The 57,671-nt window shown below is 68.8% G+C and carries 51 protein-coding genes, 2 tRNA genes and 2 rRNA genes (1 of these 55 running past the window's edge); 32 read left to right on the plus strand and 23 right to left on the minus strand.

Annotated features, from left to right (window positions below; translation table 11 throughout):
* From BR07_RS0110850 to BR07_RS0110870, 5 genes are all read left to right on the plus strand, one after another.
* Nucleotides 1–100: ribosomal RNA gene (locus BR07_RS0110850) — 23S ribosomal RNA — on the plus strand; the annotation flags it as partial.
* Nucleotides 101–243: 143 nt separating this feature from the next.
* Nucleotides 244–360, plus strand: a 5S ribosomal RNA gene (gene rrf / locus BR07_RS0110855).
* Nucleotides 361–488: 128 nt separating this feature from the next.
* The gene (locus tag BR07_RS0110860; protein WP_027505474.1) at nt 489–2,039 is read left to right on the plus strand and encodes an adenylate/guanylate cyclase domain-containing protein; all 1,551 of its coding nucleotides are present in this window, start codon (nt 489–491) and stop codon (nt 2,037–2,039) included.
* A 31-nt stretch (nt 2,040–2,070) separates the two neighbouring features.
* Entirely contained in the window at nt 2,071–2,775 is a 705-nt protein-coding gene (nucS, locus tag BR07_RS0110865) for an endonuclease NucS (RefSeq protein WP_027505475.1), read from the plus strand.
* A gap of 23 nt (nt 2,776–2,798) precedes the next feature.
* Nucleotides 2,799–3,119 (plus strand): hypothetical protein, encoded by a 321-nt coding sequence (locus tag BR07_RS0110870; RefSeq protein ID WP_027505476.1) that lies wholly within the window; start codon nt 2,799–2,801, stop codon nt 3,117–3,119.
* Nucleotides 3,120–3,122: 3 nt separating this feature from the next.
* Here the strand turns inward: BR07_RS0110870 and BR07_RS0110875 are convergent, their stop codons facing one another.
* The gene (locus tag BR07_RS0110875; protein ID WP_027505477.1) at nt 3,123–4,091 is read right to left on the minus strand and encodes a hypothetical protein; all 969 of its coding nucleotides are present in this window, start codon (nt 4,089–4,091) and stop codon (nt 3,123–3,125) included.
* A 70-nt stretch (nt 4,092–4,161) separates the two neighbouring features.
* Nucleotides 4,162–4,638, minus strand: a complete 477-nt coding sequence (gene mce / locus BR07_RS0110880; protein ID WP_027505478.1) for a methylmalonyl-CoA epimerase — start codon at nt 4,636–4,638, stop codon at nt 4,162–4,164.
* 150 nt (nt 4,639–4,788) lie between these two features.
* Between mce and BR07_RS0110885 the strand changes: the two genes are divergently transcribed.
* Both BR07_RS0110885 and BR07_RS0110890 read left to right on the plus strand, forming a co-directional pair.
* Nucleotides 4,789–5,181, plus strand: coding sequence for a DUF3817 domain-containing protein (locus tag BR07_RS0110885; RefSeq protein WP_081821230.1), 393 nt, complete (start codon nt 4,789–4,791; stop codon nt 5,179–5,181).
* A 69-nt stretch (nt 5,182–5,250) separates the two neighbouring features.
* A complete protein-coding gene (locus BR07_RS0110890) occupies nt 5,251–6,132 on the plus strand; it encodes a tetratricopeptide repeat protein (protein ID WP_027505480.1) in 882 nt (293 codons plus the stop codon).
* Here the strand turns inward: BR07_RS0110890 and BR07_RS0110895 are convergent.
* The 3 genes from BR07_RS0110895 to BR07_RS0110905 are packed head-to-tail and all read right to left on the minus strand — an operon-like array spanning nt 6,129 to nt 11,808.
* Nucleotides 6,129–7,592, minus strand: a complete 1,464-nt coding sequence (locus BR07_RS0110895) for a metallopeptidase (RefSeq protein ID WP_081821231.1) — start codon at nt 7,590–7,592, stop codon at nt 6,129–6,131. The two genes, BR07_RS0110890 and BR07_RS0110895, sit on opposite strands and share 4 nt — an antisense overlap.
* Nucleotides 7,589–9,805 carry a 1,4-alpha-glucan branching protein GlgB gene (gene glgB, locus BR07_RS0110900; RefSeq protein ID WP_027505482.1) on the minus strand — a complete coding sequence of 739 codons (2,217 nt, stop codon included), beginning with the start codon at nt 9,803–9,805 and terminating at the stop codon, nt 7,589–7,591. The genes BR07_RS0110895 and glgB overlap by 4 nt, the downstream gene beginning before the upstream one ends.
* On the minus strand, nt 9,802–11,808 hold the full coding sequence (locus BR07_RS0110905; RefSeq protein ID WP_027505483.1) for a maltotransferase domain-containing protein: 2,007 nt from the start codon (nt 11,806–11,808) through the stop codon (nt 9,802–9,804). The genes glgB and BR07_RS0110905 overlap by 4 nt, the downstream gene beginning before the upstream one ends.
* Before the next feature lie 238 nt (nt 11,809–12,046).
* Here BR07_RS0110905 and glgP point away from each other — a divergent pair, with 238 nt between their 5' ends.
* On the plus strand, nt 12,047–14,626 hold the full coding sequence (gene glgP, locus BR07_RS0110910) for an alpha-glucan family phosphorylase (RefSeq protein ID WP_027505484.1): 2,580 nt from the start codon (nt 12,047–12,049) through the stop codon (nt 14,624–14,626).
* An 18-nt stretch (nt 14,627–14,644) separates the two neighbouring features.
* Here glgP and BR07_RS0110915 read toward each other — a convergent pair whose 3' ends face one another.
* Genes BR07_RS0110915 through BR07_RS0110925 form a run of 3 tightly spaced genes read right to left on the minus strand, consistent with a single transcriptional unit; the run spans nt 14,645 to nt 18,591 of the window.
* Entirely contained in the window at nt 14,645–16,702 is a 2,058-nt protein-coding gene (locus tag BR07_RS0110915; protein WP_027505485.1) for an ATP-dependent DNA helicase, read from the minus strand.
* 42 nt (nt 16,703–16,744) lie between these two features.
* Nucleotides 16,745–17,299, minus strand: a complete 555-nt coding sequence (locus BR07_RS0110920) for an isochorismatase family protein (RefSeq protein ID WP_027505486.1) — start codon at nt 17,297–17,299, stop codon at nt 16,745–16,747.
* Nucleotides 17,300–17,301: 2 nt separating this feature from the next.
* Nucleotides 17,302–18,591, minus strand: a complete 1,290-nt coding sequence (locus BR07_RS0110925) for a nicotinate phosphoribosyltransferase (protein WP_027505487.1) — start codon at nt 18,589–18,591, stop codon at nt 17,302–17,304.
* Nucleotides 18,592–18,651: 60 nt separating this feature from the next.
* Between BR07_RS0110925 and clpS the strand changes: the two genes are divergently transcribed.
* The 7 genes from clpS (at nt 18,652) to rdgB (ending at nt 23,639) form a co-directional block, all read left to right on the plus strand.
* Entirely contained in the window at nt 18,652–18,963 is a 312-nt protein-coding gene (gene clpS / locus BR07_RS0110930) for an ATP-dependent Clp protease adapter ClpS (protein WP_027505488.1), read from the plus strand.
* Between the two features lie 42 nt (nt 18,964–19,005).
* Entirely contained in the window at nt 19,006–19,590 is a 585-nt protein-coding gene (gene aosR, locus BR07_RS0110935) for an oxidative stress transcriptional regulator AosR (RefSeq protein WP_027505489.1), read from the plus strand.
* Nucleotides 19,590–20,648 (plus strand): P1 family peptidase, encoded by a 1,059-nt coding sequence (locus BR07_RS0110940; protein WP_037185679.1) that lies wholly within the window; start codon nt 19,590–19,592, stop codon nt 20,646–20,648. Before aosR ends, BR07_RS0110940 begins: the two co-directional genes overlap by 1 nt.
* Nucleotides 20,649–20,715: 67 nt before the next feature.
* Complete coding sequence (locus BR07_RS0110945) at nt 20,716–21,360, plus strand: rhomboid family intramembrane serine protease (protein ID WP_037185680.1); 645 nt, start codon at nt 20,716–20,718, stop codon at nt 21,358–21,360.
* Nucleotides 21,361–21,451: 91 nt separating this feature from the next.
* A complete protein-coding gene (locus BR07_RS0110950) occupies nt 21,452–22,210 on the plus strand; it encodes a cyclic nucleotide-degrading phosphodiesterase (protein WP_037185729.1) in 759 nt (252 codons plus the stop codon).
* Nucleotides 22,211–22,282: 72 nt separating this feature from the next.
* On the plus strand, nt 22,283–23,035 hold the full coding sequence (gene rph / locus BR07_RS0110955; RefSeq protein ID WP_027505493.1) for a ribonuclease PH: 753 nt from the start codon (nt 22,283–22,285) through the stop codon (nt 23,033–23,035).
* Nucleotides 23,028–23,639 carry an RdgB/HAM1 family non-canonical purine NTP pyrophosphatase gene (rdgB, locus tag BR07_RS0110960; protein ID WP_027505494.1) on the plus strand — a complete coding sequence of 204 codons (612 nt, stop codon included), beginning with the start codon at nt 23,028–23,030 and terminating at the stop codon, nt 23,637–23,639. The genes rph and rdgB overlap by 8 nt, the downstream gene beginning before the upstream one ends.
* Here rdgB and BR07_RS0110965 read toward each other — a convergent pair.
* From BR07_RS0110965 to BR07_RS24170, 4 genes are all read right to left on the minus strand, one after another.
* Nucleotides 23,629–23,943 (minus strand): DUF3817 domain-containing protein, encoded by a 315-nt coding sequence (locus BR07_RS0110965; protein ID WP_373425275.1) that lies wholly within the window; start codon nt 23,941–23,943, stop codon nt 23,629–23,631. The genes rdgB and BR07_RS0110965 overlap by 11 nt on opposite strands.
* A gap of 59 nt (nt 23,944–24,002) precedes the next feature.
* On the minus strand, nt 24,003–24,416 hold the full coding sequence (locus BR07_RS0110970; RefSeq protein WP_027505496.1) for a hypothetical protein: 414 nt from the start codon (nt 24,414–24,416) through the stop codon (nt 24,003–24,005).
* Between the two features lie 70 nt (nt 24,417–24,486).
* Nucleotides 24,487–24,571: transfer RNA gene (locus tag BR07_RS0110975), tRNA-Leu, on the minus strand.
* 12 nt (nt 24,572–24,583) lie between these two features.
* Nucleotides 24,584–25,267: a hypothetical protein gene (locus tag BR07_RS24170; protein WP_051613292.1), complete on the minus strand. Its 684-nt coding sequence runs from the start codon at nt 25,265–25,267 to the stop codon at nt 24,584–24,586.
* 451 nt (nt 25,268–25,718) lie between these two features.
* Here BR07_RS24170 and BR07_RS0110985 point away from each other — a divergent pair, with 451 nt between their 5' ends.
* Together BR07_RS0110985 and acpS are read left to right on the plus strand one after the other, a co-directional pair.
* Nucleotides 25,719–34,919, plus strand: coding sequence for a type I polyketide synthase (locus BR07_RS0110985; protein ID WP_027505497.1), 9,201 nt, complete (start codon nt 25,719–25,721; stop codon nt 34,917–34,919).
* Nucleotides 34,916–35,308, plus strand: a complete 393-nt coding sequence (gene acpS / locus BR07_RS0110990) for a holo-ACP synthase AcpS (RefSeq protein WP_027505498.1) — start codon at nt 34,916–34,918, stop codon at nt 35,306–35,308. Before BR07_RS0110985 ends, acpS begins: the two co-directional genes overlap by 4 nt.
* Nucleotides 35,309–35,347: 39 nt before the next feature.
* Here acpS and BR07_RS0110995 read toward each other — a convergent pair whose 3' ends face one another.
* Nucleotides 35,348–35,959 carry a TetR/AcrR family transcriptional regulator gene (locus BR07_RS0110995; protein ID WP_027505499.1) on the minus strand — a complete coding sequence of 204 codons (612 nt, stop codon included), beginning with the start codon at nt 35,957–35,959 and terminating at the stop codon, nt 35,348–35,350.
* Nucleotides 35,960–36,307: 348 nt separating this feature from the next.
* On the opposite strand from BR07_RS0110995, the gene BR07_RS0111000 reads away from it, so the two are divergent.
* Together BR07_RS0111000 and BR07_RS0111005 are read left to right on the plus strand one after the other, a co-directional pair.
* Nucleotides 36,308–37,648: a hypothetical protein gene (locus BR07_RS0111000; RefSeq protein ID WP_027505500.1), complete on the plus strand. Its 1,341-nt coding sequence runs from the start codon at nt 36,308–36,310 to the stop codon at nt 37,646–37,648.
* 31 nt (nt 37,649–37,679) lie between these two features.
* Entirely contained in the window at nt 37,680–39,071 is a 1,392-nt protein-coding gene (locus BR07_RS0111005; RefSeq protein WP_027505501.1) for a dipeptidase, read from the plus strand.
* Here BR07_RS0111005 and bcp read toward each other — a convergent pair.
* Entirely contained in the window at nt 39,049–39,522 is a 474-nt protein-coding gene (gene bcp / locus BR07_RS26585) for a thioredoxin-dependent thiol peroxidase (protein WP_027505502.1), read from the minus strand. The two genes, BR07_RS0111005 and bcp, sit on opposite strands and share 23 nt — an antisense overlap.
* 112 nt (nt 39,523–39,634) lie before the next feature.
* On the opposite strand from bcp, the gene BR07_RS26960 reads away from it, so the two are divergent.
* Nucleotides 39,635–39,856, plus strand: coding sequence for a DUF3618 domain-containing protein (locus tag BR07_RS26960; RefSeq protein ID WP_027505503.1), 222 nt, complete (start codon nt 39,635–39,637; stop codon nt 39,854–39,856).
* 92 nt (nt 39,857–39,948) lie between these two features.
* A tRNA-Lys gene (locus BR07_RS0111020) sits at nt 39,949–40,024 on the plus strand.
* 913 nt (nt 40,025–40,937) lie between these two features.
* Here the strand turns inward: BR07_RS0111020 and BR07_RS0111030 are convergent.
* The 3 genes from BR07_RS0111030 to BR07_RS0111040 all read right to left on the minus strand — a co-directional run bounded on the left by BR07_RS0111030 (nt 40,938) and on the right by BR07_RS0111040 (nt 42,330).
* Nucleotides 40,938–41,387, minus strand: coding sequence for a MarR family winged helix-turn-helix transcriptional regulator (locus BR07_RS0111030; RefSeq protein WP_027505505.1), 450 nt, complete (start codon nt 41,385–41,387; stop codon nt 40,938–40,940).
* A gap of 66 nt (nt 41,388–41,453) precedes the next feature.
* Nucleotides 41,454–42,056: a PPOX class F420-dependent oxidoreductase gene (locus BR07_RS24175; RefSeq protein ID WP_373425207.1), complete on the minus strand. Its 603-nt coding sequence runs from the start codon at nt 42,054–42,056 to the stop codon at nt 41,454–41,456.
* Nucleotides 41,938–42,330, minus strand: coding sequence for a nuclear transport factor 2 family protein (locus BR07_RS0111040; protein ID WP_027505506.1), 393 nt, complete (start codon nt 42,328–42,330; stop codon nt 41,938–41,940). Before BR07_RS0111040 ends, BR07_RS24175 begins: the two co-directional genes overlap by 119 nt.
* A gap of 196 nt (nt 42,331–42,526) precedes the next feature.
* On the opposite strand from BR07_RS0111040, the gene BR07_RS24180 reads away from it, so the two are divergent.
* The gene (locus BR07_RS24180) at nt 42,527–45,148 is read left to right on the plus strand and encodes an excinuclease ABC subunit UvrA (RefSeq protein WP_197027776.1); all 2,622 of its coding nucleotides are present in this window, start codon (nt 42,527–42,529) and stop codon (nt 45,146–45,148) included.
* A 25-nt stretch (nt 45,149–45,173) separates the two neighbouring features.
* On the opposite strand, the gene BR07_RS27785 is transcribed toward BR07_RS24180, so the two are convergent.
* Nucleotides 45,174–45,440: a CGNR zinc finger domain-containing protein gene (locus BR07_RS27785; RefSeq protein WP_081821233.1), complete on the minus strand. Its 267-nt coding sequence runs from the start codon at nt 45,438–45,440 to the stop codon at nt 45,174–45,176.
* Here BR07_RS27785 and BR07_RS0111050 point away from each other — a divergent pair.
* The 4 genes from BR07_RS0111050 to BR07_RS0111070 all read left to right on the plus strand — a co-directional run bounded on the left by BR07_RS0111050 (nt 45,439) and on the right by BR07_RS0111070 (nt 49,518).
* Nucleotides 45,439–46,524, plus strand: a complete 1,086-nt coding sequence (locus tag BR07_RS0111050) for an LLM class flavin-dependent oxidoreductase (protein WP_027505507.1) — start codon at nt 45,439–45,441, stop codon at nt 46,522–46,524. The two genes, BR07_RS27785 and BR07_RS0111050, sit on opposite strands and share 2 nt — an antisense overlap.
* 339 nt (nt 46,525–46,863) lie before the next feature.
* On the plus strand, nt 46,864–47,397 hold the full coding sequence (locus tag BR07_RS27790) for a DUF4440 domain-containing protein (RefSeq protein WP_081821234.1): 534 nt from the start codon (nt 46,864–46,866) through the stop codon (nt 47,395–47,397).
* A gap of 43 nt (nt 47,398–47,440) precedes the next feature.
* A complete protein-coding gene (locus tag BR07_RS0111065) occupies nt 47,441–48,100 on the plus strand; it encodes a response regulator transcription factor (protein ID WP_027505508.1) in 660 nt (219 codons plus the stop codon).
* Nucleotides 48,100–49,518: a sensor histidine kinase gene (locus tag BR07_RS0111070; RefSeq protein WP_027505509.1), complete on the plus strand. Its 1,419-nt coding sequence runs from the start codon at nt 48,100–48,102 to the stop codon at nt 49,516–49,518. Before BR07_RS0111065 ends, BR07_RS0111070 begins: the two co-directional genes overlap by 1 nt.
* 154 nt (nt 49,519–49,672) lie before the next feature.
* Here BR07_RS0111070 and BR07_RS0111075 read toward each other — a convergent pair whose 3' ends face one another.
* Entirely contained in the window at nt 49,673–51,106 is a 1,434-nt protein-coding gene (locus BR07_RS0111075; protein WP_027505510.1) for a PepSY-associated TM helix domain-containing protein, read from the minus strand.
* Nucleotides 51,107–51,231: 125 nt separating this feature from the next.
* Entirely contained in the window at nt 51,232–51,753 is a 522-nt protein-coding gene (locus BR07_RS0111080; RefSeq protein ID WP_037185741.1) for a hypothetical protein, read from the minus strand.
* 206 nt (nt 51,754–51,959) lie between these two features.
* On the opposite strand from BR07_RS0111080, the gene BR07_RS0111085 reads away from it, so the two are divergent.
* Both BR07_RS0111085 and BR07_RS0111090 read left to right on the plus strand, forming a co-directional pair.
* Nucleotides 51,960–52,379: a MarR family winged helix-turn-helix transcriptional regulator gene (locus BR07_RS0111085; RefSeq protein ID WP_027505512.1), complete on the plus strand. Its 420-nt coding sequence runs from the start codon at nt 51,960–51,962 to the stop codon at nt 52,377–52,379.
* Nucleotides 52,380–52,400: 21 nt separating this feature from the next.
* Nucleotides 52,401–52,850, plus strand: a complete 450-nt coding sequence (locus BR07_RS0111090; protein WP_027505513.1) for a hypothetical protein — start codon at nt 52,401–52,403, stop codon at nt 52,848–52,850.
* 233 nt (nt 52,851–53,083) lie between these two features.
* Here the strand turns inward: BR07_RS0111090 and BR07_RS26965 are convergent, their stop codons facing one another.
* On the minus strand, nt 53,084–53,230 hold the full coding sequence (locus BR07_RS26965; protein ID WP_155957001.1) for a hypothetical protein: 147 nt from the start codon (nt 53,228–53,230) through the stop codon (nt 53,084–53,086).
* 252 nt (nt 53,231–53,482) lie between these two features.
* On the opposite strand from BR07_RS26965, the gene BR07_RS0111105 reads away from it, so the two are divergent.
* Nucleotides 53,483–54,718 carry a serine/threonine protein kinase gene (locus BR07_RS0111105; protein ID WP_027505514.1) on the plus strand — a complete coding sequence of 412 codons (1,236 nt, stop codon included), beginning with the start codon at nt 53,483–53,485 and terminating at the stop codon, nt 54,716–54,718.
* A gap of 27 nt (nt 54,719–54,745) precedes the next feature.
* Here BR07_RS0111105 and BR07_RS0111110 read toward each other — a convergent pair whose 3' ends face one another.
* Complete coding sequence (locus tag BR07_RS0111110) at nt 54,746–55,588, minus strand: SDR family oxidoreductase (RefSeq protein ID WP_027505515.1); 843 nt, start codon at nt 55,586–55,588, stop codon at nt 54,746–54,748.
* 63 nt (nt 55,589–55,651) lie between these two features.
* Here BR07_RS0111110 and BR07_RS0111115 point away from each other — a divergent pair, with 63 nt between their 5' ends.
* Nucleotides 55,652–56,002, plus strand: coding sequence for a winged helix-turn-helix transcriptional regulator (locus BR07_RS0111115; protein ID WP_042576608.1), 351 nt, complete (start codon nt 55,652–55,654; stop codon nt 56,000–56,002).
* Here the strand turns inward: BR07_RS0111115 and sigC are convergent.
* Complete coding sequence (gene sigC / locus BR07_RS0111120; RefSeq protein WP_027505517.1) at nt 55,999–56,571, minus strand: RNA polymerase sigma factor SigC; 573 nt, start codon at nt 56,569–56,571, stop codon at nt 55,999–56,001. The two genes, BR07_RS0111115 and sigC, sit on opposite strands and share 4 nt — an antisense overlap.
* An 83-nt stretch (nt 56,572–56,654) precedes the next feature.
* Here sigC and BR07_RS0111125 point away from each other — a divergent pair, with 83 nt between their 5' ends.
* Together BR07_RS0111125 and BR07_RS24190 are read left to right on the plus strand one after the other, a co-directional pair.
* A complete protein-coding gene (locus BR07_RS0111125) occupies nt 56,655–57,413 on the plus strand; it encodes a zf-HC2 domain-containing protein (protein ID WP_027505518.1) in 759 nt (252 codons plus the stop codon).
* Between the two features lie 49 nt (nt 57,414–57,462).
* Nucleotides 57,463–57,671, plus strand: partial view of a heavy metal translocating P-type ATPase gene (locus tag BR07_RS24190; protein ID WP_037185681.1) — the 5' end (the start) only. It continues 2,089 nt past the right edge of the window; only the first 209 of its 2,298 coding nucleotides appear in the window; it begins with the start codon at nt 57,463–57,465; the stop codon falls past the right edge of the window.

Here is a 57,671-nt window from a genome sequence, read left to right on the forward strand (position 1 = left end):
GGGGTAAGGCCCCCGGCAGACCACCGGGTTGATAGGCCAGAACTGGAAGCCCAGCAATGGGTGCAGGTGACTGGTACTAATAGGCCGAGGACTTACCACAAAGAAGCTACGCGTCCACTGTGCAGTATCTGAGACAACACACGAGTTGGTCAGCAGATAACTGAAACCCGCACCACCGATCCATCACCAGCAGCACCGGTGACAGGAAAAGTGTGTGCCTCGTGCTCTGTTGTTTCACAGAGTTTCGGTGGCCATAGCGGAGGGGAAACGCCCGGACCCATTCCGAACCCGGAAGCTAAGCCCTCCAGCGCCGATGGTACTGCACCCGACAGGGTGTGGGAGAGTAGGACACCGCCGAACAACCCTTCCCAGAAAGCCCCCCGACCACCGGCCGGGGGGCTTTCTGCATTCGCGGGTATCGGTGTCCGGACACAGTCCGATCAAGCAGAGTCCCGTCCTACTCGCGCCGGGATAGTCTCGTATCCACCATGCCGCAGAAACCACGACGCTCGATATCGCCTCTGGGCTCCCCGCTGCTCGGGCACACCGAGGAATCACCGCGTCGCCGGCGTATCCGGGTGCAGATTCTGCTCACCGTCTTCCTGCTGGGCGCCAACGCGATCGGCGCCGTGATCGTGGGTGCACTCATCAGCGTGGTCGTGCCGGGGCCGGACGTCGTCACGCCCCGTGAGTACTGGTGGGTGAACTTCATCCTCATCCCGTGCTACCTCGTGGTCGCGTTCCTCATCGGAGTGGGGTGGGGAACCAAGCGGACCGTCAAGGGACTGCGCTGGGCCATCGAGGACCGCGTGCCCACCCGCAAGGAACAGAAGCGCACGCTGGCGATGCCGTGGCGGCTCACCCGGTTGCAGATCGGTCTCTGGATCGGCGGGCTCGTCATCGTCACGACGGCCGACGGCATCATCGATCCCAACTCCATCCCCAAGGTCGCGTTCACCATCGCGTTCGGTGGTGCGACCGTCTGCGCGTTCAGCTACCTGCTGACGGAGTTCGCTCTGCGCCCGGCGGCGGCGCGTGCTCTCGAGGCCGGCGATCTCCGCCGTATCCGTATCGCCGGGGTGATGGGGCGCTCCATCCTCTCGTGGCTCCTGGGTACCGGCGTCCCAGTGGCGGGACTCATGGTCATCGCCATCGCCTCGTTCATCCGCGATGACACCACCGCCGACCAGTTCGCGGTCGCCATCCTCGCGCTCGGCGGCATCACGTTCCTGTTCGGCTTCGCGCTGACGCTGCTCGGCGGTCTGGCGACGACGGCGCCCATCGACAACGTGCGCTCGGCGATGGTCGAGATCGAACGCGGCAACCTCGACGCACGGGTGTCCGTCTACGACGGCACCGAGCTCGGCGAACTGCAGAGCGGCTTCAACCGCATGGCCGAGGGCCTCGCCGAGCGGGACAAGATCCGGGACCTGTTCGGTCGCCATGTCGGCATGGAGGTCGCCGAGGCCGCGCTGAAGAGCAATCCCGAGCTCGGCGGCGAGGAGCGCGACATCGCCGTCTTCTTCATCGACCTGATCGGATCCACGGAGCTGGCTGCCTCCCAGCCCCCGGCGCAGGTGGTGGATCTGTTGAACCGCTTCTTCGACGTGGTGGTCGACGAGGTGGACAAGCATCACGGCTTCGTCAACAAGTTCGAGGGCGATGCGGCGCTGGCCATCTTCGGTGCTCCCGGCGATCTCGACGATCACTGCGGGGAGGCCCTCAGCGCGGCTCGCGCCATCATGCGGCGACTCGAGAACGAGGTCCCGGACTGCCAGGCAGCCATCGGTATCGCGTCCGGGCGAGCCGTCGCGGGCAACATCGGTGCGAAGCAACGATTCGAGTACACGGTCATCGGTGATCCGGTGAACGAGGCGGCTCGGTTGTCCGAGCTCGCCAAGTCTGCGGACGGGCGTCTGGTGGCGTCGGCACGCACGGTGGAGCACGCCCACAATCAGTCGAGTGACGAGTGGTCGTTCGGCAAGAGCGTGACGTTACGGGGGCGGTCGGAGGAGACGCAGCTCGCGACCCCTGCCTGACGGCGGCCCACACGGTCGATAGGGTGGCCCGGTGCGTCTGGTCATTGCTCGGTGTCAGGTCGACTACGTCGGTCGGTTGACGGCCCATCTGCCGTGGGCGAAGCGTCTACTGCTCGTCAAGTCCGACGGATCGGTGAGCGTCCACGCGGACGATCGGGCGTACAAGCCGCTCAACTGGATGACGCCGCCGTGCTGGCTGGTCGAGAACCCTGCAGAGGCTCTCCCTGCCGACGGCGACGTCGTGCCCGCGGACCGACAGCTGTGGGTCGTGACCAACAAGGCCGGCGAGGAACTGCGCATCACGATCGAGGACATCGAACTCGACAGCAGCCACGAGCTGGGTGTCGATCCGGGTCTGACCAAGGACGGCGTCGAGTCCCATCTTCAGGAACTGCTCGCCGAGCACGTGCACACGCTCGGTGACGGGTACACCCTGGTACGCCGGGAGTACCCGACGGCGATCGGACCCGTGGACCTTCTGTGCCGCGCCGAGGACGGTGCGACGGTCGCGGTGGAGATCAAGCGTCGAGGAGACATCGACGGTGTCGAGCAGCTGACACGCTATCTCGAACTCCTGAACCGTGATCCACTGCTGGCTCCGGTGCGGGGCGTGTTCGCGGCCCAGCAGATCAAGCCGCAGGCGAAGACGCTCGCGGAGGATCGCGGGATTCGTTGCCTCACACTGGACTACGACTCGCTCCGCGGAATCGAATCGTCCGCGTTCACGCTCTTCTGACGCGGTCGCCTACCATCGGTCGAGTGCCGAGACGCAACAACCAACGAACCGGCCGGTCGGGCCGACCGGGGCGACCCGCGCCGACGTTCGGTGACGCCACGGCGCGAGTGGAGCGCGGCCCGTCCTTCGACGGCGACGAGGAGTACGTCGTGCGCCCGATTCCCGGCGCTCGCGCGACCAAGACCTACCGGTGCCCCGGCTGCGACCACGAGATCATGCCCGGTGTGGCGCACGTGGTCGTCTGGCCCGCCGAGAAACTCGGCGGACCCGACGACAGGCGGCACTGGCACACCGGATGCTGGTCCGGCCGCGGTACGCGCGGGCTCACCCGCAGGTGGTCCTGACTCTCAGGACTGGGTCGAGCTCGACTGGCCGTTCGAGGAGCGCTCGGTCGACGTCTCGGCCGGTGCCTCGTCGAGGAGTGACTCGTCGATCTCGAGATCGTCCGGCGCCAACGGTGCGTCGAGCAGTTCGCTCTCCCGGTTGACCGAGGCGAGCATGGCCGGCACGGAATCGAGTTGGCCGCGGATGCCGAGCAGCTGAGCGAGCACCCGGCCACGCAGGACTCGCAGTTCCTCGGCGAGCTCCTTGGCGTGAGCGATCCGGCGCTCCGACTGCTCGGTGGCGGCCTGGAGCCGACGCTTGGCCTCGGCGGTGGCATCGGCGAGCCGACGATCCGCCTCGGCCTTGGAGTCCGCTTCGAGCTCGTCGACGGCGTTCATCACCTTGGTGCGGCGATCGGCCATCGTGATCTCGAAGTCCTCCTGCACCGCGGCGCGCTTCTTCTCGGCCTCGGCGGCGAGGCGATCACGCTCGGCCTGCGCCTCCTCGACGATGCGGGCGGCGGCTGTGCGTGCCTCGGCCATGGTCTGCTCGTGCTCGGTCTCGAGTGCGGACCGTCGGTCCTTGAGCTCGGCGACCAGGCCCTCGTACTCGCCGCGCATGCGGGTGGCGTCCTGCTCGGCCACGGACACGAGTTCGGCAGCGTCGGCCTCGGCCTTGGCGCGCACCTCGGACGCCTCGTCCGAGGCGAGTCGCAGCATGCGAGAGATGCGATCGCTCATGCCCTCGGCGGTGGTCGGGGGGACCGAGAGCCGATCGATGTCCTTACGGAGATCGTCGATCTCGTCGCGGGCGTCCTCGAGCTGGACCGCGAGATCGCGGGCCTGCGCGGCCGCCGCGTCGCGATCGGTCGCGATGACGCGGAGCTCGGCATCGAACCGCTCGAAGTACCGCTGAACCTCGTCCTTGTCGTACCCCTTGCGGACCACGCTGAAGGGCAGGGAGCTGCTACCGCTGACGTTCTCTGGTGCCATGCGGACAACCTACCGTCACGCGCCCCGTTTCGGCCGTCGGGTGCTGATCACGACGGGTTCCGGGGAAGGGTCAGCTCGCGGCGGGCTCGACCAGCTCGACGAGGACGCCGCCGGCGTCCTTGGGGTGCACGAAATTGATCCGGGAATCGGCGGTACCGCGGCGGGGAGCGTCGTACAGCAACCGGGCACCACGCTCGCGGAGGAACGCCGCGGTCTCCTCGACGTCGCGGACGCGGAAGGCGAGCTGCTGCAGGCCGGGACCGTTCCGGTCGAGGAACTTGGCGATGGTCGACGTCTCGTCGAGGGGAGCGAGGAGCTGGATCTGCGCGGCGCCGTCGGCGGCACCGGGAACGGAGATCATCGCCTCGACGACACCCTGGCTCTCGTTGACCTCGCGGTGGGTCACCGTCATCCCGAAGTGGTCCCGGTAGAACTCGAGGGCGACGTCGAGGTCGGCCACTGCGATCCCCACGTGGTCGATGGCCGTCACGAGGCCTGCCGTCACCGCGTCTGCGGTCGCCGTCGTGTGCTCGTCGGTGGTCGTCATACTTTGACGTTAGACCTTTTTCCCGGCAGTTCGGGCGTGGTCTGGGTCACAATCGATCGTCGACATCTCTGGACGACCGCCAACTCTGTGTGGCCAAGGCGACGCCGCCGATGGTCGAGGACCGTTCACCGACTGCGGCAGAATGGACACATGGCCGACAACCAGCTCTCCAGCACCGCACCTGCCGCGTCCTCCACGGTCTCGCAGCCGCCGATCGTGCGGTGGTTCCGCGTCGTGGCGGTCGCGGAAGCCGTCACCTGGGTCGCGCTGCTCATCGGCATGGCCGTCAAGTACGTCCCCGACCCCAACATCGACAGTGGTGTCCGGATCCCGGGCATGCTGCACGGCGCGGTCTTCGTCCTGTACCTCGTGATCACCGTGCTGACCGCCCTCGCGTTGCGGTGGAGCAAGGGCGTCACGGCGCTCGCACTCCTCGCGAGCATCCCGCCCTTCGGCACCATCGTCTTCGAGGTGTGGGCGTCGAGGACCGGACGTCTGGTTCGATCGGCCGGAGCCGCATCGCCGCGGGCCGCGGCGGAGTGACAAAATAACCTCGTGACTCGACCCGGATCTCGCCCACCAGTACGTCCGTCGGCCGCGGCAGCCGCCGCCATGTCCGGCGCGGTCGACCTCTCGGCGCTCAAGGCCAAGGCGCAGGCCGCGTCCGCGCCGCCGTCTCCCACCGCCGCCAACGGTCTCGCGGTCTCCGTCACGGTGACGGAGGTGGACTTCGAGGCCGAGGTGTTGGTGCGCTCGAGCCAGGTCCCCGTGATCGTCAATCTGCTGTCGCCGCGCTCCCCGCAGTCGCTGCAGCTGACGCAGTCCCTCGAGGCCCTCGCAGTCGAGGGTGACGGCGCCTGGGTGCTCGCCAACGTCGACGTCGACGTCAATCCGCGCATCGCGCAGGCCTTCGGCGTGCAGGCCGTTCCCACGCTGGTCGCGGTCGCAGCAGGCCAGCCCCTCGCGGATCTGCAGGGCCTGCAGCCCGAGGAGAGCCTGCGTGAGTGGTTGGCGGCCATCGCCCGCGCCGTCGAGGGGAAGCTGACCGGTGTCCCGAACGCCGACGAACCGGCCCCCGAGCCCGAGGACCCGCGCTTCGACGCAGCCGAGGCCGCGCTCGCCGAGGGTGACCTCGCGGGTGCAGAGGCGGCCTTCCAGGAGATCGTCGACGCCGAGCCGGCCAACAAGCAGGCATTGAACGGCCTGCGTCAGGTCCGATTCCTGGCACGCGTCCAGGGGATGCCGGACGACATCGTCGAGCAGGCCGACGCGGCGCCGGACGACGTCGATCTCGGTCTCCAGGCGGCCGACGCGTTGCTGTATCAGCAGCGGACCGAGGACTCGTTCGCTCGTGTCGTGGAGCTGGTCCGGCGCACGCGTGAGGACGATCGCGCCCGTGCTCGCGCCCGGTTGCTGGAGTTGTTCGAGCTCTTCGACCCGGCGGATCCGCTGGTGGTCACCGCTCGACGCAAGCTGGCGTCCGCCCTCTACTAGGAGTAGCGGCCGTCGCACGCCTCCCGGCCACCCAGCACGCCCCAGCGGAACGCGTCGACGCGCGCGAAGCCGCTGGGGACCGTGCGACCGTCCACGTCACTCGCGGCGAGCCCGTCCGACAACAGACCCGACACCGCCTCGTCGAGGTCGCCCGGTGACAGTGTCACCGTCGACCTCTGCGCCGCGTCCGTGTCGGAGGGACTCAGTGCTGCGGTGACCACTCCCGACAGGCACGCCGACCGGAGCGCGGCTCGGGCGTCCGTCAGGCCCTGGCCGGCCTCGTTCTGCACGGCCAGCACGTACCGGGAGACGAAGAGGACATAGGCGCCGTAGTCACCGGTGACGTCGAGCGGCACGATGTCGTCCTCGCTCACCTCGGTGGGACGTCCGCGATCGGCCAGCGCGTCGACTGAGATACCGATCGTGTTGGTGGAGGGGCAGTAGGAGACCGGTTCGGTGGTGAGCGCGTCCGCGCACCCGGTGTCGGCGCCGGAGTAGTCGACCGTCGGGGGATCCGTGGTGGGCATCACCTGTTCGAACGTCGCGGCGAACTGCTCGAGCGAGTCCTGCGTGACGGGGAGCTCGCCGGTGTCGAGAGGGCTGTCGAACTGTTGGGGAAGGGTCGAGCGCCGCGACTCGACCTCCTTCTCGTCGATGCGCGTGCAGGCCCCGGCGCCGTCGGTGAAGCCGATCTGGGCGGCGGTGACCCGTTCGAACGCGGAGCCGTGCACCGAGTCGGGATCACCGGGGTCGACGTCGCGGACGGCCACGGTGGCCGCGAGGACGTCGTTCAACCCGTCCGAGGTGTCGAGCGTGAAGTGGGTCGAGTCGCCCTCGGCGACATGGCGCATGAAGGCGCCCGCGAAGCAGTCTGCCTGTTGCTCGGCGACGATGGTCGGGTCGTCGTCCCCGACGAGGCCGGACTGCGTCTGCACGGCGTGGCCGTACTCGTGGGCGAGCACCATGACCACTGACATGGGTCCGAACGCGTCGATCATGGCCGGCATGAGCAGCCCGCGGTCCCAGCCGATGCTGTCGTCGAGCGAGCAGTAGCCGGCGTTGGCGAGTCCGTCCGTCGGTTCGCTGCAGAAGAGCGGACCCTCGCCGGCGGCGGCGGTGGCGTCCCAGGACACCAGGGACCGGACGGGCTGGAAGGACCCGCGGAACAGCGTCGAGTACGTGGTGCGCCAGAACTTCTGGATGTCGTCCACGGCGTCCGTCGCCAGCAGGTCGACGTCGGTTCCGGCGGCGCCGTCGACGTCGAGCTGGGCATGGGAGACACCGGGTCTCGGGCCGGACGGGCCGTCCGTGACGGGGAGACCGGCGACGGTGAAGGGGTCGTCGTAGATGGAGACGGGGGAGCCCGTCACCACCGCGCCACACGAGGTGAGCGCAGTGGTGACGGCGAGTGCGAGGAGGCTCGCGGACCAGCCGAACCGGACGCGAGCCCCGCGCATCATCTCTCCAGTCTGAGCCAGATCGCTCCGTAGGGCGGAAGGGCGACCCGAGCGGATGCCGGACGACCGTGCCACGAGTGCTCGGTCGCGGTGACCTCACCGAGGTTGCCCACTCCCGAACCGCCGTAGACCTCCGCGTCGGTGTTGAGGATCTCGACCCATCGGCCCGGCTCGGGTAATCCAACACGATAGTCGCCGTGCGGGGAACCGGAGAAGTTGAACAGGCAGGCCGTGACGGAGCCGTCGTCGCCGAAGCGCAGGAAGCTCAGCACGTTGTTCGCGGTGTCGTTGGCGTCGATCCACGAGAAGCCACTGGGCGAGCCGTCCTGTGTCCAGAACTCCGGGCCTGCGACGTACGTGCGGTTGAGGTCGCCGACCAGTTGCTGCACACCGCGGTGCAGCGAGCCGCTTCCCTCCTCGCCGATCTCCCACCAGTCGAGACCGCGCTCGTCGGACCACTCGGCGGTCTGGCCGAACTCCTGGCCCATGAACAGCAGTTGCTTGCCGGGATGCGCCCACATGTAGGCGAGCATGCCGCGCAGACCCGCGGCCTTCGCCCAGTCGTCACCCGGCATGCGGGACCAGAGCGTGCCCTTCCCGTGCACGACCTCGTCGTGGCTGATGGGCAGCACGAAGTTCTCGCTCCAGGCGTAGACCAGGGAGAACGTGACCTCGTGGTGGTGGTACGCGCGGTGGATCGGATCGCGCCCGATGTACCCGAGCGTGTCGTGCATCCAGCCCATGTTCCACTTCATGGAGAAGCCGAGGCCGCCCACGCTGGTGGGACGCGTGACGCCGGGCCACGAGGTCGACTCCTCGGCCACGGTGACGACGCCGCGGTGCAACTTGTGCACGGTCGCGTTCATCTCCTGCAGGAACGCCACGGCCTCGAGATTCTCGCGACCGCCGTAGATGTTGGGGCTCCACCCACCCTCGGGGCGCGAGTAGTCCAGGTAGAGCATCGACGCGACCGCGTCGACGCGGAGCCCGTCGATGTGGAACTCCTCGATCCAGTACAGCGCGTTGGCGACGAGGAAGTTGCGCACCTCGGTACGACCGAAGTCGAAGACGTAGGTGCCCCAGTCCAACTGCTCGCCTCGCTGCGGGTCGCCGTGCTCGTAGAGCGGGGAGCCGTCGAACCGCGCGAGGGCCCAGTCGTCCTTGGGGAAGTGCGCCGGGACCCAGTCGACGATGACACCGATGCCGTCACGGTGCAGGAGGTCGACGAAGGCGCGGAAGTCGTCGGGGGTGCCGAAGCGCGACGTCGGTGCGTAGTACGAGGTGACCTGGTATCCCCACGATCCACCGAAGGGGTGTTCGGCGACGGGCAGCAGCTCGACGTGGGTGAAGCCGGTCTCGCGTACGTGAGCCGAGAGCTGTTCCGCCAGTTCGCGATAGTTCAGTCCGGGGCGCCAGGAGGCGAGATGCACCTCGTACACGCTCATCGGCGCCCGGTGCGGTTCCAGCTCGGCGCGGGCGGTGATCCAGTCACCGTCCGACCACTCGTACGACGACTGGTTCACGACCGACGCCGTCGACGGCGGGACCTCGGTGGCGAAGGCCATCGGGTCGGCCTTGTCCTTCACCGAGCCGTCCTTGCCGTGCACCCGGAACTTGTACAGCGTGCCGGCGCCGATGTCGGGGACGAACAGCTCCCACACACCGGTGGTGCCGAGCACGCGCATCGGCCAGGTCTGTCCGCCCCAGCCGTCGAACTCGCCGACGACGGTGACGCCGACGGCGCCCGGCGCCCACACCGCGAACGAGGTGCCGTTCACAGGTCCGTCGGGCGTGGTGTAGCTCTGCAGATGCGCTCCGAGGATGTCCCAGAGTCGTTCGTGGCGCCCCTCTCCGAAGAGATGGAGATCGAGCTCGCCGAGGGTCGGCAGGAAGCGGTAGCCGTCGGCGACGGTCACCTGGTGACCGCCCGGGTACTCGACGCGGAGCCGGTAGTCCGCGAGGTCCTCCACCGGCACCAGGGCCGAGAACACGCCGTGCGCGACGTGCGTGAGCTCGTGGTCCTTCCCGCCGATGACCGCGGTGACGCTGAGAGCGCTGGGACGCAATGCCCGGATGGCGGTGCCGCCCGGCATGGGGTGCGCGCCGAGAACGGAGTGGGGGTCGTGGTGCTGCCCGCGGGCGAGCAGCGAGAGGTCGTGATCACCGGGAGCGGCGAGGGTGTCCGTGCTCGCGCCGGGGGTGGTGCGTTCCGTCATGAGATCTCCTTCCGGAAGGCGAGTTCGGTGCGGGCGGGGAACGGGACGGGCGGCAGCGCCAGGATGTGGGCGACCGACCGCCACGGCTCGAGCTTGACGTAGTTGGCCTGGCCCCACTGGAACTGCTGACCGCTCACCTCGTCGGTGACCGTCAGGTGCTCCTGCCAGTCGCGGCCGATCTGCGGCATGTCGAGCCAGACGGTGCCTTCCTCGGCGCCGAACGGGTTCAGGTTGATCACGACCAGCACCGCGTCACCGGTCACCGCGTCGAACTTCGAGTAGGCGATGATCGCGTCGTTGTCGACGTGGTGGAAGTGGATGTTGCGCAACTGCTGCAACGCCGGGTGCGCCTTGCGGACGGCGTTGAGCATGGTCAACCACGGCTCGAGCGATTCGCCGCGAGCCCGTGCGCCCTCGAAGTCGCGGGGGCGCAACTCGAATTTCTCCGTGTCGAGGTACTCCTCGCTGCCCTCGCGCACCGGAACGTGTTCGTAGAGTTCGTATCCCGAGTACACACCCCACGTGGGGGACAGGGTGGCGGCGAGAGCGGCACGCAGCGCGAACATGCCGGGGCCGCCCTTCTGCAGGCTCTCGTGGAGGATGTCCGGCGTGTTGACGAACAGGTTGGGTCGACCCAGATCGGCCTTGGCGGCGATCTCCTGTCCGAACTCCGTGAGCTCCCACTTGGCCGTGCGCCACGTGAAGTACGTGTAAGACTGCGTGAAACCGCGTCGCGCGAGACCGTAGAGCCGCGCGGGACGCGTGAACGCCTCGGCGAGGAAGAGCACGTCGGGGTGCGTCTTCTTGACCTCGGCGATGAGCCACTCCCAGAAGTCCGGTGGCTTGGTGTGCGGGTTGTCGACCCGGAAGATCTTGACTCCCTGGCTGATCCAGAACTTGACGACGCGCAGCACCTCCGCGTAGATGCCCTTGCGATCGTTGTCGAAGTTGACCGGGTAGATGTCCTGGTACTTCTTGGGCGGGTTCTCCGCGTAGGCGATGGTGCCGTCGGGGAGCACGGTGAACCAGTCGGGGTGTGCGGCGGCCCAGGGGTGGTCCGGGGCGCACTGCAGGGCGAGGTCCAGGGCGATCTCGAGGCCGAGCTTGCGCGCGGCCGTGACGAGTGCGCGGAACTCCTTGACCGTCCCCAGCTCGGGATGCACGGCGTCGTGGCCGCCCTCGGACGAGCCGATGGCCCACGGGGAGCCCACGTCGGTGGGTCCAGGAGTCAGAGTGTTGTTGCGGCCCTTGCGATTCACCTTGCCGATCGGATGGATCGGCGGGAAGTAGACGACGTCGAAGCCCATGGCCGCCACGCGGGGGAGCGCGCCGATGGTGGTCTCGAACGTGCCGTGGCGAGGAGTGCCGTCCTCGTTCCAGCCGCCCGTGGAGCGGGGGAAGAGCTCATACCACGAGCCGACGAGTGCCTCGCGGCGGTCGACCCAGACGTTGATCGCCTCGCCGCGCGTCACCAGCTCGCGCAGCGGCGTCTCGTGCAGGATCTCGCGCACCTCGGGCGTGAACGCCGGTGCGACGCGTGACGGCAGCGGTGCGTCGCTCCGCAGCGCCGTCACGACGTTCTCGAGCAGTGGCTTCTCCGAGCGACCGACGTTCTTCGCGGCGCGTTCGAACAGGCGTGCGCCGGTCTCGAGATCGTTGGCCAGTTCGGCCGGCCCCTGGCCCACGCCGAGTTTCGCCTCGACCGCATGCATCCAGGTGGCGATCGGATCACCCCAGCCCTCGATACGGGCGATCCAGAAGCCTTCGGCGTCGGGAGTGAACACACCGTGGAAGATGTCCGGCTGCTCGCCGGGGACCATCGGGATGTGGACCGACTTGCCCTGGCCGGGCCCGCGAACCGCCAACGTCGCGTTGACGGCGTCGTGCCCCTCGCGCCACACCGCGGCCTTGATCGGGAATGTCTCTCCCACAACGGCCTTGGCGGGATACTTACCGGACGATGTGTTGGGTAGTACGTCGTCGATGCCGATACGGCCTGTCACCGAAGCCCCTTTTCTGCTGGTTGTCGCAGTTCTGTCGATGTCGGGTTGTCGGGCTGAGCTCGAAGTCAACCGTAGACGAGATGCCCCGGTCTTTCTCGAAACCGACCGAGAGCACCGACGCGACCTGCGGACGAGGCACGCGGCAGTCTCGGACGCCACCGGGAGAAGTACCCGAACGGCTCCTCGGCAAACGCGGAACCACGGTGCGCGGCGGTCGCCCGCAGTAGTCTTCGGAATCGTGAAAGCACTCCGCAGATTCACCGTCCGCGCGCAGCTCCCGGCCCGACTCTCCGGACTCGCCGAACTGTCCGTCAACCTGCGATGGTCGTGGCATCCGCCGACCCTGGAGCTGTTCGAGAGCATCGATCCGGACCTGTGGGTCAGTGGTGACCGCGATCCGGTGCGCATCCTCGGCGAGGTGCGCTCGTCCCGCCTCGAGGACCTGGCGAACGACGACGCGTTCGTGCAGCGGGTGGATGATCTCGTCGCCGACCTGCACCTCTACCTGGCGCAACCCCGATGGTTCCAGCAGCAGGTCGACTCCGGTGCGGATCTGCCGGTGGGCATCGCGTACTTCTCGATGGAGTTCGGCGTCTCCGAGGTGCTGCCCAACTACTCCGGTGGTCTCGGCATCCTCGCCGGCGATCACCTCAAGGCCGCGTCCGATCTGGGGTTGCCCCTCATCGGCGTGGGCCTGCTGTACCGCTCCGGGTACTTCCGCCAGTCGCTGACGGCCGACGGCTGGCAGGCCGAGCGGTATCCGTCCCTCGACCCGCAGGGTCTGCCGCTGCGACTGCTCACCGACGAGTCCGATTCCCCGGTGCTCGTCCACGTCGCGATGCCGGGCGACCGCGTGCTGCGCGCGCGTATCTGGATCGCCCAGGTCGGACGCATCCCGCTGCTGCTGCTGGACTCCGACATCGCCGACAACGATCCCGAGCTGCGCGGCGTGACCGATCGCCTCTACGGCGGCGATCAGGACCACCGGGTGAAGCAGGAGATCCTGGCCGGGGTCGGCGGCGTCCGAGCCGTGCGCGCCTACACCGAGTACCACTCGCTTCCCGCGCCCAGCGTCTTCCACATGAACGAGGGCCACGCCGGCTTCCTCGGTCTCGAGCGCATCCGTGAACTGCACGCGGGCGGGCTGGACTTCGATTCCGCGCTCGCCGCGGTGCGAGCGTCCACCGTCTTCACGACGCACACTCCCGTGCCCGCCGGTATCGACCGCTTCCCCGCGGATCTGGTGCGCCTCTACTTCGGCGACGGCACGGCGGAGTCGTCGCTGCTGCCCGGCATCGAGATGGAACGCATCCTCGAACTCGGCCGCGAGAGCGACCCCGCGGTGTTCAACATGGCCCACATGGGGCTGCGGTCGGCGCAGCGCGCGAACGGAGTTTCCAAGCTCCACGGCATCGTCAGTCGCGGCATGTTCGACGAACTCTGGCCCGGATTCGACGCGTCCGACGTCCCCATCGGCTCGGTCACCAACGGCGTGCACGCACCGACGTGGGCGTCGCAGCGGTGGCTCGACCTCGCGGCGCGCACGGTGGGAACCCGCACGATGGAGGAGGCGCAGGGCTGGGAGCAGCTGGCCGAGGTCTCCGCATCGGACCTGTGGGAGACGCGTTCGGCGCTGCGGTCCGATCTGGTCGCGGAAGTGCGCCGCCGCGTGCGCCACTCGGCCCTCGAGCGCGGGTCCACCGACGCCGAACTCGCGTGGACGGACGACGTGTTCGACCCGTCGGTGCTCACGATCGGATTCGCGCGCCGTGTCCCCACCTACAAGCGACTGACGTTGATGCTGCGGCAACCGGAGCGCCTGCGCGCCATGCTGCTCGATCCGGTCCGCCCGGTACAGCTGGTGGTGGCCGGCAAGTCGCACCCCGCGGACGACGGTGGCAAGGCCCTGATCCAGCAGATCGTGCGATTCGCCGATCAGCACGACGTTCGGCACCGCATCGTCTTCCTGCCCGACTACGACATGTCGATGGCCCGCTACCTCTACTGGGGATGCGACGTCTGGCTCAACAACCCGTTGCGGCCGCTCGAGGCGTGCGGCACCTCGGGCATGAAGTCCGCTCTCAACGGTGGACTGAACCTTTCCATCCGGGACGGATGGTGGGACGAGATGTACGACGGGGAGAACGGCTGGGCCATCCCCACCGCCGACGGCGTCGTCGACGAGAACCGCCGCGACGATCTCGAGGCCGCGGCGCTGTACGAGTTGCTCGAGAAGTCGGTGCTCCCCAAGTTCTACGACCGGGGCGACGACGGGTTGCCGGCGCGCTGGGTCGAGATGGTGCGGCACACCCTCACGGTCACGGGCCCGAAGGTGTTGGCTTCCAGGATGGTTCGCGACTACACGCAGCAGTACTACGGTCCCGCCACCCGGGCGGGTGCGGCGGCGATCTCCGACGACTACGCCGGTGCGAAGGCCATGGCCGACTATCGGCGCCGCGTCGATGCGGCGTGGCCCGCGGTCACGGTGACCGACGTCGAGGCGGACGGTCTGCCGGACACCCCGGTGCTGGGTTCGACACTCACCCTGTCCGCGACGGTGGGGCTCGGCGGACTCGGCCCGTCGGACGTGTCCGTGCAGGCCGTGTTCGGCCACGTCGATCAGGACGAGCAGCTCGGCGACGTCGTGACGGTCCCGATGCTGCACCAGGGATCGGCCGCGGGCGGCGAGCGGTTCCTCGCCGACACGACGCTGCCGCTCTCCGGGTCGGTCGGATACACGGTGCGGGTCCTGCCGCACCATCCGCTGCTCGCGGGAGACGCCGAGCTCGGTCGGGTGGCGGGTCCGTCCCCGATGTAGGTCCCTGCGGGTCCAGGTTCAGGCCTGGGTGGCGGTGAGGCGCGTCAGCGCCTTGCGCACGATCTCCGGGTCCGTCGTCTCCCAGAACGGTGGGAGCGACGCCCGGAGGTAGCCGCCGTATCGCGCCGTGGCCAGTCGGGAGTCGAGCACGGCGACGACGCCCTTGTCGTCGACGCTGCGGAGCAGTCGGCCGACACCCTGGGCCAGCAGTAGCGCCGCGTGGTTCGCGGCGACGGCGAGGAACCCGTTGCCTCCGCGCGACTCGACGGCGCGCTGCCGCGCCACCAGCAGCGGATCGTCGGGTCGCGGGAACGGGATGCGGTCGACGATCACGAGGGTCAGTGACCGACCGGGGACGTCGACGCCCTGCCACAGGGAGAGCGTGCCGAACAGTGACGTGGCCTCGTCCTGCGCGAAGCGCTCGACCAGGGCGCCGGTGGCGTCGTCGCCCTGGCACAGCACGGGGGTGTCCAGCCGTTCGCGCATCTCGGCCGCCGCGGCCTTCGCCGCCCGCATCGACGAGAACAGGCCCAGAGTGCGGCCACCCGCGGCGCGCACGAGCCCCGCTATCTCGTCGAGCTGACTCGGCGACGTACCGTCGCGCCCCGGTGCGGTGAGGTGCTTGGCGATGTAGAGGATGCCGGCCCTGCCGTGGTCGAACGGCGATCCCACGTCGAGCGAGTTCCACCGGAACGTGTCCGCGTCGGACGGTGCCTCGGTGCCGGTCGCGAGGGCCGCGTCGACGCGGGTGGGGTTGGCGGCCGGCAGACCCCAGTTGACGGCGAGACCGTCGAACGAGCCGCCCACGGTGAGCGTCGCGGAGGTGAGGACCACGGTCGACTCCGCGAACAGCCGGGTCCGGAGCAGTCCGCCGACGGACAGCGGTGCCACCCGAACCACCCGCTTCACGACGCCGCGGAACTCGTCGACGGCCAACCACACCACGTCCCGCCGCTTCGCGGGATCGCTCTCCTCGTACGTCTCGAGAATGCGCACCGCGGTGTCGTGCACGTCGTCGATGGCGGCGAGAGCCGCGGTCCGCGCGGCCGCCGCGTCGGGGTCCGCGGCGGCGCCGCCCTGCTTGGCCGGCCCGATGGCCGTGCGCACGGCCCACGCGGCGTCGCGGATGCTCGCGATCGTCTGGGACGCGCCGGGGGGCAACTCCTCCCAGCGTCCGCCCTCGAGTTCGTCGAGCAACGCGGCGAAACCCTCTGCGGCGCCGGCCAGTCGGTCGAGAATCTCGTCCTCCACGAGCTTCCCGCAGCGACGCATGGCGGCGCCGACCGCGGTCGCGGACATCTCCGCCGTCGCCGCGGACGTCACCCGGTCCACGAGCTCGTGCGCCTCGTCCACCACGACGACGTCGTGTTCGGGCAGCACCGAGATGCCGGTGATGGCGTCTATGGCGAGCATCGCGTGATTGGTGACGACGACGTCGGCGCGCGCCGCGTCCACCCGAGCGAGCTCGGCGAAGCAGTCCTCGCCGTAGGGGCAGCGCGACTTCCCCAGACACTCGCGGGAGGTCACGCTCATCTGCCGCCAGGCCTGATCGGACACGCCCGGGTTCAGCTCGTCGCGGTCACCGGTCTCGGTGTCCGAGGACCACTCGGTGATGCGCTTGACCTCACGGCCGAGCCGCGACACGGCGAAGGCGTCGAACAGCTCCTCCTCCGGGGCGTCGGACGGTGCGCCGTGCAGTTTGTTGAGGCACAGGTAGTTGCCGCGGCCCTTGAGGATCGCGAATGTCGGTTCGTGCGCGAGGGCCGTGGTGAGAGCCTTCGACAGACGCGGCAGGTCGCGGTCGACCAGCTGACGCTGCAGCGCGATGGTCGCCGTGGACACGACGACGGTCTTTCCCGACGTCACGGCGTGCCGCAGCGACGGAACCAGGTAGGCGAGCGACTTGCCGGTGCCGGTGCCCGCCTGCACCGCGAGGTGCTCGCCGGTGTCGATGCTGTGCGCGACGGCCGAGGCCATGGTGAGCTGGGCCGTGCGCTCGGTGCCGCCGAGCGCCGTCACCGCGGTGCTGAGCAGACTCGGAACGGTGGGTAACTCGGACTTCGACTTCGGCGGCACCGTGCGAGGTTACGCCGGGGTGCCGACGCGTCGGGCTCTCGGTCAGCGGTCGGCGTGTACACCCTCGTCGGCGAGTTCGGCGAGAACTGCCGGCACCGTCGTGGGGCTCACCGCGGCGCAGTAGTCCAGCAGCACCGTCGTCTCGAAGCCGGCGCGCGCGGCGTCGCGGGCCGTGGCGCGGACGCAGTGATCGGTGGCCAGGCCGACGACGTGGACGGCGTCGATGTTCCGAGCGCGGAGCCACTCCGCGAGGCCTGTGCCGGACTCGTCGGCACCCTCGAAACCGGAGTAGGCCGCGTCGTACTCGCCCTTCGAGAAGACTGCCTCGATCGGGGTGAGGTCGAGATCGGGGTGGAAGTCGCAGCCGGGTGTGCCGACGACGCAGTGCCGCGGCCAGCTGTCGACGTAGTCCGGGGTCTCGGAGAAGTGGGCGCCGGGGTCGACGTGGTGATCACGTGTCGCGACGACGGCGTCGTAGCTCGCGCCGGCGACGAGCGTGCTGACGGCGGCGGCGACTCGCGCCCCGCCTTCGACGGCCAGCGAGCCGCCCTCACAGAAATCGTTCTGGACGTCGACGACGACGAGTGCGGTGGCCACGGTCAGGAGAATACCGTCGGCACGGCCGGATCTCCCTGGGACAGACCGAGTCCCTCCCAGGGCAGTGATCGCAGGCCCTCCGCGACCAGCGTGCGTGCGTCCTCGACCGTGGCGGTGTGCACGATCTCGCCGCCGCGCACCATGGGTACGGACAGCTCCCGCACCGTGTACGGATCGGTCGCGCGCAACGGCGCGCCGGCCTTCGTCACCAGCTCCTCGACGACGGTGCCCGTGCTGCGGGCCAGGCGGACGGCGCGCTTGCGTCCACCGCGCGACTCCTTGTGCGAACTGCGCTTGGCCACGGGGATGCCGTCGACCTCGACCAGTTTGTAGACCATGCCGGCGGTCGGTGCGCCCGATCCCGTGACGACGGACGTGCCGACGCCGTAGGTGTCCACGGGCTCGGCCCGCAGCGAGGCGATGGCGTACTCGTCCAGATCGCCCGAGACGACGATGCGGGTGCGCGTGGCGCCGAGGTCGTCGAGCTGCCGACGGACCTGCCGCGCCAGGACACCGAGATCGCCCGAGTCGATGCGCACGCCGCCGAGCTCGGGCCCGGCCACCTCGATGGCCGTCGCGACGCCGGCGGTGATGTCGTAGGTGTCCACCAACAGCGTGGTGCCCACACCGAGGGCGGCGATCTGCGAGCGGAACGCCGCGGCCTCGTCCGGCCCGTCGACGCCCGTGTGCAGCAGCGTGAAGGCGTGCGCACTGGTTCCGGCGCCCGGAATGCCGTGGCGGCGGACCGCTTCGAGGTTGGACGTGGCCGCGAAACCGCAGATGTACGCGACGCGCGACGAGGCCACCGCCGCTTCCTCGTGGGCGCGTCGAGAGCCCATCTCGATGAGCGGCCGGCCGTCGGACGCGGAGACCATGCGGGTGGCCGCGGCGGCGATGGCGCTGTCGTGGTTGTAGATCGACAGTGCGAGCGTCTCGAGGATCACGCACTCGGCGAAGGTGCCGCGCACGGACAGGACGGGGGAGCCGGGGAAGAACAGTTCGCCCTCGCGGTAACCGTCGATGTCGCCGCCGAACCGGTAGCTCCGGAGCCAGTCGAGGGTGTCCGCCTCGAGGAACGACAACGACGCGAGTTCGTCCTCGCCGAAGCGGAAGTCGCGAAGAGCGTCGAGGAAGCGGCCCGTGCCCGCGACGACGCCGTACCGCCGCCCGTCGGGAAGCCGCCGGGCGAACACCTCGAAGGTGCAGGCGCGATGCGCCGAACCGTCGCGGAGGGCGGCCGACAGCATGGTCAGCTCGTACTGATCGGTGAACAGCGCAGTGGAGGTCACCACTGCACCCTAGAGCGGTCACCGTGTCACGGGGCGACCGATGTACGCCGTATCCTGGGCGGCATGGCTTCGGATCTCACCGCGACACTTCCGCAGGCCACGCCCGACGAGGCTGTGGAGGTGTCCGAGGACACCGCGACGGACACACCCTGGGTCACCATCGTCTGGGACGACCCGGTCAACCTGATGCACTACGTCACCTACGTCTTCCAGAAGCTGTTCGGCTACAGCAAGGACAAGGCGACGGAGCTGATGATGCAGGTGCACTCGGAAGGCAAGGCGGTCGTCTCGAGCGGGCCCCGCGACAAGATGGAGATCGACGTGCAGAAGCTGCACGCGGCGGGCCTGTGGGCCACCATGCAGCACGACGTCTGACTCTCGAACACTCGTCTCACCCACTCTGGAAGGACCGTCGTCGTGCGCATGTGGACCCGGAAGAACGCGCTGGGCGGCGTCAAGTTCAAGTCGGAGATGGACGGCCGCGAGGTGGCCGTCCTGCGGTCGCTCGTCGAGTCGGTGGTGGGGCTGCTGGAGCGACGGGGCGCCGAGGCGCCGACCGACGACCTGGCCGAGCTCACCGGCATGCGATCCGGCAACACCTCCGCTCCCGAGGACCCCACGCTCGCGCGGTTGCTTCCCGATTTCCACCGGCCCGAGGGCGCCGACACGGCCGAGTCCGACGCGCTCGCCGAGCAGGCCGACCTCAACGGCGCCCTCCGCAGCCTGTACGAGCCGGACATCATCGACATCAAGCGCGCCGCCGGCGCGACCATCCTGTCGACGCTGCCGAACGGCGGCGGCAAGATCGTTGTCACCCGCGAGCAGGCCGACTCCTGGCTGACCGGGCTGAACGACGTCCGGCTGGCCCTCGGCACCACCCTCGGCATCGATGCGGACACCCCCGACCAACTCGAGGAGGACGATCCGCGAGCACCGCACCTGGACGTCTACCACTGGCTCACCTGGATGCAGGACTCGCTGGTCCAGGTACTCATGCCGTGATGCGCGACCTGCTGTCGGACGTCGCCGGACTGACCGTCGGACACCACCACGTGTTGAATCCCGAGGTCACGCTGTCCGACGAGCACCACGACGGCGTCGGACGCGCGACCGGCTGCACCGTCGTCATGACGGACGCGCCGGTCACCGCGGCCGTCGATGTCCGCGGCGGCGGGCCGGGTACCCGCGAGACCGACCTGCTGGATCCGTCCCACGCCGTGCAGCAGATCGACGCGGTGCTGCTGACAGGTGGTTCCGCCTACGGTCTCGCGGCGGCGGACGGAGTCATGCGCCACCTCGAGGAGCATCGGCGCGGCGTGCGGATGGGCCGAGACGACCGTGTCGTCCCGATCGTGCCGGGCGCCGTGATCTTCGATCTGCCGATGGGGGACTGGTCCGTGCGACCGGACGCGGAGTTCGGGCGAGCAGCTGCGGCAGCCGCGTCCGCCGACTTCGCGCTCGGATGCGTCGGCGCGGGGACGGGCGCGCGCGCCGGGCTCCTGAAAGGCGGCGTCGGCAGCGCGTCGACACGGATCGAGACCGGCGCCGCGGCGGGTCTGGTGGTCAGCGCGTTGATGGTCGTCAATCCCGTCGGATCGGTCTTCGACCCCGCGACGGGTGTCCTGTGGAGTGCGGCGTCCGTCCCGGAGGTGGGCCTGCGAGCCCCGAGTGCGGACGACGTGCGGGCGGCCGCCGAGCTCGCGCCGAAGGACACCTCCCTCAACACGACCATCGGCGTCGTCGCCACGGACGCGCAGCTCACCGAGTCGGAGTGCCGGCGGGTGGCCGTCGCCGCACACGACGGGCTCGCACGCGCGATCCGACCGGCCCACTCGCCGCTGGACGGCGACACGATCTTCGCCGTCGCGACGGGACGGGCGGCCGCCCGCCCCGCCGAGGTGGACATGCCGATGATGATGCCCCATCTGGCCGTGCTCGACGGAGTGTGCGCGGCGGTCGCCCCGGTGGTCGAGCGCGCCATCGCGCGGGCGATCCTCGCCGCGACGGCGGTGGCCGGGGTTCCCGCCTATCGGGACGTGTTCCCGAGTTCCGGCGCGTGAGCCCGACCCGCACTCTCGAGTATCGTCGAAACCGGACATCACCTCTCGCCTCACGATCGGGAACGCCATGACTTTCGGAACCTCCGGCGCGCAGCCGGCCACGCAGCCGCGACGCTCGCGCTGGGCGAGCGCCGCCATGGTGATCGGTGGCTTCGTCGCCGTTCTGTACGTCATCGAGGCGGTGGACGTGGCGTCCGGTCTCGCCCTCGACCGGCACGGCATCGGCCCCCGATCGGTCGACGGTCTCCAGGGCGTCGCCTTCGCCCCTCTGCTCCACCACGGGTGGGACCACCTGTTCGCCAACACCGTTCCGCTGCTGGTGTTGGGATTCGTGCTGATGCTCTCGGGCATCGCGCGCGGTCTGGCCGTCACCGCGGTGGTGTGGATCGTGGGTGGGCTGGGCACCTGGCTGACGGGCGAGACCGCGTCCCTGCACGTCGGCGCCTCGATCATCGTGTTCGGGTGGTTGTCCTACCTCATCGTGCGCGGCGTCTTCGCCCGCGATCTCGGGCAGTTGCTCGTCGGGGTCCTGGTGCTGCTCGTCTACGGCAGCGCGTTGTGGGGGGTGCTCCCCACGCAGGAGGACGTGTCGTGGCAGGGCCACCTGTTCGGCGCACTCGCGGGAGTGCTGGCGGCCTGGATGTTCGCCGGTGCCGCACGCCGGGAACGCGCCGCGCGCACACTCCCGCCGTCGCCCACACTGCACCGGTGACAGGAGCCGTGCGCACCCTTCGGACATCTCACGACACGGTGTGTCGCCGAACTCTCTCGGACCTCTCACCGCGCGTGGCAGCATGACACCCATGCGTCTCACGGTTCTGGGTTGTTCGGGCAGTGTCTCGGGTCCGGACTCGCCGGCATCGGGATATCTCATCGAGGCGCCCGACACCGCTCCGCTCGTCATGGACTTCGGCCCCGGTGTTCTCGGTGCCCTGCAGAAGTACGTGAACCCCGCCGACGTGCACGTGCTGCTGTCGCACCTGCACGCCGATCACTGCCTCGACGTCCCCGGACTGCTGGTCTGGCGCCGGTACGGCCCCACTGCGGTGGAGGGCCGTGCCGTGGTCCTCGGGCCGTCGGACATGGCGTTCCGTCTGGGCGTGGCGTCCGCGGAGAGCGGTGGCCGGATCGACGACATGTCGGACACCCTCGATCTGCGGTACCTCCGAGACGGTTCCGTGGTGACGTTCGGTGCGCTGACCATCGAGCCGCGACGCGTGTACCACCCGCCGGAGTCCTACGGCATGCGCATCACCACCGAGAGTGGAACCGTCCTGGCTTACACCGGGGACACCGGAATGTGCGACGCGGTGGTCGAACTGTCGACCGGGGCCGACGTGCTCCTGGCCGAGGCGTCGTGGACACACGCCGCGGATCGCCCTCAGGGCGTACACCTCTCGGGTACCGAGGCCGGCCGGCTGGCGGCCATGGCGGAGGTCTCGGAACTGCTGCTCACCCACATCCCGCCGTGGACGTCACGCGAGGACGTCGTCGCGGAGGCGAAGGCCGAGTTCGGTGGTCCGGTGCATGCCGTCTCACCCGGCTACGTCGTCGAGGTCTGACCGCTCGCACGTCCCTCGGGGCGCGGCAGTCCGTCCCCGGGCCGTGTCGGCGACCCGACTAGGGTGGCAGGCGTGTCCACACGTGAAGACGGCAGAGCAGACGACGAACTCCGCACCATCACCATCACCCGCGGTTTCACCTCGCACCCGGCAGGATCGGTGCTGGTCGAGTTCGGCAACACCCGGGTGATGTGCACCGCCAGCGTGGAGGAGGGGGTGCCGCGGTGGCGCAAGGGATCCGGGCTCGGCTGGCTCACCGCCGAGTACGCCATGCTTCCCGGCGCGACGCACACCCGCAACAGCCGCGAATCGGTGAAGGGCAAGGTCAGCGGACGCACGTCCGAGATCAGCCGACTCATCGGGCGCTCGCTGCGGGCCTGCATCGATCTCGCCGCTCTCGGTGAGAACACCATCGCCCTCGACTGCGACGTGCTGCAGGCCGACGGCGGGACGCGCACCGCGGCGATCACGGGTGCCTTCGTGGCACTGTCCGATGCCGTCACCTATCTCGCGGCTCACGGCAAGCTCGCCGATCCGCAGCCCATCTCCTGCGCCATCGCTGCCGTGTCGGTCGGCGTGGTGGACGGCCGCGTCCGGTTGGACCTGCCGTACGAGGAGGACTCCCGCGCCGAGGTGGACATGAACGTCGTGGCCACCGACACCGGAACACTCGTCGAGATCCAGGGCACCGGCGAGGGCGCGACCTTCCCGCGGTCCACCCTCGACGCCATGCTCGACAATGCCCTCGCCGGCTGCGAGCGCATCTTCGCGATCCAGAAGGAGGCTCTCGCGGCCCCTTACCCCGGTGAGCTGCCCGGTGCCTGACGTACGGCTCCTCGTCGCCAGCCGCAACGCGAAGAAGCTCGCCGAACTGCGGCGGGTGCTCGATGCCGCGCAGGTCGGCGGCGTGGAACTGATGGGGCTCGACGAGGTCGCCGAGTACCCGGAGACTCCCGAGACCGGGGCGACTTTCGAGGAGAACGCTCTGATCAAGGCTCGGGACGGCGCTGCCGCGACCGGAATGCCGTGTGTGGCAGATGATTCGGGGATCGCGATCGACGCACTGAACGGTATGCCCGGAGTGCTGTCGGCGCGATGGTCGGGGCAGCACGGCCAGGACGAGGCGAACACCGCGCTGGTGCTGGCGCAACTGGCCGACGTGCCGGACGAGCGGCGCGGTGCGGCGTTCGTCTCCGCCTGCGCGCTGGTGCTGCCAGACGGACGTGAGCATGTGGTCCGCGGCGAGTGGCGGGGGAGTGTGTCGAGAACCCGTGCTGGAAGCGGTGGTTTCGGTTACGACCCGATCTTCGTTCCGGACGGTGCCGGGCAGTCCGCTGCCGAGATGACGCCTGCGGAGAAGGACGCGTCGTCCCATCGCGGCGTCGCGTTGCGCCGGTTGCTCCCGGAGATCACCGCGCTCACGCAGTAGGTCGGACGGCGAAGTCCCGCTTCACCTGCTGGGTGCGGCGGTGCTCGATGACGAACGACAGGAACGGCACGGTGCCGGCGAGGAGCGTGCCGATGGTGCGGCCGACGGGCCAGCGCACCTTCACGGCGAGGTCGAGCGTGACGATCAGGTACGCGAAGTAGACCCAGCCGTGCACGATCGCGATCCACCCGGGCAGGTTCTCGACGCCGAAGACGTACTTGGCCACCATCTCCGCGGTCAGCACCAGCAGCCATACGCCGGTGGCGTAGGCGAGAACGCGATAGCGCAGAAGCGCGGGCTCGATCCGCCGGTCGGTCGGCCGACCCCCGGTGCTTCGAGCGGCGGGACGAGGTTCTGCGGTGCTCACGAAGTGCTCCTGTCGTTCTCGCGGCCGGCGTCCAACTCCGCGAGATAGCTGTTGTACTCCCGCAGTTGACGAGTCTCCTCGTCGTCGGCAGTGTCGTCGGGCAGGCGGGTCGTCCGAGCTGTCGGGCGCTGCGGGAGGAGATCGGTGGGGATCTCGGTGATCACCGTGGACTCCACCGGTTCGTCCACGGTGTCCTCGAGTTGGACGAACCGTCGGTAGGCGAACACGACGAAGGCGGCGAAAAGGGGCCACTGGAAGGCGTAGCCGAGATTCTGACCCGTGCCGGACGACGATTCGAATCGTTCCCACTGCCAGTACCCGAGCGCCAGGCATCCGCAGGCGGCGACGATGACCAGCACGATGAGTGCTGGGCGGCGCGTCCTGGGGGTGGTGTCCCGGCTCTGATCCACACCACGACGGTACCGGACCGCGCACGGTCAACGACACCGCGTCGTAGGGGTCGTGGTGGGACTCACCTGCTGGTGCGCGAGGGGGGACTTGAACCCCCACGTCCTGAGACACCAGGACCTAAACCTGGCGCGTCTGCCAATTCCGCCACTCGCGCGTGCAGGTGAGTCTAGACGACCTCGGCCGGCACCTCGCGGGTCCGCGGCCTGCGGACGAGCGAACGCTGGTAGCGCCACACCGCGTGCCGCAGCGTCGCGCGGTCGGTGTCGAGGTCACCTGCGACCGCGTCCAGGACGGCAGTCCGGTCCTCGACTCCGTCGACGGTCACGGCGAGTGTCACGCGCAGGAAGTCGTCGACCCCGGCGTCGCTCAGCGGTGACGCGACGCCGAGGGCGCCGAGAAAGCACTCCCATGACAGCTCGCCGACACCAGGGACGGAGACGAACGCCTCGTGTTGCGTCTCGGACCCGTCCACGTCCGTCGCCCCGGTCACCCCGACTGCGAGCAGTGCGGCGGCGACAGCCCGCGCGGCGTCGGCCTTGGTCGAGTGATTCCCCGGAACCCGCTGCCGGTTGTTCACGACGTCGGCATCGAGCGTGGTGAGAGCGCGGAGATCGTCCACCGCGCCGCATCGCGAGCGCCGCCACGCGGCGATCACGCGGCGCACTCCCGTGGTGGGACCGCCATACGTCGCTCTCGACGAGAACACGGCGTCGAGGAGAGCGGCCTCGACGTCCCCGGCCCACCCCGGAAACCAGAACGGCCAGGTCTCCCGTGGAATCACCGCGTCGACGGCGGTAGCGGTGGCAGTCCGCGTCGAACGGTCGACGAGCGCTGCGATGGTGTCGGTCATGTGAGTCCCCCCGGTCTCGGTGCACGACGTGTGCGATCAGGAAGGTAGACGGACGGTCCGACAGGAACCGCCCGTCCGCTCGTATAACGAATTGGTAACGATGAACACGAGGAATCCCTCAGGTTCCTCGCCCGCGGAAACCGCCCTGGTCTGCAGCGATCGACCCTACTTTCGGGTCAGTTGAGCCGCCGTTTCTGGCCACGATCACGACGTACCCGCGGGTAGCACTAGGACGTCAAACAGAACGTGAGGAATTCCTCATGATTCCGTGTCATCCTTGAGCCCACGAGATGCGAGTGGTCCGTCGATGACGACTGCCCACCGTCTCGGGCTCCCGGAGTCTTGTGTCGCCGGTGGCCCAGCAACGTCGAACAACTCAGCCACGTCGAACGAGCCCAGCGTCAGAAGTACCCAGCACCTCGCGATCCGAGGTAGGAGAGGACACGCACGCGTGACCATCAACGAGAGCACTCCCCCCAACCGCCAGCGCTCCACCGATCGGGCGGAGTCGCTCGCGGAGCGGTTCGTCGCGGGCGAGCCCTACGCGTTCGCCTTCGGTGGCCAGGGTGCGCCCTGGTTGCCCACCCTCGACGAGCTGACCCGGGACTGTGCACTCGAGCCGCAGATCACCGATCTCGTCAACACCGCGGCCGACATCCTCGCGCCCGTGGCGCAGGAGCTCCTGGTCGTGCGGCCCCTCGGCTTCGATCCCATCGCCTGGATGCTGGAGCAGGAGCTCGCCGACGATCCGTCGGCCGGTCCGTCCACCGCGGCCCTCGCCTCCGCGGCCGTCTCCGTCCCCGGCGTCCTCCTCACCCAGATCGCCGCACTGCGCGCGCTGTCGGTGCAGGGACTGGACTGGACCGCCACTCCGCCCTCCGCCGTCGTCGGCCACTCGCAGGGTGTCCTCGCCGAGGCGGCAGTCGCCGATCTCGGACGCAGTGACGCCGAACTGCTGGCCGTCGCGCAGCTTATCGGTGCCGCAGCCGGTCTCGTCGGCCGCCGCCGTGCCCTCATCGGCTCGGGCGAGCGGGCTCCCATGATCGCCGTCTCCGCCGTCGACCCCGTCCGTCTGCAGGCCATCGTCGACGAGGTCGCGGGCGACGACGCCACGACGTCCGCCGTCGTCGCCATCCGCAACGGTCGCCGCCGCGTCGTCCTCAGCGGTCCGTACACCAAGCTCGTCCGCGTGCAGCAGCGCTGCGAGGAGATCTCGGCCACCGAGACCCGCGAGCGTGACGCCAAGAAGCGTGGCGGCGCGATCTTCGCTCCCGTCTTCGAACCCCTCGACATCGAGGTCGGCTTCCACCACCCGCAGATGGGTGAGGCCGTCGACGTCGTCGGCCAGTGGGCCGAGCGCTGTGGCGTCGACGTCTCTCGTGCTCGCGCACTCGCGCAGGCCATCCTGGTCGATCCCGTCGACTGGGTCGCCGCGACCGAGTCCGTGGTCACCGCGGGCGCGTCGTGGATCCTCGACCTCGGTCCCGGTGACGCCCTCACCCGCCTGACCGCATCGAACATCAGTGGCCACGGCGTGGGCGTCGTCGCCGCGTCGACCCGCACCGGGCACCGCAACCTCCTCACTCCCGGCGCCGCACCCGAGGTGGACCGCCCGTGGAGCGACTTCGCCCCGTCCGTGGTCACCCTCCCGAACGGGTACACCGCCGTCGAGACGTCCTTCACCAAGCTGACGGGTCGGTCGCCGATCCTGCTCGCGGGCATGACCCCGACCACCGTCGACCCGAAGATCGTCGCCGCCGCGACCAACGCCGGCCACTGGGCCGAGCTCGCCGGTGGCGGACAGGTCACCGAGGAGATCTTCGCCGGCCACGTCGCCGAGCTGCAGGAGCTCCTCGAGCCGGGCCGGTCCGTGCAGTTCAACTCGCTCTTCCTCGACCCCTACCTGTGGAAGCTGCAGCTCGGCGGCAAGCGCCTCGTGCAGAAGGCCCGCACGGCGGGTGCGCCGTTCGACGGCGTCGTCGTCACCGCGGGCATCCCCGAGCTCGACGAGGCCGTCGCGCTCATCGAGGAGCTGACCGAGGTCGGCATCAGCCACGTCTGCTTCAAGCCGGGCACGGTGGCGCAGATCCGCGCGGTGATCCGCATCGCCAACGAGGTTCCGGACTACCCGGTCATCGTCCACATCGAGGGCGGCCGCGCCGGTGGCCACCATTCGTGGGAGGACCTCGACGACCTGCTGGTAGCCACCTACGCGGAGCTGCGGTCGCACGACAACATCGTCATCTGCGTCGGCGGCGGCATCGGAACTCCCGAGCGCGCAGCCGACTACCTCACCGGACGCTGGTCGGAGGCCGCAGGCTTCCCGGCCATGCCGCTCGACGGCATCCTCGTCGGCACCGCCGCGATGGCCACGCTCGAGGCGACAACGTCACCCGAGGTCAAGCAGCTCCTCGTCGACACCCCCGGAACGCCCGACTGGGTCGGTGCCGGCACCGCGATCGGCGGCATGGCCTCCGGGCGCAGCCAGCTCGGCGCGGACATCCACGAGATCGACAACGCCGCCTCGCGGACCGGTCGTCTGCTCGACGAGGTCGCCGGCGACGACGAGGCCGTGGCCGCCCGCCGCGACGAGATCATCGCCGCTCTCGACGCCACCGCGAAGCCGTACTTCGGCGACATCGCGTCCATGACGTACCTGCGCTGGCTCGAGCGTTACCTCGAGCTCGCCGTCGGGCACGACATCGACACCGACACTCCGTGGCTCGACGTCACGTGGCGCGTCCGCTTCCGCGACATGCTCCAGCGCGCCGAGGCCCGCCTGCACCCCGTCGACCGTGGCCCCGTTCCCACCCTCTTCGCCGAGGACGACATCCTCGATCGCCCCGCCGATGCCCTGCGGGCACTCGTCGCGGCCTACCCCGACGCCTCGACGGTCGAGCTGCACCCGGCCGACGTGCCGTTCTTCATCTCGCTGTGCCGCATCCCCGGCAAGCCGGTCAACTTCGTTCCCGTCGTGGACAAGGACGTCCGCCGCTGGTGGCGCAGTGACTCGCTGTGGCAGGCCCACGACGCGCGGTACTCGGCAGACCAGGTCTGCGTCATCCCCGGCACCGTGGCCGTCGCCGGCATCGACCGGCTGAACGAGCCGGTCGGCGATCTGCTGAACCGCTTCGAGAAGGCCACCGCGGATCGCCTGCTCGGCTCCGGCGCGGACTCCGTCGCCGTCGCCACCCGCCGTCATCCCGACATCGCGGGCGGTCTCGTGGGCATGGTGCTCGCCGCTCCGGACATCACCTGGGCATCGCGCCTCGCGCCCAACCCCGTTCGTCGACTCGGTGCACTGTCCGAGTGGGACGTCGTGTCCGACGAGGCCGCCACCCACGCCCGTACCGGCGCCACGCTGACCGTCGCCGGCTCGGACCAGGTGCTCCTCTCGGTTCCGCTCTCGCCCGGCAAGAGCGTCGACATCCGCATCACCGTCCCCGCCTCGGCGGTCGACGGCGGAGCGCCGCTCGTCACCGACGCGGACGCCGAGTCGTCGATGTCCGCACTGCTCGGAGTCGCTGCGGGACAGGAACTCCCGACGGTCAAGGGCGGCGCTGCTCGCCTCAACATCGCCTGGTCGCCCGACCTCGTCGCCGACCATGCGGGTGTCACCGGCTCCGGCCTCCCCGCGGACTACGGCGTCGGCCACTCGGCCGTGCCCGACGTCCTCGTCGGAGCGTGCTGGCCCGCCGTGTTCGCCGTGCTCGGCTCGGCGCGTACCGCCGACGCCGGCTCCGTCATCGAGGGCATGCTCGACCTGGTGCACCTCGACCACCGCATCGATCTCATGGGCACGCTGCCGGACCACCACAGCATCCTGGTGGTGAAGGCGCAGTCGGGCGAGGTCGTCGACACCGATCTCGGCCGCGTGGTCGAGGTCTCCGTCGAGATCGGCGCCATGCTGGGCGAGGGCCTCGACGCTCCCGTCGTCGCCACCCTCGTCGAGCGGTTCGCCATCCGTGGCCGCACCGGCACCGGCACGCTGTCGGATCCGCCGCGCGCCGGCGGGTCGGTCACCGACGCGCTGGTCGAGACCCCGCGCCGCCGTCGCCGCGACACCACCATCACGGCTCCGCGTCACATGGGTGCGTTCGCTCAGGTCTCCGGCGACCACAACCCGATCCACACCTCGGACGCCGCAGCACGTCTCGCCGGTCTCGGCGATCCCATCGTGCACGGCATGTGGCTCTCGGCTGCCGCGCAGCAGGTGGTCACCGCCGTCGATCCGGCCGCGACGACTCCGCCGCGTCGCCTCACGGCGTGGACCACGCGCTTCCTCGGCATGGTGCGTCCCGGCGCCTCGATCGACGTCCGCGTCGATCGCGTCGGCTACGAGGCCGGTTCCGAGATCGTCGAGGTCTCCTGCAAGGTCGACGGCGACATGGTCATGATGGCCACCGGCCGCATCGCCGCACCGAAGACGGTCTACGCGTTCCCGGGCCAGGGCATCCAGCAGCCCGGCATGGGACTCGACGCACGGGCTCGCTCGAAGGCCGCCCGTGAGATCTGGGAGCGAGCGGACAAGCACACCCGCGCTGCCCTCGGCTTCTCGATTTTCGCTGTCGTGCGGGACAACCCGACCGAACTGCGGGCCAGGGGAGTGACCCACCGTCATCCTGACGGCGTCCTGCACCTGACCCAGTTCACCCAGGTCGCGATGGCCGTGCTCGGTGTCGCCCAGGTGGCTGAGCTCCGCGAGTCCGGCGCGTTCGTCGAGGACTCGTTCCTCGCCGGGCACTCCGTCGGTGAGTACAACGCTCTCGCCGCCGTCGCCGGGGTCCTGCCGCTCGAGGCCGTCCTCGAAGTGGTCTTCCAGCGCGGCTCCGCCATGCACCAGCTGGTCCCGCGTGATGCGAAGGGCCGCAGCCAGTACCGCATGGCCGCCATCCGTCCGTCCCAGGTCGGCCTCGCCGACGACGACGTCATCGGATTCGTCGAGTCCATCGGTGAGCGCACCGGCGAGTTCCTGCAGGTGGTCAACCTCAACCTGCGCGGCTCCCAGTACGCCATCGCCGGCACCGTCGCGGGTCTCGAGGAGCTCGAGCGCGAGATCGACCGTCGCCGTGCCGAGTTCGGCGGCAAGCGGGCCTTCATCCTGGTCCCCGGCATCGACGTCCCGTTCCACTCCACCGTTCTTCGCGGCGGTGTGGACGACTTCCGGGCTCGTCTCCTCGAGCTGCTCCCGGAGACGATCGACCCGTCGATCCTCGTCGGCCGCTACATCCCCAACCTGGTTCCGCGTCTGTTCACGCTCGATCGTGACTTCGTGCAGGAGATCGCCGACCTGGTGCCGTCCGAGCCGCTGGCCGACGTCCTGGGTCTGTGGGACGACTGGGCCGCCCGCCCGGCCGATCTGTGCCGCGTGATCCTGACCGAGCTGCTGGCATGGCAGTTCGCCAGCCCCGTCCGGTGGATCGAGACGCAGGACCTGCTGTTCGCCGACGAGTCGGACGGCGGACTGGGCATCGAGCGTTTCGTCGAGGTGGGTCTGGGATCCGTTCCCACGGTGGCCAACCTGGCGACCAACACGCTGAAGCTGCCCGGTCGCATCGGCCACCCCGTCGAGGTGCTCAACATCGAGCGCGACGCGGCCGTCGTCTTCTCCACGGACACCGATCCGGAGATGGTGGACGAGCCCGAGTCCGAGACTCCCGCTGCAGATCCGGCGGCTGCCCCGGCAGCCGTCGCCGCCCCGGTCGCTGCTCCCGCGGCACCGGCCGGTGGGCCGCGTCCCGACGACATCGCGTTCACGGCGTCGGACGCCACGACCGTGCTGATCGCCCTGTGGACCAAGCTCCGCATCGATCAGATCGGCCCCGCCGACACCATCGAGGCACTGTGCGACGGCGTCTCGTCCCGGCGTAACCAGCTGCTCGTCGATCTCGGTTCCGAGCTGTCGCTCGGTGCGATCGACGGCGCGGCCGACGCCGACATGGGTGCCCTCGCCGGCACCGTCAACAAGCTGGCACGTACCTACCGTCCGTTCGGGCCGGTGCTCAGCGACTCGGTGAACGATCACCTGCGCAAGGTGTTCGGACCGTCGGGACGTCGTCCCGGCTCCATCGCGGAGCGCGTCGCCAAGGTGTGGCAGCTCGGTGACGGGTGGGCCCACCACGTCACCGCCGAGGTCGCTCTCGGCACCAGGGACGGCGCATCGATCCGCGGCGGCGACCTCGGTGGTCTCGCAGACGGTGCCGTCGCCGACGGTGCCGCGGTCGACGCGGTCATCGACGCAGCCGTGACTGCGGTCGGTCAGCGACGCGGCATCCAGGTGTCCATGCCCTCCAGTGGGGGCAGCGGCGGCGGTGGCACCGTCGACGCGGCCGCCCTGGGCGAGTTCACCGAGAACATCACCGGGCGCAGCGGAGTGCTGGCCTCGGCGGCCCGACTCGTCCTCGAACAGCTCGGATTCGCCGAGAACCTCACTCTGCCCGAGGCGGACGCGAGCGAGGCCGAGCTGGTCGACCTGGTGTCCACCGAGCTCGGCACCGACTGGCCGCGTCTGGTCGCTCCGTCGTTCGACGCACGCAAGGCGGTGCTGATCGACGACCGCTGGGCCAGTGCGCGTGAGGATCTCGCCCGGCTGTGGCTGGGGGACGAGAAGGCTCAGGCACTCGCTGTCGACACTTTCGCCGGAACCGGTACGGCGGTCGCGTCCCAGGCGAGCTGGTGGCAGCAGAAGGCTGACGCCCAGGGGCGCGGCGACCTGGCGGCCACCTACGGCGCCATCGCGTCGGCTGCGGCGCAGTCGACCGAGGCGTCGACCCGCTGGACCGGACAGGTCGCGGTCGTCACCGGCGCCAGCAAGAACTCGATCGCCGCTGCGGTGACCGGGGAACTGCTCGCCGGCGGTGCGACCGTGTTCCTCACCACCTCGCGTCTCGACGAGAGCCGAGTCGGGTTCTACCGTGAGCTCTACCGCACGAATGCCACTGCGGGAGCAGCCCTCTGGGTGGTCCCGGCGAACATGGCCTCGTACGCCGACGTCGATGCCCTGATCGAGTGGATCGGCAGCGACCAGATCGATTCGGCCGGTGGCGCGAAGAAGCTGGTCAAGCCCGCCGTCACCCCGACGATGCTGTTCCCCTTCGCGGCACCGCGGGTCGCCGGCGAGCTGTCCGACGCCGGTGCCCGCGCCGAGATGGAGATGCGCGTCCTGCTCTGGTCGGTCGAGCGTCTCATCGGTGGTCTGTCGAAGATCGGTCACGACCGCGACGTCGACACCCGACTGCACGTGACACTTCCCGGTTCGCCGAACCGTGGACTGTTCGGTGGCGACGGTGCCTACGGCGAGTCCAAGGCAGCGCTCGACGCCGTGGTGAACCGCTGGAAGGCGGAGCGCACCTGGGCCGAGCGAGTCACGTTGGTGCACGCCCGTATCGGTTGGGTTCGCGGCACCGGCCTCATGGGTCACAACGACCCGGTGGCCAACGCTGCCGAGGCGGCCGGTGTGCGCACCTGGTCCACGGCGGAGATGGCCGAGCAGCTGCTCGCCACCTGCGACGAGGAGTCCCGGACCGCCGCCGCGCAGGCACCGCTCGAGGTCGATCTCACCGGCGGCCTCGCCGAGGCGGGCCTCGATCTGGCCGCACTCGCCAAGCAGGCGGCCGACGAGGCCGTCGCGGACGACGCCGTCGCCGAGGCACTCGCCACCGTCGACGCGCTTCCCGCGCCGCCGCGGCTCGACGAGCAGCCCGCAGCACCCGCGTGGACCGCTCTGGACATCGAGCCGTCCGAGATGGTCGTCATCGTCGGTACGGGCGAGCTCGGGCCGTACGGCAGCGCACGCACCCGCTTCGAGATGGAGGTCGACGAGAAGCTCTCGGCGGCAGGTGTTCTCGAACTCGCGTGGAACACCGGCCTGGTGGTCTGGGAGAACGATCCCAAGCCGGGGTGGTACGACGCCGAGTCCGGCGATCTGGTGCCCGAGGCGGAGATCGCCGACCGGTACCACGACACGGTCGTCGAACGCTGCGGTATCCGGCAGTACGAGGACGACGGCGCGATGGTGAACAACACCGCGCCGCTGCTCACCTCGGTGTTCCTGGACAACGATCTGACGTTCGTCGTCGGCAGCGAGGCGGAGGCACGCGCCTTCGTCGGTGCCGATCCCGAGCGGACGGTCGTGAACCAGAACGCGGAGGGTGACTGGCAGGTCACGCGCAAGGCGGGTACCGAGATCCGCGTACCGCGTCAGATGAAGCTGTCGCGCACGGTCGGTGGTCAGATCCCCACGGGATTCGACGCCACCAAGTGGGGCATCTCGCCGGACATGGCGAGCTCCATCGACCGGGTCGCGCTGTGGAACATCGTCTGCACGGTCGACGCGTTCATCACCAGCGGCTTCACCCCGTCCGAGCTCATGCGCTGGACGCACCCTTCGCTGGTCGCCAACACGCAGGGCACCGGTATGGGCGGGATGGAGTCGATGCGCTCGCTGTACATCGACACCCTTCTGGGTGACGCTCGTGCGAACGACATCCTGCAGGAAGCGCTGCCGAACGTCGTTGCGGCACACGTGGTGCAGTCGTACGTCGGGTCCTACGGCGCGATGATCCACCCGGTCGCGGCCTGCGCCACGGCGGCGGTCTCGGTCGAGGAGGGCGTGGACAAGATCCGGCTCGGCAAGGCGACGTTCGTCGTGGCCGGCGGGTTCGACGACCTCAGCACCGAGGGCATCATCGGCTTCGGCGACATGTCGGCGACGGCGGAGGCCTCGGCGATGCACGCCAAGGGCATCTCGGATCGCCGGTTCTCCCGAGCCAACGACCGTCGACGCGGCGGCTTCGTCGAGTCGCACGGCGGCGGAACGATTCTGCTGGCTCGCGGTGACCTCGCTCTGGAGATGGGCCTCCCCGTCCTCGGTGTCGTCGGATGGGCGCAGTCCTTCGGTGACGGCGTGCACACGTCGATCCCGGCTCCCGGTCTCGGCGCCCTCGGCGCTGCCCGCGGCGGTCAGGACTCGGCGATGGCGTTGTCGCTCAGCGCACTCGGCGTCTCCGCGGACGACATCGCGATCGTCTCCAAGCACGACACGTCGACCAACGCGAACGATCCCAACGAGGCGGAGATGCACACGCGTCTGGCCCGAGCACTGGGCCGCACGGAGGGCAACCCCCTCTTCGTGGTCTCGCAGAAGTCGCTGACCGGACACAGCAAGGGCGGCGCTGCCGCCTTCCAGCTGATCGGTCTCTGCCAGGTGCTGGCCGAGGGCGTCGTGCCGCCGAACCGCAGTCTCGACTGCGTCGACGACACGATGACCGAGTTCGAGAACCTGGTCTGGGTACGCGAACCGCTGCGCTTCGGGGAGCGGCTGCCGTTCAAGGCCGGTCTGCTGACCAGCCTCGGCTTCGGCCATGTGTCCGGCATCATCGCCGTGGTGCACCCGCAGGCGTTCCTCGAGGCGGTTCCGGCCGCGCAGCGCGAGGAGTACACGGCGAAGGCGCAGGCACGTGTGGTGGCCGGCAAGCGGCGGCTGATGGAGGCGATGTGCGGCGGATCCTCGCTGTACGAGCGTCCGGAGGATCGCCGACTGGGCCACGACGGCACGTCGAGCGATGCGAAGCACGAGCTCGAGATCGATCTGCTGCTGAGCGAAGATTCTCGCCTCGGCGCGGACGACGTCTACCGTACGGTGGCCGAGTGAGCATCCTGGGAGTCGGTCTGGATCTGGTGTCGGTCTCGGAGTTCGCCGAGCAGATGGAGAAGGTCGGGACCACCATGGTCCGCGACAGCTTCACTGCCGGCGAGCGCCGCCACGCCGCCACGCGCAGTGCGGATCCCGCGCGGCACTACGCCGCGCGGTGGGCCGCGAAGGAAGCGGTGCTGAAGGCTTGGGCCGCATCACGTTTCGCTCGTGCGCCCCAGATCGGCGACAACCCGTACCCGCTGATCGAGGTCGTCAACGACGCGTGGGGACGTCCGTCGATCAAGCTGCACGGCATGGCCGCGGAGTTCCTGCCGACGGTCAAGATCCACCTGTCGCTGACCCACGACGGCGACATGGCGGGAGCGGTGGCGATCCTCGAGGAGTGATCGTCAGACGAATGACGGAGAAGAGGAGAGCCGACGCGATCAGCGTCGGCTCTCCTTTTCTGCCACCAACAGGTAGGCGCCCATCAGGCGCTTCAGCTCGGCGACGGCGTCGGCGTGACTCTGACCGTCCTGCACCGAGAAGTTGAGCATGGAGTAGACGACGTGCACGAGCACCTCGGCCATGAGGTTGCGGCGGGCACGTGGGGTGCGGGGTGTGAGCGGTGCGAGCACCCGCTCCACCTGGGCGGCGAACGCCTTCTCGTGGATCATGCCGGTGGCGCGTGTGGCCGGGGTGGACTGCATCGCCAACCACACCTCGCGTCGGGACGGATCCGACGTCCACAGGCTGGAGAGATGGTCCAGGAAGTCGTCGAGGAAGCGTAGCCAGTCGAGTGACGGAACCTCCCCGTCGAAATCGGCGAACTCCTGGCGCACGCCTGCGAGATCCTGGCGACCCAGTTCGCACACGATGACGTACTTGTTGGCGAAGAACTGGTACAGCGTGCCGATGGGCAGCCCGGCGCGGGCCGCGACCTCCTCGCACGTGAACGACTCGAACCCCACGTCGGTCAACAGTTCGCGCGACGCCGTCAACAACGCGTCGAACTTCCGTTTGCTGCGCTCCTGGGTGGGGCGGCGGCGGGGGAGCAGCTCGACGGGCTCGTTCTCGTCCGCGTTCTCGCTGGTGTCGGCCCCGTCGCGGACATCGGTCTCGTCGTGAAGGCCCTGTTCGTGCGCTGTCTCCTCGGTGATCGGGGTGCTGCGCCCCGGTGCTCCGTCGGTCGACTCCACGTCACCAACAGTATCGGTCGACCCACCGTTCTCGAACAGTGAGCTACCGTTCGGCCGCATTCAATATGAACTTACGGTATGTTTAGAGACTGTTACAAGACGCATCGTTCACTGACGGAGCAAGTAGTCGATCGTTCAGGCCGGTCTCGGGGGAGTCACGACGGCTGTGTCGGCTTCCGGTTCGTCTTCGAGAAGAGGAGGCACATCATGAACGACACCCCCCGCAACAGCAGCGCACCCGAGACCCGTGGTGACACCACCGTGGTCTCCGCCGTTCTGCTGTATCACCTGGACGGGTCCACGGTGACGGCGTCCCTGCTGTCTCCCATCGACGGGTCGGACCTCGGCGTCGCCGAGTCGATCGACCTCGAGGACTTCTCGCCCGAGCAGATCGGGCTGACGGTGCCGATGCTGTGGGACCTGGTGGACGTCGCCGACGCCTGTGTCATGTCCGTCGTGACCTCGGGCGCTGCCGCTGACATCGACGTGGCTCCGCCCATCCTCGAACTCGCGTTCGGTGTTCCCGTCTTCGACTCTCCCACCCCGGTCGTCGCGGACACGCCCGCCGCCGGCGCGACACTCGACGACGACGCCACTCCTCCTGCCGACGATGTCGCGCCCTGGCAGCGGACCACACCCTCCGCTGTCGCCGCCGCCGCAGCGGCAGCCCGCCCACCTCTGCGCCCGACGCGTCCCGTCCCGGCCAAGCCGGTACGCCGGTCCGCGACCGGTGCGGGGAAGTCCGGCGTCGTGAAGTCGGGCGCGTCCGCGTCGCCGATCTCGAAGTCCGCAGCGGCACGTGCCGGTGTGGCAGGTGCCGCCGCCGCGGCTGCTCGCCCCCGAGTCGCGTCCGCCGACGAGGTCACGCCCGTCGACAAGGCCGTTCCTCCCACGACGTCGTCCGACACCGACACCGAGGTGTTCCCCGCCGTCGTGGCGCCTGCTGTCGTCGATCCGATCGACGATGCTCGGACCGAGGCCATCCCGGTGGTGACGGCCGCGTCCGTCGCTCCCACCGGTCGCCGCTCGCGCCGTTTCGTCGGGTTCGCCGGCGCTGCCGCCGCAGCAGCGCTGGTCGCGGCGGGCATCGGTACCGCTGCCGTGATGTCCGGTGGATCGGACAGCGTGCCCCAGAACACCGCCGCGGAGCAGCAGGCCCCGAACGGTGGCTCCGCGTCCCCGGTGGCAGATGCTCCCGCAGTCGCGGCACCGGTGGTTCCCGCTGCTCCGGCCGCGTCGCCGGCCCCCGCTGCTCCGGCAGCGCCGGTTCCGACAGAGGACGCCGCAGCAGACGCCGCGGCCTCCGACTGGACCGCGCCGTCGGCAGCACCCTGGTCGCCGACCGCCGCTGCGCCGGCGCCCACGCCGTGGACCACCACGCCGCCACAGCAGCAGTCGTCCTCTCCCAGTGCGGTACCCGCTCCGCAGTTCACCGTCCCGGTGCCCGAGCAGGATCCGAACAAGTCCCCGCAGCAGCTGCAGGACGAGGCGTGGGCGAAGCACTGGCAGCAGACCGGGCAGTGGCTGAACCAGGAGTTCCCGCAGTAGGTCGACGTGTCGAGGTGCCAGACTGTTTTCCATGACCTCTGGTACCGATGCGCAGTTGTCCGAGCTCCGAGACCGCGTGCGTGCGAGCATGCCGAGAGTGCGCGCCGAACTGGCAGACCTCGTCGCCTTTCGCTCCATCGCCGATCCCGAGCAGGCGCCGCCGTCCGAGTGCCGCTCCGCCGCGGAGTGGGTGCGGGACGCATTCCGCGACGCCGGCGTGAAAGACACGGAGTTGCACGAGACGTCCGACGGATCGGCGGCTGTCATCGGTCGGCGCCGCGCTGCGGACGGTGCTCCGACAGTCCTGCTGTACTCGCACTACGACGTCCAGCCTGCGGGCGACGAGTCGCTGTGGAACAGCGCGCCTTTCGAGTTGACCGATCGGGACGGTCGCTGGTTCGGCCGCGGTTCGGCCGATTGCAAGGGCAACGTGCTGATGCACCTCGCGGCGCTCCGTGCGCTCGGCTCCGACTCGGAGGTGGGCATCGTGGTGGTGTGCGAGGGCTCGGAGGAGACCGGGACCGGTGGCCTCGAGGACCTGGTGCGCGACCGTCCCGAGCTGTTCGCCGCAGATGTGATCGTCATCGGCGACACGGGCAACATCGCCGTCGGAACGCCGACGCTGACGACGTCGCTGCGCGGCATGGCGATTGTTCGGGTCGACGTCGAGACACTCCGCGGCGCAGTGCATTCCGGGATGTACGGCGGGCCCGCGCCCGACGCACTGGTGGCCCTCGTGGCGATGCTCGCCACGCTGCACGACGTCAACGGCGACACCACCATCGACGGGGTGGACGGTTCCGGCGTGTGGGACGGTGCCGAGTGTCCGGTCGAGCGTTTCCGGACGGATGCGGGCGTGCTGGACGGTGTGGAGCTCGCCGGGAGCGGGTCCATCGCGGACCATCTCTGGGCCCGGCCATCCGTCACCGTCATGGGCATCGACTGCCCACCCGTGGTGGGAAGCGCCGCCGCCGTGGTGCCTCGCGCGTCCGCGCGCATCGGACTGCGCGTACCGCCCGGCATGGACGCCGAGAAGACGCGTGATCTGCTCGTCACTCACCTGACGAATGCGGCGCCGTGGTCCGCGCGGGTGACGGTCACGCCGGATGCCGTCGGATCACCCTTCGCCGCCCGTACGGACGGCCCCGCGTACGGCACGCTGATGACCGCGTTGAGCGACGCCTACGGCGAGCCCGTGCAATTCGCCGGGCAGGGCGGTTCCATTCCGCTGTGCACCGCGCTGCAGCGCGCGGTTCCGGACGCGGAGATCGTCCTCATGGGCGTCGAGGAGCCGCTGTCGACCATTCACGCACCGAACGAGAGCGTCGACCCCAGCGAGATCGAGACCATCGCGGTGGCCGAAGCAGCGTTCCTGAGCCGCCTGCCCGAGCAGTGGCGGCTCAGAGCTTCAGATCGCGGATGAGCTTGGCGACGTGGCCGGTGGCCTTCACGTTGTACTGAGCCACCTCGACCTTGCCGTCGGCGTCGATGACGAACGTCGAGCGGATGACGCCCGTGACGGTCTTGCCGTACATCGACTTCTCGCCGAACGCGCCCCACGCCTGCAGGGTCGACTTCTCCGGATCGGAGAGCAGCGGGAACGTGAGGCTCTCGTCGTCGCGGAACTTCGCCAGCTTGGCGGGCTTGTCCGGCGACACCCCGATCACCTCGAGGCCCGCATCGTTGAGCTGCGCCAGGCTGTCGCGGAAGTCGCACGCCTGCTTCGTGCACCCCGGCGTCGCCGCGGCGGGGTAGAAGTAGACGACCACGCGTCGGCCGGCGTAGTCCGACAGCGACACGGTGTTGCCGTCGGCGTCGGGAAGGGACAGGGCGGGAGCAGCGTCGCCTGCGGACAGTCTCGAGGTCGTGGTCACGATGCCAAACTTAGCCGACTCGTCCGAGCCGGGCAGGCGCGCCGGGCGTCGTGCTCTAGGCTCTGAGGCGACCGCAGAAGTTCTGCATCTTCGTCCAGCCGGGAGGGCTTTCGTGGCACGCAACACCGACAACATCGAGCGCGACATCGAGGCCGCACGCGACCAGCTCGCGTCGACCCTTGACGAGCTCAGCGTGCGCGCCAACCCGAAGCGGCTGGTCGAGAACACCAAGCGCAGCGTCGTGGGCACCCTCAACGAGCCCGCCGTGAAGTTCTCGCTCATCGGCGTCGGCGCCGTCGTCGCCATCCTGGTGATCCGCAAGATCGTCAGCTGAGCATCTGCGCAGGTCAGTGACTCGATTTCACTCCATGCGCGCCAGGTGTTAATGTCTTTCACGCACCGAGGAGCGCGAGCCGCTCCGACCATGCGCCTATAGCTCAGTTGGTAGAGCAAGTGACTCTTAATCACTGGGTCCGGGGTTCGAGTCCCTGTGGGCGCACCACAAAGGGCCCCTGATCAGCGGTTATGCTGATCAGGGGTTCTTCTGGTTTCGGTGTCACTCACTACTTATTCATGACTTTCAACTCGAAACTCGCGTGTTCGGGCTCTCCGGGCAGAGACTGACGGTGCATTACCGCTGGTCAGGGCGTCGCCATCTGGTCTGTACTGGGTCCAATGGACGGTAATCAAGAGTCATGTAGCAACGGACGTCCACCACGGGCCGCGCTGAGGGCTGTCGCCCGCCATCTGACATGGGGCGGCCGGTAGTCGTGCCGCCAGCGACCATTACCCTTTGGCGTTCACCACCGAGCTCCCCACTCGTGTGCCGCACCCGGGCGCGAAGTTCCGAGCGCGGTGACGTGATGGTGGGTTAACTGGTCTGGCGCGCCCGAAACTGGTCGCTGCCGCGCGCGGTCACCGGTCGTCGGGCATTGCTCTGCTCAGTTGCAGGGCGACGCCGTGACGGCCATGGCCCGTGAGCACACCCCTGACGTGGTGGTGATGGACGTGCGATGCCGTGGGTCGACCGCGTCGCCGCGACCTCCGACCTGCGCCGCAACCTCGAGGCGGACGGACCCGCGGCGCTGGTGCTGACGACTTCGACATCGAGGAAGCAGCCTGGTCCGGCATCGAGCCGCGCCGACTGGCTCGTCCTCGAGGACGCGGAGACCGAGTTTCTCCTTGTCGCGAGCGGTGCACACCGGATCCCAGGTCGTTCCCGCTCCGGCGACCCGTCGCCTCCTCGCCCGGCACCGCACCCACGATCGACCCGGCCCAGAGTCAGGACCCACGTGTTCGAGCCGCTCGGCGAACTCGACCTGCAGGACTGTGGCCAGCTCGCGATCTACGTTCGCCGCACGAATTTGCTGTGATCGGGTCCGAGCATCCGGAGGACGTGACAGATCGACGTGCGGTCACCGGCTACTGTCGGCCGATCTGCCTGCAGCCCGCAGCATCTCGAGAGCGGAGCCCACTGCGCGAATGGTGTCGTCGTCGAGAACCGCGCCGATGCGCCGGTCGAGTTCGCGGTCGAACACGACAGTTCCTGCCGCGAGAATCTCGCGGCCGGCCGGTGTCAGTGCGACGAGTGAGGACCGGCGGTCGTCCGGGTTCGCTCGGCGGGCGCAGTAGCCCGCCGCTTCGATGCGGTCGACGACCTTGCTGGTTCCCCCGACAGTGATGGCGAACTCGGCGGCGATGTCCTGCACCCGGACACCACCGTCATGGGCATCGAGCAAGCGCAGGATCTCGAACCAGGTCAGGTGCAGGTCGCACTCGCCCTGCAGTGCCTTGTCGATCGCGATCCACAGGTCGATCTCGTACCGGACGAGGTTGTCGAAAAGGGCGGTGTTGTCGTTCGTCATGGCCGTTCCGTGTTGATTGTGGGCGGGTGCGCTCGCGATGTGCGAGCGCACCCGAGGTGGATCAGGTCAGTCGGCGGCTACACCGTCGAAGGCGCTGACCTTGTCGATGCGTCCGTGCACGGTGACGATGCCGGGTCCGCCGTTGCGCTCGGAGTACTCGTCGACGCGATCGTCGCCCATGTACCGGGCGCCCAGCCTGCCGGCCCAGCGTCGAGCTTCGGTCGGGTCGTGGTCGATGCAGGCGGTGCCCTGGAACATGACGAACGAATACGGCGGTCGGTCGTCGTCGACGACGAGCGCGAACCGTGGGTCGCGGGCGAGGTTGCGGCCCTTCACCGAGGTCGTCTCGGTCTGGAAAACCAGATCCTTATCGTCGAGGAGGAACCACAGCGGTGCGGCATGGGTCTGCCGTCTGCTCGGACGGTGGCCAGTTTCCCGGTGCGCGTTCCAGCCGAGACGAACGCGCGCCACTGGTCCTCGGTCATGATGGGCATGGTGGTGATCCTGTCGTCGCACGAAGGGGGCTGGGTGTTGTGCCCCGGTGAGGTGGTCAGCGACCCCAGAATGCGTCCTCGGCGGCGGCGTCGGCGGAGAACAACCACATCTCGACGATCTTGCCGTCGGCCACGCGCAGGAGGTCCACCCCGTCCATGGCCATGCTCTGCTCACCGCGGCGGCCGGAGAAGTGGATCGACGCGGCAACCAGGTCGCCGTTGTCCATGTACGAGTTGACGGCGTCGATGGCGAACGTGCCGGCGCTGGTCTCCATCATCGCCCCGAGGAGCGCGAAGACGGCATCACGGCCGGTGTGGTCGCCGGAGAATCGGTGCGAGCCCGGCTGGTGCCAGACGATGTTCTCGGCCAGCAACTCGCCGAGCGTGGTCATGTCGCCGGTCTGGACGGCGGTGAAGTAGGTACGGGCGAGGTCGGTGGTGGTGCTCATGAGTGGGTGTCCTTCGTTCGTGTGTCGGGACAGCCCTCGTGTCGGGGCCGTGAAACAACCGTGGCATATGTATTCCATGGAAGCAACTTCCAAGTACGTATATTCTTGAATCACGTCGGAGGCCCAATCGCGATTCGTTCTTCATGGAGCCGTCCGGGCGCGCCACCGCACTGCATCACCCGATCGAGGAGAACCGATGACGCACGACGAGACCCCCACCACCACCGTGCGCGAGAGCGGCGGAGTGCTCGCTCGGCGGCAGCCCGCCGCGGCGCACGAGCAGCCGGCAGCGATCGAGGTGCGCGGCGCGAAGGTTCACAATCTCGCCGACATCGATGCGTCGATACCCCTGCACACGCTTGTCGCGGTCGCGGGGGTGTCGGGGTCGGGAAAGTCGTCGTTGGCAATGGGGGTTCTGTACGCGGAGGGCTCGCGCCGCTACATCGAGGCACTCTCGACCTACACCCGCCGCCGCATGTCGCAGTCCGCTCGCGCCGACGTCGACAGTGTCGAGCACGTGCCGGCCGCACTGGCCCTGCGCCAGAGACCCGGCGTGCCCGGCGTGCGCAGCACCTTCGGCACGTCGACCGAGCTACTCAATGTCCTGCGATTGATGTTCTCGCGTTTGGGTTCCCATTGTTGTCCGAACGGTCACCGACTCGACCCCACGGTCGAGGTCGCCCTCGACCACGACCTGACGTGCCCGGTCTGCGGAACCACCTTCCGCCCTCCGGGCGCCGAGTCGCTCGCCTTCAACTCCGACGGCGCCTGCCCTCGGTGTTCGGGCAACGGCGTTGTGCGCGAGGTGGACCAGAGTTTGTTGGTGCCCGATCCGAGCCTGAGCATCGACGCCGGTGCGGTGGCTCCCTGGTCGATGTTCGGTCTCACGGTGATGCCTCGCGTCGTCGCCGAGATGGGTGTACGCACCGATGTGCCATATGAAGAACTGCGCGCCGAGGAACGCGACGTCGTCATGCACGGCCCGGCGGAGAAGCGGCACATCACCGTCCCCACCCAGAACGGCAAGCTGTTCGAGATGGACTTCACCTACCGCAACGCCGTACGCGCGGTGGAGGAAGCGCTGAACAAGGCGACGAGCGAGAAGGGGCTGAGCCGGGTCGACCGTTACATCAGCACCCACACCTGCCCCAGTTGCCACGGCGTCCGTCTCAGCGACTCGGCCCTCCGATCGCACATCGGCGGCATCGATCTCGGCCAGGCCACCGCCAAGACTCTCGACGACCTCACCGGCTGGGTCACCACCATCGAGACGTCCCTGCCCGCGGACATGACGCAGATGGCGCGCAACCTCGTCGACACACTCCTCGAGATGGCCCTGCGGCTCGTCGGGCTCGGCCTGGGCTATCTGACACTCGACCGCGGCAGTGCCACCCTCTCCACGGGCGAACGGCAACGCGTCCAACTCGCGCGCGCGGTGCGAAACAGAACCACCGGAGTGCTCTACGTGTTGGACGAACCGTCCATCGGACTCCACCCGTCCAACGTCGACGCCCTCCTCGACATCATGCGAGACCTCCTGCGGGACGGGAACTCCGTGGTGTGTGTCGACCACGACGTCCAGGTCCTACGCGACGCCGACTGGATCGTCGAGATGGGGCCCGGCGCGGGCAGAGACGGCGGACACGTGGTGGCGACCGGCACTCCCGCCGACCTGGGGGACGATCCGGCCTCCCTGCTCGGCGGCTTCCTCGTCGGTCGCGAAGGCATCGTCGTGCGCGATCGCGCACCGTCCGATCAGATGTTCGCCCGCGGACGGATTCACCTGACCACCCGTCCCCTGCACACCGTTCACGCTCTCGCAGTCGACATCCCGTCGGGGCGTATCACCGCGGTGACCGGCGTCTCCGGGTCCGGCAAGACGACGATGGTTCTCGACAGCCTGGTGCCCGCACTGATCGCTCGCGGCGCCGGCGGACGTCCACCCGCACACGTCACAGCATTCGACGCACCGGGCATCACGCGCGTCAACGTGGTCGACGCCACCCCCATCGGAATCAACGTGCGCTCCACCGTCGCCACGTACAGCGGGATCCTCGACGACCTGCGCCGCGCCTTTGCATCGACACCGGCAGCCGCAGAGCGCGGTCTCACGGCCGCCGACTTCTCGTACAACACAGGGTCCCTGCGCTGCCCCCGGTGCGAGGGAACCGGCCAGATCTCACTCGATGTGCAGTTCCTGCCGGACGTCGACATCGACTGCCCCGACTGCTCCGGCACGCGTTACTCCCCGGCCGCCCACGAGATCCGCCGACCTGTCCAGAATGCCTCCGGTCCACCGGACATCTCCCTCCCGGACCTGCTCTCCTGCACGGTGACCGAGGCGCTCGAGCTCACCACCGACCTCCGGCGCGTCCACACCCGCCTGCAGACCCTCGTCGACCTCGGATTGGGCTACCTCACCCTCGGCGAAGCCACACCCGCTCTCTCCGGCGGCGAGGCGCAGCGCCTCAAACTGGCAACCGAACTACGTCGCGACCAAGCCGACACCCTCTTCGTTTTCGACGAACCCAGCGTCGGACTGCACCCACTCGACGTCCGCACACTGCTCACCGTCATCGACCGCCTCAACGACAACGGCGCCACCATCGTCGTCATCGAACACGACCTCGACATGATCGCCAACGCCGACCACATCATCGACATGGGCCCCGGCGGCGGTGACGCCGGCGGACGCATCGTCGCCACCGGCACACCCGACGACGTCGCCGCCGACCCCTCCAGCATCACAGGCCGCTATCTCCACGAGCACCTACGAGCCGGAGTAGCGAACAACGGCCCCCGCGGTCGGGACCGGTGACACATTCGTCGAAACTAACGGGCTCTCAAATTCTTTCGGCTGCCGCATCCTCCGACTGCCTACCTCGTGAATAAGACCGGGCCGCTCTCACTCGGTCCCCGCACCGAACGGAGCACCACCGCCGACGGGCGTGGGTGCGGATCATCAGGCGGTCGCACGGCAGTGCCTCGCACCGGGCGATCGATCCTGCAAGAGGGCCGGTGACGAGTTCGGCTGCGTCCTCTGCGATATGAGCCATCGCGTACTCGACGAGCTGAGTGACCGGGTGCTGCTGAACACGCGGTATGACCATGACCGTCGCACCACACTCCGGCACCGCGCCGTTCACCCTCTCGGTCCTCGACAACGCCCTCACCGGGGTCGGCCAGACGGCTCAGCAGGCCTACGCAGAGATCATCGAGCTGGCGAAGACGTCGGAACGGAGCGGGTATCAGCGGTTCTGGATGTCCGAGCACCACGCCATGCCCGGCGCGACCGCCTCCTCGCCGCAAATGATGCTGTCCAGACTGACCGGCGAAACCGAACGCATCCGCCTGGGGGCAGGCGGGGTCATGCTGCCCAACCACTCACCACTGGTGATCGCCGAACAGTTCGGGATGCTGGACACCCTCGCGCCGGGACGAGTCGATCTGGGACTCGGGCGCGCACCGGGTACCGATCCGGCGACGGCGGAAGCGCTGCGGCGGACCACGAACGGCGACGACTTCCCCTCTCGGGTTGCCGAAGTGATCGGATTTCTGGGCGACGACTTCCCCCGCGGCCATCGTTATGCGAACGTGCACGCCGTCCCGGGCCCGTGGCAGGCGGATCAGAACAGGGTTCCTCGACCGGCCACAGCGCCACAGGTGTGGATCCTCGGCTCCTCCCCGTACTCCGCCCAGTTGGCGGGCCGACTGGGCCGTCCGTACGCGTTCGCGTTGCAGTTCGGGGACGCAGACGTCGACGGTGCCATGTCGTTGTACAGGAGCACTTTCCGACCGTCCGACGTCCTGGACGAGCCGTACAGCCTCGTCAGCGTCGGAGTCGTCGCCCACGACGATGCGGAAGAAGCGAGCCGCCAGACCACATCCGCTGCCATGGCCATGCTCCGCATGCTCCAACGCAAACCGTTCGCACTGATCCCACCGGCCGAAGCCGAGGCCTACCCTGCGACCGCTCAGGAGCGGAACGTTCTCGACCACTACCGGCAGCAGTACGTGCACGGCACCGTCGACACCGTCGTCGACACCCTCGAACAGCTACAGAGTAGAACCGGTGTCGACGAGGTCATGCTCGCCGTTCAGGGACATTCGCGCAGCGCCATGTCCCGCACCGTCGAACTGATCGCCGACCACTACGACATGGCCGAGTCGACCCTCGCCGCGGCCGCTCGGTGATCTGACGCGGCGGCCCGACCTCGACCCCGTCAGGCACCGGCGGCGGTGAGGTGGTCTCGGCAGTCGAGGTACTCGAGATGGTACTGACGGTGGTGAGTTCACCCGGTGATGGATCCGGTCGGGCGCCGGGGGAGAGCATGGACGGTCGCGACCACCCGGCGCAACACGTGTGAGGTGGGGGCGGTCACACAGCATCGGATCGAGTGCACAGCCCACACCACTCCGGGTGGAAAGTTGTCCGTCCGCTGACACTTCCCTGACGCTGCGCTGGCAATCGCATTGCGATGCTTGATCTGTCACCGAAAGTGGTTCGGTGACAACAGATCGAGAGGTAAGACCATGCGCACCAAGACCGTCGTCCGCGCCACCTCCGTCGCTGCCGTCGCCTCAGCCGCCATCGTTCTGGCGGCATGCGGCACCGGGCAGGCATCCACGCCCGCCGCAGCCGACACCGACACCGCCGCAGGCACCAACGCCTCCGCCGACGCGGTCGGCGAACTCACCCTCGACCGCATCGAGGACCAGTTCGATACCTGGCTCGATACCGTCGCGCAGGGCGACCCCCAGGCGATCAACGCTCTCTACCGAGAGGACGCGGTACTTCTTCCGACGTTGTGGGCAGGGGTGTACAACAGCTCCGACGAGCGACTGGCCTATTTCACCGACTTCGTCACCAAGAAGCCGACCGGCGAGATCGACGAGTCCGTGCCGCAGCTGCTCAGTCCCACGTCGGGGTCGCTGTCGGGCCTCTACACGTTCACCATCGGCGAGTCCGGGGACAAGGTGCCGGCGCGCTTCACCTTCGTCTTCGAGCTCGAGGATGACGGGGACGTCGTGATCGTCGACCACCACTCCTCGAAGCTGCCGGCCTGAACCACCTGACACGGCGCACACCGCCGGGATGGGACCATGACCCGTGCGTGTACTCCTGGTCGAAGACGACCCGTCGATCTCCGACCCTCTGACCGCGGGTCTGCGGCGATACGGCTACGAGGTGCAGCAGGTGACGACGGGGGCGGACGCACTCGCGGCTCCGCTGCCCGACGTGGTTCTGCTCGACCTCGGGCTACCCGACATGGACGGCTTGGACGTGTGTCGTGAAATGCGGCGGAACTCGGCGGTACCCATCGTGGTCATCACCGCACGAGACGACGAGATCGACACCGTGGCCGGTCTCGAGGTGGGTGCGGACGACTACGTCAGCAAGCCGTTCGGGGTGCGCGAGATCATCGCCCGTATTCGAGCGGTGATGCGGCGCACCGGGTCCGACTCCGCGACGTCGGTGGCGGCGCCCCAGTCGCTCGGGCTGATCCTGCTCGACCGTGCTGCCCGCCGAGTGAGTGTGGACGGCGTCGAGGTTCTGCTGGCGCCGAAGGAGTTCGACCTCCTCGCTCACCTCGCCGAGTCGCCGGGCGCGGTGTTCACCCGCGAACAGCTGATGGAGGCGGTGTGGGACGAGCACTGGTTCGGCCCCACGAGAACGCTGGACGTCCACGTCGCTGCGCTCCGGCAGAAGTTCGGCGACGCGCTCGCTCTGACGACCGTGCGCGGCGTCGGTTTCCGCCTGGAGGTCTGATGGTCCGCCGTCTCGTCGCGTCGTATCTCGCACTGGTGGCACTCGCGTTGGCGCTGTTCACCGTTCCCGAGGGCATCGGACTGGTGAACGCCCTGCGCGGCAACCAGGCGGAGGTGGGACTGCGTGAAGCGCGTACCGTCGCGGTCCTGCTCGCGACCGCCGATGCTGCCGACCCCGACTCGGCGGCGGGAGCGGACCTGGCGCTGCTCACCCTGCGCAGCAACCTCGAGGAGCAGACGGGTGGCCGGGTGGAGTTGCTCTCCGCGGACGGGCGTCCCGCACTGGGACGTCCGGTGTCGAACCCTCTCGGAGTCGACATCGGCGCGGCGCTGCAGGGGCGGGAAACCGTGACGCGTACGGACGATTCCGTGCTCGGTGAGCCCGGTCTGCAGGTCACCGTGCCGTCGAACGATCCGAACGGTACGACGGTCGGAGCGGTGCGTCTGACGTATCCGTCCGCTCCCGTCACCGCGCAGATCAAGGAGCTGTTCGGGTTCCAGCTGATCGTGGCGTTGGCGACGCTGGGTATCGCGGCGGCCGCGGCGTGGTGGCTCGCCCGGTCGATGACGCGTCCGTTGCGGCTTCTCGACGGTATGGCTCGGTCCCTGTCACGCGGGGACTTCGCCGCCCGCACGGATCCGTTGGACGCAGGGCCGGAAGAGACACGTCGGGTCGCCGAATCCATGAACGATGCCGCTCGGCGCATCAGCGACCTGATCGACGCGAAGAGGCAGTTCGTGGCCGACGCGTCGCACCAACTCCGCACACCGTTGACCGCTCTGCGATTGAGTCTCGACAACCTCCAGGACGAGGTGAGCGACCCCGACGCACGGGCGGCCGTGGACCGGTCGATCGCGGACACCGTGAGGATGACGCGACTGGTGCATGACCTGTTGACCCTTGCGCGCGCCCAGAAGCCGATCGACCGTCCGACAACGGTCGACGTTCAGGCCGTCGTCGACGAGCGCCTCGCCACCTGGTCCGCTGCGGCGAGTGCGCATGGCGTGGAACTGGTCTCGTGCGTTCCCGCCGGTACTCGGGCGGTCCTCGGCGACGGTCACCTCGAACAATTCCTGGACAATGTTCTGGCCAACGCGGTCGACGTCGCCCCACCGGGCACCGACATCGTCGTCGACGCCGCGGTCGGGGGTGAGTCCTTGCGCCTGACGATCACCGATAGAGGGCCGGGACTCTCGGCGGAGGACCGGCGCCGTGCGCTCGACCGTTTCTGGACCCGACGCCCGGGTGGATCCGGCCTCGGATTGTCCATCGTCGATCAGCTCGCCCGCGAGAACAGGGGGAGTCTTTCGCTCGAACCGAACCCGGACGGGGGACTGATCGTGGTGATCACGCTACCGACATCGACCCCGCTCCGCACTCGTCCGCGACCGTCCGGTTCGAGCGGCAGCACGTCGTGACCCGGGCCGACGCTGCCACCGTGGGAGGTAGCGGGCGCTCGGTATCGCCGAGTCGGCCGGGTTCGCTGATGTCGAATGGTGCGTCGACGGTCACATCACCTGCCTCCTCGAAGGTGACGGAGATCGAGGTTGCGTCGAAACTCCATCGCGCTTCTCACACGCGTGCACTACGCGAGCGGAAGCCGGCGACGAGGTCGACGGCGAGGAAGGCGAGCAGGGACAGACCCAGGAGCGGCACGAACCACCCCACGGCCACGGTGGCGACGACGAGTCCGACCGCAGCGACGGGCGGGATGCGCCAGAGGGCTCCCCGCTGCGGCGGCCGGCCCACCGGGGATGCGCCACTACGAACAGGTCTGCGCTGGAACCACATTCGATACCCGGCGACGATCATGGTCACCAGGACGGCCGCCAACGCCAGCAGGGCGAGTTGGCTGACGAGCCCGAACAGCACCCCCATGTGCAGGCTGATGCCCCAGGTGGTGAGTTTGGCGGCGAGGGGCCAGTCGGAGAAGCGCTGCACGTCGACGACTCTCTCGGATGCCCCGTCGACGGCGATCGAGTCGGTGGAGAACACCCACTGATCACGCAGTTGCACCACCCTGAATGCGGTGTCGCTCGAGGCGGGGATCGATGCTTCGACGGCGCCGGTGACGTCGTTCGCACGAGCGACGGCGAGGACACCGTCGATCTGCCGGACATCCACCGGCTCGGCTGTCGTCGCGGCATCGGACGTGCCGTGTCCGGTGTGGCCTGCGTGCTGGTCGTCGGAATGGCCGGCGTGACCGGTGAGATCGGTGTCGACGGCGGGGGTTGTCCAGCTCAACGCGGATCGTAGGTCGTCGATGTTGGATCCGGCGTGGTTCGACCACGTCAATCCGGTCGCGGACAGGAATACCAGCCCGACGACGATCCACGCTCCGCTCGCCCCGTGCAGGCCGAGCGTGCGCCGTCGACCGCGGGCGGTGCGGTCGACGGTGAACAGGCGTGCATTGTCGGAGTTCCGACTGCGCTGGCGTCGGTAGCGCTCCACCCAGAGGAATACCCCGCCCAGCGCGACGACGCCGAGCCAGGACGCGGCGAGTTCGCTGTAAAGGCGGCCGGTGTCGCCGAGGTGCAGGGTGCGGTGCAGCTCGCTGAGCCAGGTGCGCAGCGGAAGCGAGCCGGATGAGCCGTAGACCGTCGAGCGCCCGACGGGGGCGGCGGTGGCGGGATCGATGAACACGGCCGCGCGCTCGGACTCGCCGAGGCTCGGATCGGTGAACATGACGCGGGTGGTGTTGCCCGGCTCGGTGGCAGGTCGAACGGCAGCGACGGTGAGATCGGGTCGCTCCTGCTGTGCTGCGACGATCTGGTCGGACACCGGTAGTGCAGGTCCGGTGCTGTCGGTGTGGAGCAGGTCGCGGTACACGACGCTCTCGAGTGTGGGTGCGATCGCGTAGAGGCCGCCGGTCACCGCGGCGACGAGGATGAACGGTGCGATGAAGATGCCGGCGTAGAAGTGCAGGCGCAGGATCAGTGGTCGCCACGCTGACGTGGGCGGCGCTGGGGAAGCCGCGGTGGGCTCGGTCTTCTCGGGTGTGGACATGGTTGTGCTCGATTCCGGTGGTGGCGCGCGCGAGAGCGCCGAGTCTCGACACACGAGATCGGCGGTCGGCGAGGCAGGATGCATCACCCGACGGCGTGCTGCGTCGGGCGGCTGTCGAGGAAGGGTTACCGGAGTCGGGCGGGTGGGCCGCGGGTGCCGCGCCCGGAGAGGTCGAGCAGACGCGCGGGTGCGTCGACACGGATGACGGGTCGGGCTGGGCGGACCGTGTCGGTGTCGACGGCCGCCACGGCACGGACGATCGGGAGGATGCGGCGCATCGCTCGTGCGGCGGCGATGATGCCGCGTTCGGCGCCGTGGACGGCGACGGCGCCGATACCGACGGCGCCGAGGTGGGCTGCGGCCATGCGGGGGTCGAGGAGCGGACCGTGGTGATGGCCGTCCACGACGGTCAGGGTGAGGTGTCCGAGCACCTGCGCTGCGACGAGGGCGACGACGAGGCGGCTCCTGCCGGCCGGCACTGTCGAGACCATCCACCCGACGCCGGCGCAGACCGCGAGCAGCGCGACCGCGGCGGACTGAGAGGGCAGTGCCGCTCCACCGAGATCATGAGCGGCGGCGACGACGAGCACGGACAGAGCGCCGACGACGACGCCGCGCAGAGGCGCACTGGTCGCCGGGGTGCTCATCGCCGACACCCTACCCGGCTGCTACGCAACGTAGTAGTTCTCGCGGTCGGATCGGCACTCCTGTTCTGCGTCTGCGGACCGCGGTGCTGCCGGCCGGACGCCAATTTCCACGCGCTCGCACTGCTCGCGGTGCAACCCCTGTCGCACCGCTGATCCGCACCGTCGTCTCGGTACAGGCGACGAGTCACGGCCGATAGTGTGACCACATGGTCGACCGAGTTCCCCTGAGCCCCACGACGGCACTGCTGGCAATGGCCAAGGCGTGGGAATCCACGCTGAACGAGGCGCTCAAGGCCATGGGGTTGACTGCTCGCAAGTACGGGATGCTCGCTCACATCGGATCCGCGCCCGGCATCTCGTTCAGTGAACTCGCCCGTCGATCGTCCATCACGGTGCAAAGTGTGCACGTCACGGTCGCCGGTTTCATCTCGTCCGGATTGGTCGATGATCACACGGCGCATTCGGGATCTGCAGCGCACCTCAGTATTTCGAGTGACGGCGAGAAGCTACTGGCTCGTGCCTCCGACGTGATGAGAACGGTGGACGAGAAATTCTCCGCGGCTGCGCCCGATCTGGCCGATGCGCTGCGCGTGCATGCGGAGCGATGGGCCGCCCGCGATCGGTAGACCTTCAGCTATATTGAAGGTGTGGAAGACCTCATGCTGTCCGCTCACGTCGTGGTGGGCATTGTGTTCGTGGGACCCGTGGCGGTGGTGACGAGCCTGTTCCCCCGGTACGCCCCGGTGTCGATCCCGTCCGTCCGCGAGTCCGGCGAGCGCAGTACCGACGTTGCTCGTGTGCTGCATCGCGTGACTCGCGTGTACGGCACGCTCGCGCTGGCCGTGCCCGTCACGGGTCTGACGCTGGCGCTCGTCCAGGGAAGAACGACCGATACGTGGGTGATTGCGGCGATGGCTCTCACTGCAGTAGCCGGTGGCTTGCTGGCCTTCCGGATCGCTCCGCTGCAGCGAGAGGCGCTGACCTCACCGGACACGGGTGCGCGTCTGCGCCGAATCGGGATGTCGACCGGTGTTTTCAACCTGGTGTGGGTCGTCGTCGTGGTGTTGATGGTCGTACGGCCCGGTGAGACCGCGTAACTCCCGGGCTGCTGCGTGCGTTGTCGATACTCTCGGTGATCGAAACAGTCACCGTCGTAGTACTTCTCGTCAATGTGGTGACGTTCGACGGCAGAGGGTTCTCGCTGCGTACACGAGTGCAGGCTCTGATTCCCGTCCTCAGCGGACCTTTGACGTACCGCAATGTTGCACGTGAGCGTCGGCGCCACAACGCTGCGCCGCGCGACACGTGAGCGTTGCGGTAGAGCCGCGATTCACCCGCGAGAGTTGTCTCCAGCGACCAGTCCTGCTCGTAGGTGGTCGTGGAGATAGTGGCCGGTGATGCTCGAGGGGTCGGCGGCGACGTCGTCGGGTGTGCCGGTGGCGACGATGTGCCCGCCGGCCTTCTCGTCGCGTGTCATCGCTCCCCCTTCGTCGAGTGGTGCGGTGCCGTGCAGATGCCCGTGAGGCCGACACCGAAATGTCTGTATGTCGAAGCTTCGAACAGTGTCCCGCGGCTTCGCCGAGAAGTCGGTACTCCACCTCAAGAATTACGCTGAGCTTGTCTGCTGGCACGTATTCCGCGAAGTTCGCGTGGCCGTGAGAACCTCGGTGGATACCCTGAACGCGCCGGGGGGCACGGGGCACCTCGACGACATTCTCGGGGGCCGCACATGACCGTTCGCACCACACTTTTCGCCATCGCCACCGCGGCACTCACGGCGATGGGCACCGTCGCGGTCGCGACGCCGGCCGCTGCTGCACCCGACCTGACCGACGTGCTGTTCGTGGCCAACAACTGGGACGGGACCGCGGACTACCTCACCCCCGACGGCAACCTGACCAGACTGGGTCGGTTGAACGTCGTGCCGGACAAGGAACAGCGCCTCGCGGAGGTCTACCGGAATCCAGTGCGTGCCGCGTTCTACTTCGGAATCCGGCAGCTGGTGGGCGAAGGGCACGACCAGTACGCCGACGACATGTACACATCGAAGGACGGCAGGAAGCTGATCGTCTCGCGGCCCAGCTTCGCCGATGTCGTCTCCCTCGACATCGCAACCGGTGCGATCGATTGGCGGTTCGCCGTCGACGGCCAGCGCGCCGATCACATGGCGATCTCGGACGACGGCACCCAGGTCGCTGTCTCGGCGTCGACGGCCAACACGGTGCACATCCTGGATACGGCGAACGGCCGCGAGATCGGCAGATTCCCCACCGGCACCTCCCCGCACGAGAACGTGTACACGAAAGACGGCCGCTACATCATCAACGCGAGCATCGGCCGCGTCGAGTCACCCCTCGACGCGCCCGCTCTCGGCGTGACCAAGTTCCCGCGCTGGATCGCCTTCTACGACAGGACCACCGGGGCCGTCACGCGCCAGATAGACATCGGGCGCAAACTGGCCGAGGCCGGGCACCCCGACATGAGTTCGTCCGTCCGCCCGATGACGCTCTCGCCGGACGAACGTTTCCTCTACCTGCAGGTCTCTTTCTTCCACGGGATCGTGGAGTACGACCTGCAGCAGGACCGGGTGACCCGGGTGGCCGATCTCCCCGTCACTCCTGCGGCGGCGGCACTTCCGCGCGAGTCGTACTTGCTCGACTCGGCCCATCACGGCATCGCGATGAACACCGCCGGCACCAAGATGTGCGTCGCGGGAACGATGTCGGACTACGCCACCGTGGTCTCGCGGGACACCCTGACGGCGGGGCCGCTGGTGACGTCCGGTGAGAAGCCCTACTGGTCCACGCGCAGTGCCGACGGTCAGTACTGCTTCGTGTCGTGGGCGGGAAGTGACAAGGTCTCGTCCATCTCGTTCGACACCGGTCTGGAAGTGGGCAGCGCCGTGGTCGGCGACCATCCGCAGCGGATGCGTACCGGCGTCGTCAGCAGCTCGATCATCGGCTGAAGCTTCGCTGGACGCGCACGCAGTGCGTCAGACGTCCAGGTCCGTCAGCCATTGCTGCACGGTGCGCGGGGTGATGCCGAGCAGGTGCTGCGCGGACCTGTCCGGGGTGATGACCTCACCGGACATCGTGTGTCGGTGGTGGTAGGACTCCACGACGGGCCCGGCGGCTCCAGCGCCGAACAGGGGAGTGATGAGGTCTCCGTAGTGGTCGGGGGTGATGGCGCGGAAGGTCACGGGCCGGTCGAGGTAGGCGGCAAATCCTGCGGCGACGTCGGCACCGACGAGGCCTGGCAGTGCACCGACCGACACGACGCCGGTGACGGTGTGGTCGGTGAGCAGACGAACGGCGACGTCCGCGATGTCGAGGTGTGAGCTCCAGGACACGGCGTAGTCGTCCCGGATCGGGTACATGAGGACGCCGTCGTCACGTACCGGACCGAGGGAAACGGGGAGCAGGAAGTTCTCGAGGAACACGCGGGGCTCGATCACGGCATGGGACACGCCGCTGTCGGCGAGCTCGCGGGCGAGGACCTCGGGAGCCGACGTCGGCGGGGTCGAGTCGTCGATGGTGGATCCACTGGTGGAGAACACGACTCGGGCAGGGCGCGCGCGCCGGACGGCCTCGGCGACAGCGTGGGCCGCGGCCATCTGGACATCGAGGGGACCGATGGGAATATGGACGAAGACGCCGTCTGCGCCGGTGTAGGCGTCGACGAGCGAGTCGACGGAGGTGTAGTCGACGGCCACCGCCGGGCCCTCGACGGACGAGGTGTCGCGGACAGCGGCGGTGCCGGAGTGGCCGGCCGCGGTGAGTGCGGCGAGGACGGGAGAACCCTGAGCGCCCGTGGCGCCGTGAACGATGTAGGTCATGTCCCCATTAGTGCATGCGATGCAGTGGTTACATCAAGTGCACTGGCTGTAACGTGGGGATACATGAGGCCGATCGCGTTCGAGGACTGCTCCGTCGAGACCTGCGGAGTGACGCGGTTCCTGAGTCTGCTGGACGGCCCGTGGGCCACGTTGATCGTGCGCGAACTGTTGGGTGGTCCCCACCGGTTCGGCGAACTGCTCACTGCACTCGACGGAATCAGTGCCCACACGTTGACCAATCGTCTGCGCAAGTTCGAGACCCACGGGTTGCTCGTACGGACGGTGTACCCGGAGATTCCGCCGCGGGTGGTCTACGAGCTCACGCCGCTGGGGCAGGGGCTCCGGCCGGTGTTGGACGCCATGAACGAGTGGGCCATGACCGTGCCGATCGCCGGTGTTGGCGAACGCGCCTAACCCGTGTCGGAGCCGACTTCGCCGACCCCGGCGATCAACTGTTCACGCGCACGCGCGACCCGTGAGCGGACTGTGCCGATGGGGCACCCGCACACATCAGCCGCCTCCTGGTAGGACAGCCCGAGCACCTGCGTCAGGATCAGTGCCTCGCGTCGGTCCGCGGGCAGATCGGCCAGCATCATGCGAACTTCCACCAGGTCCTCCGCGACGTTCGATCCCGTGGAGGCACTCTGCGCGGAATCCGCCACGGCCACCCAGTCGTCGCTTCCGACGAGCCGCGGGCGAGCCATCGCCGACCTGACCTGATCGACCACCACGCGTCGTGCGATGGACAGGAGCCAGGTGCGCGCGGAGGACTGCGCCGCGAACCGCGGGAGGGATGTCATCGCGCGGAGGTACGTCTCCTGCGTGAGATCGTCCGCGGCGGACGGGGAGCTCAGATGGGCGACGAATCGCCACACGTCACGCTGTGTCTCTCGAACGAAGGACTCGAGTGCGCGGTGATCACCTCGGCCGGCGGCGAGCGCCAACTCGGTGGTGTGCGCGTCGTGCTCGGCTCGGGAACTCACACCTTCAGTATAGTTGATGACCTTCAGTGTTATTGAAAAGGCCCGTCGGGAACTTTTCCGCAGTCCCGGGCGACCATTGACTCGTGGACTGCACACTCGCGCGAGAAGCGTTGTCGGCGCGCATCGACGGCGAACGGGAGCCCGTACCGTCCGCCCGGACCGACGAGCACCTGGAGTCCTGCGCCCGGTGCCAGAACTGGTACGCCTCCGCGACCGAGCTGACGCGCAGTCTCCGTGTCGGGTCCGCCCCACGCACCCCGGATCTGACACCGCAGATACTCGACGCCGTCGGCCTCCGTGCGCCGCGCGGTCGTCCCCGTCGCGTGGCGCGGTGGGTGTGCCGAGACCATCCGTGGAGAGCCGCCCTCGTTCTCGTGGCCATGGCGCAGATCTCGCTCGGCGTCGTACAACTCCTCGGAGTGGGACACACCCCTGCGGCCGACCCCATGGCGATGGGTCACGAGTCGATGGCCGGACACCTGTTCAACGAGAGCACCGCGTGGAACATCGCTGTCGGGATCGGATTCCTCGTCGCCGCGTGGCGACCGGCAGCGTCGGCAGGCTTGATGCCGGTCCTGGTCGCCTTCACCGGGCTGCTGGCGGTCTTCGTGATCACCGACTCGATATCCGGCCAAGTGACCGTCCAGCGCGTCGCGTCCCACGCCATCATCGCCGTCGGTGTCGCGGTCACCGCGATGGTCCGGCGCAGCGCGAACGGGTCGACATCACCATCACCGCAACGCTTGTCGCACAGCGACGACGAGGGCGTCATCGTTCCGGACGGCGCGCGCCAGGGGCGCCGACGCGGCCACCTGCGAGACGCCGACGACTCCGCCGCGTGACATCCCCACTCCACCGAAACCGCAGTGTCGAACGAAAGAGCTGATCACCATGTCCGTCGGCACCCACCAGAACACTGACATCGCCGACGATGCGACGTCCGTGCGTGTCGCACTCGCCGTCGAGGGCATGACGTGCGGTGCCTGCGCCAACCGGATCGAGCGCAAGCTCAACAAGGTCGACGGGGTGAAGGCCTCGGTGAACTACGCCACCGCGGTCGCCACCATCGAGGCTCCGCCGTCCGTCACCACAGCAGACCT

Origin of the sequence: Rhodococcus sp. UNC23MFCrub1.1 (assembly GCF_000686025.1) — a bacterium.
Classification (GTDB): Bacteria; Actinomycetota; Actinomycetes; order Mycobacteriales; family Mycobacteriaceae; genus Rhodococcoides.

Coding starts and splice junctions, on each gene's coding strand:
- BR07_RS0110860 (WP_027505474.1), top strand. CDS start 489: ATGCCGCAGAAACCACGACGCTCGATATCGCCTCTGGGCTCCCCGCTG.
- BR07_RS0110875 (WP_027505477.1), bottom strand. CDS start 4,091: ATGGCACCAGAGAACGTCAGCGGTAGCAGCTCCCTGCCCTTCAGCGTG.
- mce (WP_027505478.1), bottom strand. CDS start 4,638: ATGACGACCACCGACGAGCACACGACGGCGACCGCAGACGCGGTGACG.
- BR07_RS0110885 (WP_081821230.1), top strand. CDS start 4,789: ATGGCCGACAACCAGCTCTCCAGCACCGCACCTGCCGCGTCCTCCACG.
- BR07_RS0110890 (WP_027505480.1), top strand. CDS start 5,251: ATGTCCGGCGCGGTCGACCTCTCGGCGCTCAAGGCCAAGGCGCAGGCC.
- BR07_RS0110895 (WP_081821231.1), bottom strand. CDS start 7,592: ATGATGCGCGGGGCTCGCGTCCGGTTCGGCTGGTCCGCGAGCCTCCTC.
- glgB (WP_027505482.1), bottom strand. CDS start 9,805: ATGACGGAACGCACCACCCCCGGCGCGAGCACGGACACCCTCGCCGCT.
- clpS (WP_027505488.1), top strand. CDS start 18,652: ATGGCTTCGGATCTCACCGCGACACTTCCGCAGGCCACGCCCGACGAG.
- BR07_RS0110940 (WP_037185679.1), top strand. CDS start 19,590: ATGCGCGACCTGCTGTCGGACGTCGCCGGACTGACCGTCGGACACCAC.
- BR07_RS0110945 (WP_037185680.1), top strand. CDS start 20,716: ATGACTTTCGGAACCTCCGGCGCGCAGCCGGCCACGCAGCCGCGACGC.
- BR07_RS0110950 (WP_037185729.1), top strand. CDS start 21,452: ATGCGTCTCACGGTTCTGGGTTGTTCGGGCAGTGTCTCGGGTCCGGAC.
- BR07_RS24170 (WP_051613292.1), bottom strand. CDS start 25,267: ATGACCGACACCATCGCAGCGCTCGTCGACCGTTCGACGCGGACTGCC.
- BR07_RS0111000 (WP_027505500.1), top strand. CDS start 36,308: ATGAACGACACCCCCCGCAACAGCAGCGCACCCGAGACCCGTGGTGAC.
- BR07_RS0111005 (WP_027505501.1), top strand. CDS start 37,680: ATGACCTCTGGTACCGATGCGCAGTTGTCCGAGCTCCGAGACCGCGTG.
- BR07_RS0111030 (WP_027505505.1), bottom strand. CDS start 41,387: ATGACGAACGACAACACCGCCCTTTTCGACAACCTCGTCCGGTACGAG.
- BR07_RS0111040 (WP_027505506.1), bottom strand. CDS start 42,330: ATGAGCACCACCACCGACCTCGCCCGTACCTACTTCACCGCCGTCCAG.
- BR07_RS24180 (WP_197027776.1), top strand. CDS start 42,527: ATGACGCACGACGAGACCCCCACCACCACCGTGCGCGAGAGCGGCGGA.
- BR07_RS0111050 (WP_027505507.1), top strand. CDS start 45,439: ATGACCGTCGCACCACACTCCGGCACCGCGCCGTTCACCCTCTCGGTC.
- BR07_RS27785 (WP_081821233.1), bottom strand. CDS start 45,440: ATGGTCATACCGCGTGTTCAGCAGCACCCGGTCACTCAGCTCGTCGAG.
- BR07_RS27790 (WP_081821234.1), top strand. CDS start 46,864: ATGCGCACCAAGACCGTCGTCCGCGCCACCTCCGTCGCTGCCGTCGCC.
- BR07_RS0111070 (WP_027505509.1), top strand. CDS start 48,100: ATGGTCCGCCGTCTCGTCGCGTCGTATCTCGCACTGGTGGCACTCGCG.
- BR07_RS0111075 (WP_027505510.1), bottom strand. CDS start 51,106: ATGTCCACACCCGAGAAGACCGAGCCCACCGCGGCTTCCCCAGCGCCG.
- BR07_RS0111080 (WP_037185741.1), bottom strand. CDS start 51,753: ATGAGCACCCCGGCGACCAGTGCGCCTCTGCGCGGCGTCGTCGTCGGC.
- BR07_RS0111085 (WP_027505512.1), top strand. CDS start 51,960: ATGGTCGACCGAGTTCCCCTGAGCCCCACGACGGCACTGCTGGCAATG.
- BR07_RS26965 (WP_155957001.1), bottom strand. CDS start 53,230: ATGACACGCGACGAGAAGGCCGGCGGGCACATCGTCGCCACCGGCACA.
- BR07_RS0111105 (WP_027505514.1), top strand. CDS start 53,483: ATGACCGTTCGCACCACACTTTTCGCCATCGCCACCGCGGCACTCACG.
- BR07_RS0111110 (WP_027505515.1), bottom strand. CDS start 55,588: ATGACCTACATCGTTCACGGCGCCACGGGCGCTCAGGGTTCTCCCGTC.
- BR07_RS0111115 (WP_042576608.1), top strand. CDS start 55,652: ATGAGGCCGATCGCGTTCGAGGACTGCTCCGTCGAGACCTGCGGAGTG.